Origin of the sequence: Streptomyces sp. NPDC048337, from assembly GCF_043201175.1 — a bacterium.
GTDB lineage: Bacteria > Actinomycetota > Actinomycetes > Streptomycetales > Streptomycetaceae > Streptomyces.
Window position 1 is genome coordinate 336,147 of sequence record NZ_JBICYR010000005.1, and the last position, 49,098, is coordinate 385,244.

At 74.6% G+C, this 49,098-nt stretch carries 40 protein-coding genes and 2 pseudogenes (1 of these 42 cut by a window edge); 27 read left to right on the top strand and 15 right to left on the bottom strand.

Annotation, left to right across the window (positions count from 1 at the left end; genetic code table 11):
- The 5 genes from ACGFYU_RS11610 to ACGFYU_RS11630 all read left to right on the top strand — a co-directional run.
- Positions 1-1,244, top strand: partial view of a ricin-type beta-trefoil lectin domain protein gene (locus ACGFYU_RS11610; protein ID WP_393827075.1) — the 3' portion only. 451 nt of this gene lie to the left of the window's left edge; 1,244 of the gene's 1,695 nt are visible here — the last part of the coding sequence; its start codon lies off the left edge, out of view; its stop codon occupies positions 1,242-1,244.
- 10 nt (positions 1,245-1,254) lie between these two features.
- On the top strand, positions 1,255-3,513 hold the full coding sequence (locus tag ACGFYU_RS11615; protein ID WP_393827076.1) for an alpha-N-acetylglucosaminidase: 2,259 nt from the start codon (positions 1,255-1,257) through the stop codon (positions 3,511-3,513).
- Between the two features lie 134 nt (positions 3,514-3,647).
- Entirely contained in the window at positions 3,648-3,836 is a 189-nt protein-coding gene (locus tag ACGFYU_RS11620) for a hypothetical protein (RefSeq protein WP_393827077.1), read from the top strand.
- Between the two features lie 115 nt (positions 3,837-3,951).
- Positions 3,952-5,562 carry a molybdopterin-dependent oxidoreductase gene (locus ACGFYU_RS11625; protein ID WP_393827078.1) on the top strand — a complete coding sequence of 537 codons (1,611 nt, stop codon included), beginning with the start codon at positions 3,952-3,954 and terminating at the stop codon, positions 5,560-5,562.
- Positions 5,563-5,629: 67 nt separating this feature from the next.
- Complete coding sequence (locus ACGFYU_RS11630) at positions 5,630-6,697, top strand: alpha/beta hydrolase (RefSeq protein ID WP_393827079.1); 1,068 nt, start codon at positions 5,630-5,632, stop codon at positions 6,695-6,697.
- Between the two features lie 6 nt (positions 6,698-6,703).
- Here ACGFYU_RS11630 and ACGFYU_RS11635 read toward each other — a convergent pair whose 3' ends face one another.
- The 3 genes from ACGFYU_RS11635 to ACGFYU_RS11645 form a co-directional block, all read right to left on the bottom strand.
- Positions 6,704-7,951, bottom strand: coding sequence for a cytochrome P450 (locus ACGFYU_RS11635; protein WP_393827080.1), 1,248 nt, complete (start codon positions 7,949-7,951; stop codon positions 6,704-6,706).
- An 84-nt stretch (positions 7,952-8,035) separates the two neighbouring features.
- Positions 8,036-9,340, bottom strand: coding sequence for a putative Ig domain-containing protein (locus tag ACGFYU_RS11640; protein WP_393827081.1), 1,305 nt, complete (start codon positions 9,338-9,340; stop codon positions 8,036-8,038).
- A gap of 90 nt (positions 9,341-9,430) precedes the next feature.
- Complete coding sequence (locus tag ACGFYU_RS11645) at positions 9,431-10,324, bottom strand: LysR family transcriptional regulator (RefSeq protein WP_393827082.1); 894 nt, start codon at positions 10,322-10,324, stop codon at positions 9,431-9,433.
- 478 nt (positions 10,325-10,802) lie between these two features.
- On the opposite strand from ACGFYU_RS11645, the gene ACGFYU_RS11650 reads away from it, so the two are divergent.
- From ACGFYU_RS11650 to ACGFYU_RS11695, 10 genes are all read left to right on the top strand, one after another.
- Entirely contained in the window at positions 10,803-17,726 is a 6,924-nt protein-coding gene (locus ACGFYU_RS11650) for an SDR family NAD(P)-dependent oxidoreductase (protein ID WP_393827083.1), read from the top strand.
- Positions 17,719-22,314, top strand: coding sequence for a beta-ketoacyl synthase N-terminal-like domain-containing protein (locus ACGFYU_RS11655; protein WP_393827084.1), 4,596 nt, complete (start codon positions 17,719-17,721; stop codon positions 22,312-22,314). The genes ACGFYU_RS11650 and ACGFYU_RS11655 overlap by 8 nt, the downstream gene beginning before the upstream one ends.
- On the top strand, positions 22,304-22,870 hold the full coding sequence (locus ACGFYU_RS11660; protein WP_393827085.1) for a hypothetical protein: 567 nt from the start codon (positions 22,304-22,306) through the stop codon (positions 22,868-22,870). The genes ACGFYU_RS11655 and ACGFYU_RS11660 overlap by 11 nt, the downstream gene beginning before the upstream one ends.
- Positions 22,871-22,879: 9 nt before the next feature.
- A complete protein-coding gene (locus ACGFYU_RS11665) occupies positions 22,880-23,719 on the top strand; it encodes an alpha/beta fold hydrolase (RefSeq protein ID WP_393827086.1) in 840 nt (279 codons plus the stop codon).
- Positions 23,716-24,912: a glycosyltransferase gene (locus ACGFYU_RS11670; RefSeq protein WP_393827087.1), complete on the top strand. Its 1,197-nt coding sequence runs from the start codon at positions 23,716-23,718 to the stop codon at positions 24,910-24,912. Before ACGFYU_RS11665 ends, ACGFYU_RS11670 begins: the two co-directional genes overlap by 4 nt.
- Complete coding sequence (locus tag ACGFYU_RS11675) at positions 24,909-26,789, top strand: methyltransferase domain-containing protein (RefSeq protein ID WP_393827088.1); 1,881 nt, start codon at positions 24,909-24,911, stop codon at positions 26,787-26,789. The genes ACGFYU_RS11670 and ACGFYU_RS11675 overlap by 4 nt, the downstream gene beginning before the upstream one ends.
- The gene (locus ACGFYU_RS11680) at positions 26,786-27,790 is read left to right on the top strand and encodes a galactokinase (protein WP_393827089.1); all 1,005 of its coding nucleotides are present in this window, start codon (positions 26,786-26,788) and stop codon (positions 27,788-27,790) included. The genes ACGFYU_RS11675 and ACGFYU_RS11680 overlap by 4 nt, the downstream gene beginning before the upstream one ends.
- Before the next feature lie 81 nt (positions 27,791-27,871).
- Positions 27,872-29,086, top strand: a complete 1,215-nt coding sequence (locus ACGFYU_RS11685) for an alkaline phosphatase family protein (RefSeq protein WP_393827090.1) — start codon at positions 27,872-27,874, stop codon at positions 29,084-29,086.
- A gap of 11 nt (positions 29,087-29,097) precedes the next feature.
- Entirely contained in the window at positions 29,098-30,360 is a 1,263-nt protein-coding gene (locus ACGFYU_RS11690; protein WP_393827091.1) for an MFS transporter, read from the top strand.
- A gap of 9 nt (positions 30,361-30,369) precedes the next feature.
- Positions 30,370-31,284 (top strand): SDR family oxidoreductase, encoded by a 915-nt coding sequence (locus ACGFYU_RS11695; RefSeq protein WP_393827092.1) that lies wholly within the window; start codon positions 30,370-30,372, stop codon positions 31,282-31,284.
- An 8-nt stretch (positions 31,285-31,292) separates the two neighbouring features.
- On the opposite strand, the gene ACGFYU_RS11700 is transcribed toward ACGFYU_RS11695, so the two are convergent.
- The gene (locus tag ACGFYU_RS11700; RefSeq protein ID WP_393827093.1) at positions 31,293-31,910 is read right to left on the bottom strand and encodes an RDD family protein; all 618 of its coding nucleotides are present in this window, start codon (positions 31,908-31,910) and stop codon (positions 31,293-31,295) included.
- A gap of 211 nt (positions 31,911-32,121) precedes the next feature.
- On the opposite strand from ACGFYU_RS11700, the gene ACGFYU_RS11705 reads away from it, so the two are divergent.
- Positions 32,122-32,877: a TetR/AcrR family transcriptional regulator gene (locus ACGFYU_RS11705; protein ID WP_393827094.1), complete on the top strand. Its 756-nt coding sequence runs from the start codon at positions 32,122-32,124 to the stop codon at positions 32,875-32,877.
- On the opposite strand, the gene ACGFYU_RS11710 is transcribed toward ACGFYU_RS11705, so the two are convergent.
- Positions 32,864-33,943 (bottom strand): enoyl-CoA hydratase/isomerase family protein, encoded by a 1,080-nt coding sequence (locus ACGFYU_RS11710; RefSeq protein ID WP_393827149.1) that lies wholly within the window; start codon positions 33,941-33,943, stop codon positions 32,864-32,866. The genes ACGFYU_RS11705 and ACGFYU_RS11710 overlap by 14 nt on opposite strands.
- A gap of 64 nt (positions 33,944-34,007) precedes the next feature.
- Between ACGFYU_RS11710 and ACGFYU_RS11715 the strand changes: the two genes are divergently transcribed.
- Positions 34,008-34,571, top strand: a complete 564-nt coding sequence (locus ACGFYU_RS11715; RefSeq protein ID WP_393827095.1) for a dihydrofolate reductase family protein — start codon at positions 34,008-34,010, stop codon at positions 34,569-34,571.
- Here the strand turns inward: ACGFYU_RS11715 and ACGFYU_RS11720 are convergent.
- Positions 34,556-35,320: an AraC family transcriptional regulator gene (locus ACGFYU_RS11720; protein WP_393827096.1), complete on the bottom strand. Its 765-nt coding sequence runs from the start codon at positions 35,318-35,320 to the stop codon at positions 34,556-34,558. The two genes, ACGFYU_RS11715 and ACGFYU_RS11720, sit on opposite strands and share 16 nt — an antisense overlap.
- A 54-nt stretch (positions 35,321-35,374) precedes the next feature.
- Between ACGFYU_RS11720 and ACGFYU_RS11725 the strand changes: the two genes are divergently transcribed.
- From ACGFYU_RS11725 to ACGFYU_RS11735, 3 genes are read left to right on the top strand one after another with little or no spacing between them, the layout of a single operon-like run.
- Positions 35,375-36,583, top strand: coding sequence for an MFS transporter (locus ACGFYU_RS11725; protein WP_393827097.1), 1,209 nt, complete (start codon positions 35,375-35,377; stop codon positions 36,581-36,583).
- A 24-nt stretch (positions 36,584-36,607) separates the two neighbouring features.
- The gene (locus ACGFYU_RS11730) at positions 36,608-37,084 is read left to right on the top strand and encodes a MarR family winged helix-turn-helix transcriptional regulator (RefSeq protein WP_393827098.1); all 477 of its coding nucleotides are present in this window, start codon (positions 36,608-36,610) and stop codon (positions 37,082-37,084) included.
- 24 nt (positions 37,085-37,108) lie between these two features.
- Positions 37,109-37,714, top strand: coding sequence for a hydrolase (locus tag ACGFYU_RS11735; RefSeq protein ID WP_393827099.1), 606 nt, complete (start codon positions 37,109-37,111; stop codon positions 37,712-37,714).
- Here ACGFYU_RS11735 and ACGFYU_RS11740 read toward each other — a convergent pair.
- Positions 37,692-38,147: an ATP-binding protein gene (locus tag ACGFYU_RS11740; RefSeq protein ID WP_393827100.1), complete on the bottom strand. Its 456-nt coding sequence runs from the start codon at positions 38,145-38,147 to the stop codon at positions 37,692-37,694. The genes ACGFYU_RS11735 and ACGFYU_RS11740 overlap by 23 nt on opposite strands.
- Before the next feature lie 28 nt (positions 38,148-38,175).
- A complete protein-coding gene (locus ACGFYU_RS11745; RefSeq protein WP_393827101.1) occupies positions 38,176-38,547 on the bottom strand; it encodes an STAS domain-containing protein in 372 nt (123 codons plus the stop codon).
- Between the two features lie 138 nt (positions 38,548-38,685).
- Here ACGFYU_RS11745 and ACGFYU_RS11750 point away from each other — a divergent pair, with 138 nt between their 5' ends.
- Both ACGFYU_RS11750 and ACGFYU_RS11755 read left to right on the top strand, forming a co-directional pair.
- Positions 38,686-38,856, top strand: a complete 171-nt coding sequence (locus ACGFYU_RS11750) for a hydrophobic protein (protein WP_393827102.1) — start codon at positions 38,686-38,688, stop codon at positions 38,854-38,856.
- 245 nt (positions 38,857-39,101) lie between these two features.
- Positions 39,102-39,557 (top strand): annotated as a pseudogene (locus ACGFYU_RS11755) (CorA family divalent cation transporter); the annotation flags it as partial.
- Between the two features lie 63 nt (positions 39,558-39,620).
- Here ACGFYU_RS11755 and ACGFYU_RS11760 read toward each other — a convergent pair.
- Positions 39,621-39,851: pseudogene (locus tag ACGFYU_RS11760) on the bottom strand (hypothetical protein); the annotation flags it as partial.
- A gap of 136 nt (positions 39,852-39,987) precedes the next feature.
- Between ACGFYU_RS11760 and ACGFYU_RS11765 the strand changes: the two are divergent.
- On the top strand, positions 39,988-41,055 hold the full coding sequence (locus ACGFYU_RS11765; RefSeq protein WP_393827103.1) for an NAD-dependent epimerase/dehydratase family protein: 1,068 nt from the start codon (positions 39,988-39,990) through the stop codon (positions 41,053-41,055).
- A 25-nt stretch (positions 41,056-41,080) separates the two neighbouring features.
- Here ACGFYU_RS11765 and ACGFYU_RS11770 read toward each other — a convergent pair whose 3' ends face one another.
- Together ACGFYU_RS11770 and ACGFYU_RS11775 are read right to left on the bottom strand one after the other, a co-directional pair.
- A complete protein-coding gene (locus ACGFYU_RS11770) occupies positions 41,081-42,190 on the bottom strand; it encodes a sensor histidine kinase (protein WP_393827104.1) in 1,110 nt (369 codons plus the stop codon).
- Positions 42,183-42,995 (bottom strand): response regulator transcription factor, encoded by an 813-nt coding sequence (locus tag ACGFYU_RS11775; RefSeq protein WP_393827105.1) that lies wholly within the window; start codon positions 42,993-42,995, stop codon positions 42,183-42,185. The genes ACGFYU_RS11770 and ACGFYU_RS11775 overlap by 8 nt, the downstream gene beginning before the upstream one ends.
- A gap of 56 nt (positions 42,996-43,051) precedes the next feature.
- Between ACGFYU_RS11775 and ACGFYU_RS11780 the strand changes: the two genes are divergently transcribed.
- Genes ACGFYU_RS11780 through ACGFYU_RS11790 form a run of 3 tightly spaced genes read left to right on the top strand, consistent with a single transcriptional unit; the run spans position 43,052 to position 45,110 of the window.
- Complete coding sequence (locus tag ACGFYU_RS11780) at positions 43,052-43,837, top strand: glycosyltransferase family 2 protein (RefSeq protein ID WP_393827106.1); 786 nt, start codon at positions 43,052-43,054, stop codon at positions 43,835-43,837.
- Complete coding sequence (locus ACGFYU_RS11785; protein WP_393827107.1) at positions 43,834-44,454, top strand: DUF2064 domain-containing protein; 621 nt, start codon at positions 43,834-43,836, stop codon at positions 44,452-44,454. Before ACGFYU_RS11780 ends, ACGFYU_RS11785 begins: the two co-directional genes overlap by 4 nt.
- Complete coding sequence (locus ACGFYU_RS11790) at positions 44,451-45,110, top strand: methyltransferase domain-containing protein (RefSeq protein ID WP_393827108.1); 660 nt, start codon at positions 44,451-44,453, stop codon at positions 45,108-45,110. Before ACGFYU_RS11785 ends, ACGFYU_RS11790 begins: the two co-directional genes overlap by 4 nt.
- 30 nt (positions 45,111-45,140) lie before the next feature.
- On the opposite strand, the gene ACGFYU_RS11795 is transcribed toward ACGFYU_RS11790, so the two are convergent.
- Together ACGFYU_RS11795 and ACGFYU_RS11800 are read right to left on the bottom strand one after the other, a co-directional pair.
- On the bottom strand, positions 45,141-45,545 hold the full coding sequence (locus ACGFYU_RS11795; protein WP_393827109.1) for a hypothetical protein: 405 nt from the start codon (positions 45,543-45,545) through the stop codon (positions 45,141-45,143).
- Entirely contained in the window at positions 45,545-46,687 is a 1,143-nt protein-coding gene (locus tag ACGFYU_RS11800) for a molybdopterin-dependent oxidoreductase (RefSeq protein ID WP_393827110.1), read from the bottom strand. Before ACGFYU_RS11800 ends, ACGFYU_RS11795 begins: the two co-directional genes overlap by 1 nt.
- Before the next feature lie 114 nt (positions 46,688-46,801).
- On the opposite strand from ACGFYU_RS11800, the gene ACGFYU_RS11805 reads away from it, so the two are divergent.
- Positions 46,802-48,169 (top strand): glycosyltransferase family 87 protein, encoded by a 1,368-nt coding sequence (locus ACGFYU_RS11805; RefSeq protein ID WP_393827111.1) that lies wholly within the window; start codon positions 46,802-46,804, stop codon positions 48,167-48,169.
- On the opposite strand, the gene ACGFYU_RS11810 is transcribed toward ACGFYU_RS11805, so the two are convergent.
- Positions 48,112-48,483 (bottom strand): hypothetical protein, encoded by a 372-nt coding sequence (locus tag ACGFYU_RS11810; protein WP_393827112.1) that lies wholly within the window; start codon positions 48,481-48,483, stop codon positions 48,112-48,114. The genes ACGFYU_RS11805 and ACGFYU_RS11810 overlap by 58 nt on opposite strands.
- A gap of 79 nt (positions 48,484-48,562) precedes the next feature.
- Complete coding sequence (locus ACGFYU_RS11815; RefSeq protein WP_393827113.1) at positions 48,563-48,949, bottom strand: DoxX family protein; 387 nt, start codon at positions 48,947-48,949, stop codon at positions 48,563-48,565.
- Positions 48,950-49,098: the final 149 nt, after the last annotated feature.

A 49,098-nucleotide genomic window follows, 5' to 3' on the forward strand; every position in this document is an offset into this window, starting at 1 on the left:
AGGACCACTACGCGCAGGACGCCCGGCAGTTCGCCTCCTGGAAGGTGGACTACGTCAAGATGGACGGCTGCAACCTGTGGGTGCCGGCGGGCAGGACGAAGGAGCAGGCCTACCGGGACGCGTACAACGCGGTGGCCGCGGCCCTGCGCGCCAGCGGCCGGGACATGGTGCTGTCGGCCTCCGCGCCCGCCTACTTCCAGCAGGGCGAGTGGGGCGGCTCCGACTGGCACAAGGTCCTCGGCTGGGTCGGCGAGACGGGCCAGCTGTGGCGCGAGGGCAAGGACATCAAGGTGTACCGGCCCGCCTCCCCCGGCACCTCGCGGTGGAGCTCGGTGCTCGGCAACTACGGCTACAACCGGTGGCTCGGCCGGTACGCGGGCCCCGGCAACTGGAACGACCCCGACTTCCTGATCGCGGGCGCCCCCGGGCTCACCGCGGCCGAGAGCCGCAGCCAGGTCGCCCTCTGGGCCATGATGGCGTCCCCCTTCATCCTGTCCTCCGAGGTCTCGAAGCTGACCCCGGCTGGGCTCGCGGCCCTCGGCAACACCCGGATGATCGAGCTGGACCAGGACCCCATGGGCCGTCAGGGCGCGGTGGTCTCCTCGAACGCCACCTTCGAGATCCTCGTACGGCCCCTCGCGAACGGCGACCGCGCGGTGGCCGTCCTCAACCGCTCGGCCGCCACCCGGGACATCGCGGTGCCGCTGGAGGAGATCGGGCTGCCCTCCTGCACGGTCGACGCGACGAACCTGTGGAACGGGGAACGGCGGCAGCTCTCCGAGACGTTGACCGGGAAGGTGGCCGGCCACGACACCGGGGTCTGGCGGCTCACCCCGCGCGGCTGCGCGCAGGCCCTGCCGACCGGGCAGATCGTCGGCGACGGGGTCCGCTGCGCCGACGGGGCCAACACCACCGGTGTCGGCGCGGTCGTGCTCGCGGCGTGCACCGGGGCCCCCGACCAGCGGTGGGTCCTGGGCCGGGACGCGAGCCTGCGGCTGGCCGGCGCATGCCTGTCGGCGGGCGAGGGCGGTCTGGTGGAGCTGGCGGACTGCGCGGCGGGCCCGGCGCGGCAGCCCGGCCAGAGCTGGGCGCACCGGCGCGACGGCGCCCTCGTCGAGGAGGCGAGCGGACAGTGCCTGACGGCCCCGGCCCCGGCGGCCACCCCGGACGCCCCGGCCGAGCGGCTGCGCCTGACCCCCTGCGGCGACCACCGGGTCGACCAGGCCTGGTCCCTCCCGGTCTGACGGCGAACGGATGACGCACCCCACGACCACGCCCCGGCCGGTGGCGCTCGCCGCGCTGCCCGCCGCGCTGCTGGCCCTCCTCTGCGCGGGGGCGGCGCCCGCCGCCACCGCCCCCGGGGCCGCGGTGCCCGTACGGGCCGACGTACGGACGCACGCGCCGCGGGCCGGCTTCGACGTCGCCCCGGCGCGAGCCGCGCTGGGGCGGCTGCTGCCGCGCCATGCCGGGCAGTTCACGCTGGTGCCCGACGCGGCGGCCGCCGCCGACACCTTCACCGTGTCCGGAACGCCCGGCGCGATCACCGTGCGCGGCAGCACCGGAGCCACCCTGCTCACGGGCGTCGGCTGGTACCTCCAGCACGTCGCCGGGGCCGACATCGGCTGGCCCGGCGACAGCATCGGCATGCTGCCCGCCCGCCTGCCGGGCGTCCCCGCCCCCGTGACCCGCAGCGCGCTCGTGCCGCACCGGTACGCGCTGAACGACACCGACGACGGGTACTCCGGCCCGTACCGCACCTTCGAGGAGCACCAGCGGCAGATCGACCTGCTCGCCCTGCACGGCATCAACGAGATGTTCGTGCAGGTCGGCGCCGAGTACCCGTACTACCGGGCGCTCCAGGGCTTCGGCTACTCCGCCGAGGAGCTGCGCGGGTGGATCCCCGCTCCCGGTCACCAGAGCTGGTGGCTGCTGCAGAACCTGAGCGGTTTCGGCGGCCCGGTCTCCGAGCGGCTGATGCGGGAGCGTGCCGAGCTGGGCGGGCGGATCGCCGAGCAGCTGCGCGGGCTCGGCATGACCCCGGTGCTGCCGGGCTACTTCGGCACCGTGCCCCCGGAGTTCGCCGCCCGCAACCCGGGGGCGGCCACCGTGCCTCAGGGCGACTGGGCGGGCTTCGAGCGCCCGGACTGGCTGGACCCGTCCTCGCCGGTGTTCGGGAGGCTGGCGGCGGCCTACTACGCCGAGCAGCGGGCGGTGTTCGGGGACAGCACGATGTACCGGATGAGCCCGCTGCACGAGGGCGGCCGGACCGGTTCCGTCGACGTCGGGGCGGCGGCCGGCGCAATCCAGGCCGCCCTGCACTCCGCACATCCGGGCGCGCTGTGGGCGGTGCTGGGCTGGCAGGACGACCCGAGCGCGGAACTCCTCGCCGGGGTGGACAAGAGCCGGCTGCTGATCCTGGACGGGCTGTCGGACCGCTACAACCGGCTGGACCGCGAGGCCCGTTGGGGCGGAGTCCCGTACGCGATGGGCACGATCTACAACTTCGGCGGGCACACCACCATCGGCGCCAACACCTCCGTGTGGCTGGAGCGGTTCGGGCCCTGGCGGGCCAAGAGCAACAGCGCCCTGAGCGGTATCGCCTACCTCCCGGAGGCCACCGGGACCAATCCGGCCGCCTTCGACCTCTTCACGGACCTGGCCTGGGAGCCGGGGGCGATCGACCAGCGCCGGTGGTTCGCCGACTTCGCGGCGCGCCGCTACGGCCGCCCCGACGCCGAGGCCGCGGCGGCCTGGGAGGAGCTGCGCAAGGGGCCGTACAGCACCTCCTCGGGCCTGTGGTCGGAGTCGCAGGACAGCCTGTTCTCCGCCCGGCCGAGCCTCACGGCGGTCGGGGCGGCGTACTGGAGCCCCAAGTCCATGCGCTACCAGGCCGGTTCGGTGCGCCGGGCGCTGGACCACCTGCTCAAGGTGGATCCGGCGCTGCGCGGCTCCAGCGCCTACCGCTTCGACCTGGTGGACACCGCCCGCCAGGCCCTCGCCAACCACTCGCGGGTGCTCCTGCCCAGGATCAAGGCGGCCTACGAGGCCAAGGACCTGGCGCTCTTCCGCCGACTGGTCGCCGAATGGGCGGAAGGGGAGCGACGGTTGGACGCGGTCACCGGCTCCGACCCGAACCTCCTCCTCGGCCACTGGCTCGACCGGGCCCGCGCGGCGGGCACCGACCGGGCCGAGCAGGACCGGTACGAGTACGACGCCCGCTCCATCCTCAGCGTGTGGGGGCGGCGCGGCACCAGCGAGGGCGGATTCCTGCACGACTACGCGAACCGCGAATGGAGCGGCCTGATCTCGGAGTTGTACGCGCGCAGGTGGCAGCTCTACTTCGACTCGCTGGAGGAGGCTCTGGTGGCGCGGTCCGCGCCGCGGGAGATCGACTGGCATGCCGTGGAGGAGGAGTGGGCCCGGCTGACCACCCGGCATCCGGTCCGGCCGAGCGGGGACCCCCACGAGGTGGCGGCCGGGATCGCCGCGTTCCTTCCCGCGGCGGCGAACTGACGTACACCTCCGCGCAGGGTGGCGGTCGCCTCATCCGGTCATCGTCACCCGGCCGGGGGAAAATCCCCACCCGTGGGAGGGAGCGCGCACCCGCCACCACGCCACGCGCCGCGCTCCCGGAAATGATCAGGGACATGTCCGAGACGGAACAGGAGCAGCCCTCAGCCGCGCTGCTCGCCGAGGTGGTGGAACTCCGCAAACGGCGGGCGATCCCGCATCCCGACTGGAGCGCGGGACCCAGGGACGACCGGGCCGTGGCCGTGGACGAGACGGCTCCGGCGCCACCCCGGCCACGCCCGCCGACGGACGGATCCCCCGCCTAGGTCGTCCCGGTGGGCGCGGTGGGCGCGGTCAGGGGCACCCTGGAACCGGCGGGAGGTCGGCGGGGCCGGCCTCGAAGCCGCCCAGCCCGGGCCGGACCCAAGGACGGTGACCCGCATGGACCGAGCGGAGGGGCCACCCCGGCCGCCTCAGCACCCCCGGCACCCCCGGCACCCCCTCGGCGCAGCCGTCGCCGGAGTGGTCGCGGCGTGCGCCGGGCTGGCCCTCGCCGAGCTGGCCGCGGCCGCCGTCCGCCCGGAGGCGTCCCCGCTCACGGCGGTCGGCGGGGCCGTGGTCGACCGTACGCCCGCGGCCGTCAAGGAGTGGGCCATCCAGCAGTTCGGCACCGCCGACAAGCTGGTGCTCACCCTCGGCATCGTCGCCCTCCTCGGCGCCGTCGCCGTCGGGGCCGGACTGCTCGCCGCCCGCCGGCTCCCCGCCGGAATGGCCCTCGCCGGCGGGTTCGGGGCACTGGGCATGGCCGCCGCGCTCAGCCGGCCGGAGGCGACCTGGCGGGACGCCCTGCCCTCCCTGGTCGGCGGGGCGACCGCCGCCGGGGTGCTGTATCTGCTGGTCAGGGCCTTGCGCCGACCGCGACCTGCCGGGACACCGGTCGGCGGTGCCTGGGCGATGGACCGCCGCGGCTTCGGCCGCCTGGTGGCCGCCACCCTGGCGGTATCGGCCGCGGCCGGATACGCCGGACGCCGCCTGGGCGCCTACGGCTCCGCCGGTGCGACCGCCTCCCGGGCCGGATTCCGCCTCCCCCCGCCCGCCGTGCCGGCCCCGCCCGTACCCGCCGGAGCGCAGCTGCGGGTCCCGGGCATCTCCCCCTTCATCACCCCGAACGGGGACTTCTACCGCGTGGACACCGCCCTCGTCGTCCCCCGGGTGGACGCGGACACCTGGCGGCTGCGCATCCACGGCGAGGGCGTCGCGAAGCCCCTCACCCTCGATCTGCGGGAGTTGCTCGCCCGCCCCCTCGTCGAGCACGACATCACCCTGTGCTGCGTGTCCAACGAGGTCGGGGGCCCGTACGCGGGCAACGCCCGCTGGCTCGGCGTCCGCCTCGCGGACCTGCTCCGCGAGGCCGGGGTACGGCCGCCGTCGCAGGGCGGTCCCGCCGACCAGCTCGTCGCCCGTTCGGTGGACGGCATGACGCTGGGCACGCCCGTCGAGACGGTGATGGACGGCCGGGACGCGCTGCTGGCGGTCGGCATGAACGGCGAGCCGCTGCCCTTCGCGCACGGCTTCCCCGTCCGGATGGTCGTACCGGGCCTGTACGGATACGTGTCCGCCTGCAAATGGCTGCGCGAGCTGCGGCTGACCACCTTCGCCGCCTACGACGCGTACTGGGTGCGCCGGTCGTGGGCGGCCATGGGCCCGGTCAAGACGCAGACCCGGATCGACACCCCGCGTGCGAGCGCCGCGCTGGTGCCCGGCCGGGTGCCGGTCGCCGGCGTGGCGTGGGCGCAGCACCGGGGGATCGCCCGAGTGGAGGTACGGGTCGACGGCGGTCCGTGGCAGGAGGCGCGGCTCGGGGACGCGGACGGAGTCGACACCTGGCGCCAGTGGGTGTGGTCGTGGGAGGCGACGGCGGGCCGGCACACCCTGCAGGTCCGCGCCACGGACGGCACGGGCGCCGTCCAGACGGGGGAACGCACCGGAACCCTGCCCGACGGGGCGACCGGCTGGCACACGGTGACCGTACGGGTCGGGTCGGGTCCCTGAGGGCGCGACCGACGGATTGACGTGACAATCGGACACCAGCCGCACATTCACGTCAGGAGCCGGCGCCGTGGAGCTGACCAGTACGTCGTTCCTCGTCACACTGATCGTCGTCACCGCGCTCGCCATGCTCGCCGCGCTGCTCCTGTGGAACCGGATCCCGGGCCCGGGATGGGTGCGCTGGCCGGCGCGGGTGCTGATGATCGGGCTCTGCCAGCTCACCGCCATCTGCGTGGTGGCCACCTGGATCAACGGCAGTTACGGGCTCTACTCCTCCTGGGACGACCTCCTCGGCACCGACGCCGGGCAGGAGGCGGGCTCGATGACCGGACCGCCGCCGGGCCGGGCCAGGTTCACGCAGAACGGCGACGGCACCCGCAGCACCTACTTCCGGGGCTCGCACTCGAAGCTCGCGGGGCAGGTCACGGTGTGGACTCCCCCGGAGTACGACGCGCCGGGCGCGGACCGGACCCGTTTCCCGGTGCTGACGCTGCTGCACGGCTATCCGGGCACGCCCCGTACGTGGGTCGACCTCGGGAACATGCCGGGCGCGCTGAACGACCTGGTGCAGCTGGGCGCCGCGCACCCCTTCATCGTGGTGATGCCGGAGATCTATCCGGGCGGGGTGAACACCGACTGCAGCAACACCCCGCAGCGCAAGATCGCCGACTGGCTGGCGCAGGACGTGCCGGAGCTGGTCGCGCGGAACTTCCGTACGCTGCCCGAACCGGCCGGCTGGGGGCTGATGGGCGTGTCCACCGGGGGTTTCTGCGCGGCCAAACTGCCGTTGCAGTACCCGAAGGTGTTCCGGGCGGGCGCGGCCCTGGACCCGGATCCGCTGACCGGCGATCCGGAGGTGCTGGCCGACCGCGCCCTGCGCGAGCGCAACAGCCCGATGTGGCTGGTCGAGCACACGAGGAAGGCGGACGTCGGGCTGTTCCTGGCCACCTCGGCTCAGGACAAGGACAGTCCGCCCCGGCAGCTGGAGGACTTCGCCAGAGCAGCGGCCGGCAGCGGGGTCCGGGTCAAGACGCTCGTCCGCCCGGAGGGCGGGCACAACTTCCAGACCTGGATCGGGATGTACCCGGACGCGCTGGGCTGGCTGAGCACGGAGCTCTCGCCGCCCAGCCCGAAGTAGGCGCCGCTACTTCCCTGCCAGGCGGACCGGCAGCGACGACACGTTGTTGCTGATGAAGCTCCGCTGGTGCGGGACCTCGGCCTCGGGAACGGCGAGGTCCAGGTCCGGGTAGCGGGCGAAGAGCCGCTCCAGGGCGATGGTGGCCTCCAGCCGGGCCAGCGGGGCGCCCATGCAGTAGTGCGCGCCGTGCCCGAAGGAGAGGCTGCGGGCGGCCGTGGGGCGGGTGATGTCGAAGCGGTCGGCGTCCGGGCCGTGGAAGGCCTCGTCGCGGCCGGCCGCGCTGTATCCGGCGAGCACCGGGGTGCCCTGCGGGATGACCGTTCCTTCGACGTCGAGGTCGCGGGTGGGGTAGCGGAAGGGGAACCAGCTGACCGGGGAGTCCCAGCGCAGGGTCTCGTCCACCACGTCCGTCCAGGTCGCCTTGGAGTCCAGGACGAGGGCCAGCTGGTCGCGGTGGGCGCACAGGGCGCGGACCGCGTTGGTGATCAGGTTGAGGGTGGTCTCGTGGCCCGCGACGAGCATCAGCCGCATGGTGCCGATGAGTTCGGCCTCACTGAGCCGGTCTCCGTCCTCCTCGCGGGCGGCGATCAGGGCGCTGGTGAGGTCCTCCCCGGGCGACTCGCGGCGGGCGGCCGCGATGACCCCGATCAGGGCGACGAGCTCCTGGAGGGCGGCCATCTTCTCGGCCGGGGTGACGTCGGTGGCGATGATGACCGTGTTGGTCAGGCGGTGCAGGCGGTCCCGGTGCTCGGGGTCCACGCCGAGCAGCTCGCAGATGACGCTCATCGGGAGCGGGAGGGCGAAGTGCGTGTGCAGGTCGGCGACCCCGTCGGGGGCTTCGGCCGCCGCCCGCCCGAGGTCGTCGAGCAGCTCAGCCGCCAGCTCCTCGACGCGCGGCCGCAGCCTTTCCACCTGGCGGGCCGTGAAGGCCTTGCCGACCAGCGAGCGGAGCCGGCGGTGGTCGGCGTCGTCGGAGGTGTGCATGCCCTGGGCGTTGGCGAAGACGCGCAGCGGCCAGTCCGGCGGGATGGTGCCGTCGTGCAGGGCCGGGAAGTGCCGGGCGTCCTTGGCCACGTCGGGGTGGGCGAGGAACTCCTTCAGCGCGTCGTGCCCCAGGACGACCGCGCCGGGCACTCCGCCGGGGAGTACGACCTCGGCCACCGGGCCCTGGGCGCGCAGCCGGGCGTTCAGCGCGTGCGGGCAGCCGCCCACCGGGTCGATGACGTGCGGGGCGGGTGAAGTGTGGGACGACAAGCCGGATCTCCTGACCTGATGAACGAAGCTCGGTCAACAGTGCGGCCTCGGGGGCGGGTTGTACAAGCCCGCCCCCTGCCCGTCTCAGAACCAGTTGACGGTCAGCGCGAAGGAGGTGCCGGCGGTGGCTCCGGCGGAGTCGGTCGCGGTGGCCGTGACCTGGACCGTTCCGCTGCTCCAGGGCTTGCCGGTGATACGTCCGGAGGCGGCGTCGAGGGTCAGGCCCCAGGGCAGGCCGGAGGCGGCGTACCGGACGGGCGGCTTGCCGCCGGTGGTGGTCAGCTGGATGGTGCAGGACTGGTTGAACTTGCACGTCTGCGGGCCGGGGTTGCTGAACTTCAGGTCACTGGGAGTGGGGGTGGGAGTCGGCGTGGGAGTCGGAGTGGGAGTCGGGGTCGGCGTAGGAGTCGGCGTGGGGGTGGGTGTCGGGGTCGGTGTCGGCGTCGGCGTCGGCGTCGGTGTCGTGCCGCAGCCCGGCGTGGCCTCCGGTGGCAGCGGCACCCGCCAGATCTGGGTGTCGTTCTCCGACCCGACGAGCAGGTTCGCGCAGTCGGCGTACGTGACCGTCTCGCCCTGCGACTGGGCGGGCAGGGCCACGTCAGCGAGCTTGGTCCCCGCCGTGTCGTACACGGACGCCGTATTGGCACCCAGCGGTCCGCCGCTGCGCAGGGTGTACGAGGCGCCCGTCGGCGAGAAGGCCCCGTCGGTGGCGAACACCGGGCCGGGCCGCACGGCGGTGAGGGTGTTGACCTGCCCGGTCACGGGCGGGAGCGGGGCCTGGTAGAGCTGGCCCGCGGCTCCGATGAGCTTGCTCGCGATGTAGAGCCGGCCGGTGACGGGGTCGGCGAGCAGGGACTCGGCGTCGTGTTTGCCGTCGGCGTAGGCGAAGCGGTACGTCGTGGGCGTCACGGTGGCGTTGGCGAGCTGCGTGGGCTCGGCGAAACCGTGGACGGTGATCTCGGCGCGGCCGCTGAAGTTGTCGCCGATGTCGCCGACCAGGATCACCGGGCCGCCCGAGGCGTCCTTGCCGATCGCCAGGCCCTCCCAGTCGGTGTTGCCGACCCCGGAGACGGTGAGGGTGGCCTTGAGTACGCCGGTGGGGCCGCTGCAGTCGATCGCGAAGACCTGGTTGGTGTTCCCGCTGTCGTTGACGGCGTAGAAGACGCCCGGGTGTCGGCGGCTCATCGCGAGCCCGCTGAGCTCGGCCAGGCCACCGGGCAGGGTGCACTTCTTCTCCGGTGCCAGGGCGGCGGCCGCGGGGGCGGCCGGGACCGCGGCCGCGGCCGGGGAGGCGGTCGCGCCGGCCATCCAGGCCACCGCGGGCAGGATCGTGGCGAGGACCGCGGTCGCGAGGGCGGCGGCCCGTGGAGCTGTCAGGAGTCGGGACATGCGGACCATGTGAGGCGGCATCGGCCGACGACACCAGGCCCAACCACCCCCCGTTCGAGCATCGTTCAATGCCGTCCCGGCATGCCCCGCTCAGCGCACCGGCTCCCGGACGGGCGCCTTGCGGCCGGCGTGCGCGATGAAGGCGCGGGCCGCGCGGCTCAGCGGCCGGCGGGCGTGCGCGATGCCCACGGGGCGCAGCAGGGGCGGGGTGAAGGAGCGGATCTCCGCCCTGCTGCCGAAGGCCCGGGAGACCACGTCCCGGTACCAGATGAGGGAGCCGCGGCCGTCGGTCACCCCCGTCACCCAGCCGAGGCGCTCGTCGACCTCCAGGGAGGGCACGGGGCGTACGCCCAGGCAGCTGAACATGGCCTCCATCTCGGTGCGCCGGCCGGTGCCCGGGGTGGGCAGCACCATCGGGAGCCCGTCGAGCATGCGCAGCGGCACGGGGTGCGGCAGCCGGGAGCCGATCGGCGAGATCAGCACCACCTCGCGCTCCTGGATGTGGTGGGTGGAGAGCTCGCTGTCGACGGGCAGGTCGACGAGGGCCAACTCGGCGCGCCCTTGGTTGAGTTCCTGGACGAGGGCTTCGCGGCTGTCGTGCTGCTGGAGCCGGACGTCCACGCCGGGATGCCGCTCGGTGAAGGCGGCGACCAGGTCGGTGGCCAGGTCGAGGGCGAGGGTGGGGGTGGTGACGAGGGTGAGGGCGCCCCGGGAGTCCCTGCCGTGCGGGGTGCCGATGTCGTCTATGGCCTCGACCGCGTTGAGTACGGTGCGGGCCAGCCGGACGACCCGGGCCCCTTCCGGTGTGAGGTCCACCCCCCTTCCCCGGCGGGCGAGGAGTTCGACGCCCAGGTCGCGCTCCATGGCCTGGACGGCCCGGGAGAGGGCGGACTGCGCGACGAAGACGGAGGCAGCGGCGCCGGTGATGGACCGGCAGTCGGCGACGGCGACGAGGTAGCGGAGTTGCGCGAGTGTGGGGGTCATGACCGGACGGTAACGGCGTGAGGTTGTACCCGTAAGGGCCCGACGGATGAACAACTGTCCGAGTATGGATGGGAGTTCATGCCGGGTCGGCGGCTAGACATGCCGGTGCGGCATGAGCCCCCATGGATCCGCCACGTCGGCCCGCGCATCCGGGTCGGCCCACCCGAGGGGGAATCGCCGCAGGTCACCGGCGCGGCGGGGGTGTTCCGCCGGTCGGCCCGGGGCGGGCTCCGGGTGGTCTGCGGACTCCGCGGGAGCGAAGGATCGTACTCCGTATGGCTGTTGACAGTGCGAGGCGCCCCCCGCACGATGCATCGCGGCGTCCGGGTGTTTGATCGTCGTTCAAGCCCGCCCCGCCGATCGGCCGGACGTCCTGCCGGTGCGCGCGTGCGCCGCCCGGACCGCAGCTCCCCTCGCTCTCCCCCGTTCTTCCGCCCTGTATTGCGCCATGTCACACAGCACTGGAAGAGGAGCGCCCGTGACCCCCCAGCCCCCGCAGTCCGCCCCCGCCGCCCGCGATCTGGTCGTCGCGGTCAGCCCGTTCGAGGAGCCACACCCGCGGATCGTGACCGCCGCCGAGCGCGCCGGGGCCCTCGGGCTGCTCGACCTCGGCCGGGACGCGGCCGCCGCGCGGCGCGCCTTCGCGGAGCTGGCCCGCCGGCTCGGCGACGGCCGCTACGGGGTGCGGGTGCCCGTGGGCTGCCCGACCGGGCCGGGGGAGCTGCCGCCCGCCGTGAACACCGTGCTGCTGGCCGATCCCACGGCGCACACCGCGGGGCAGGTGGCCGCCTGGGCCGCGGCGGCCGGCCTGCCCCGGGTGTGGGCCGAGGTCACCGGCCCGGCGGAGGCCGCGGCCGCCGTGGCCGCCGGCGCGGGGGCGCTCGTCGCCAAGGGCCACGAAGCCGGCGGCCGGGTGGGCGGGACCACCACCTTCGTCCTGCTCCAGCAGCTGCTCGCCGACCCCGGGCCCGGGGTGCCCGTACGGGCCTACGGCGGGATCGGGCCGCACACGGCGGCCGCGGCCGTCGCGGGCGGCGCCGCCGGGGTGCTGCTCGACGTACAACTCGCCCTGACGGCGGAGGGCGAGGAGGCACTGCCCATGGAAGTGGCGGCCGCACTACGTGTGATGGACGGCTCGGAAACCCGACTGCTCGACGGGCACCGGGTGTTCACGCGTCCGGACCTGCCCCCGCCGCCGGAGGGCCCGGTCGCCGCGCTGCTCGGCGCCCGGGACCTGCGGACGCAGCTGCTGCCCGTCGGGCAGGACGGGGCGGTGGCGGCCCGGCTGGCCGCCCGCCACCGGACCACCGGCGGGGTGCTCCAGGCCGTGCGGGAGGCCATCACCGGGCACCTGGCCGCCGCCGTACGGGCCCGGCCGCTGGACCGGGCGCTGCCCGTCGCCCAGGGGCCGATGACCCGGGTGAGCGACCAGGCGGCCTTCGCCGAGGCGGTGGCCGCTGCGGGCGGGGTCCCGTACCTGGCGCTCGCGGTCATGGAGGGCCGGGACGTCCGCCGGCTCCTCACCGAAAGCGCCGAGCGGCTCGGGGACCGCCCCTGGGGGGTGGGCCTGCTCGGCTTCGCCCCGCCCGAGCTGCGCCGGGAGCAGCTGGCGGCCGTGGCCGAGGCCCGCCCCCCGTACGCGATCATCGCGGGCGGCACCCCGGCGCAGGCGGCGCCGCTGGAGGGGGCCGGGATCCGGACCCATCTGCACGTGCCGTCGCCGGGGCTGCTGGAGCGGTATCTCGCCGAGGGGGCGCGGCGGTTCGTGTTCGAGGGCCTGGAGTGCGGGGGGCACGTCGGGCCCCGGGCCTCCTTCCCGCTCTGGGAGGAGCAGATCGAACGGCTGCTGTCCTGCCCCGAACCGGAGTCCCTGGACGTGCTGTTCGCGGGCGGCATCCACGACGAGCGCTCCGCCGCGATGGCGGTGGCGGCCGCGGCGCCGCTGGCCGAGCGGGGGGCGCGGATCGGGGTGCTGATGGGCACGGCGTACCTCTTCACGAAGGAGGCGGTGGCGGCGGGGGCGGTCCGTCCGGTGTTCCAGCGGGCGGCGGTGGAGTGCGCGGACACCGTGCTGCTGCACACCGCCCCCGGCCACGCGACCCGCTGCGCGGCCACCCCGTACGCCGAGACCTTCGAGGCCACCCGCCACCGCCTCACGGCCGCCGGGCTCGCCCCCCGCGACATCTGGGCGCAACTGGAACACCTCAACCTGGGCCGCCTCCGCCTGGCCTCGAAGGGCCTGCGCCGGGCCTCCGCCGAGCCGGACACCGCGGACGGCACCTCCGGCGAGACGGCCGCCCAGGCAGAGCACCCGGCGCGGCCGGAGGGGGACGCCGGGCGGGAGCCGGTCGGGGCGCCGGGCGCCCCGGCCGGGGCCCCGCTGGTGGCCGTCGGCGAGGAGGAGCAGTACGCGGAGGGGCTGTTCATGCTCGGGCAGGCCGCGACGCTGCGGGACGGGACCACCACCGTGGCCGCGCTGCACGCGCAGGTGACCGAGGGGGCGACGCGGTTCCTGGAGCGGCGGGCCCGGGAGCTCACCGCGCCGGCGGCGGAGACGAAGCCCGCCGCCGATCCGCTGGACATCGCCATCGTCGGGATGGCCTGCGCCTACCCCGGGGCACCCGACCTCGCCGCCTACTGGGCGCGGATCCTGGCCGGGACGGACGCCGTGACCGAGGTGCCGGCCGAGCGCTGGGACCCGGCGCTCTACTACGACGCCGACCCGGCCCGGGCGGGCGAGCGCACGCCCTCCCGCTGGGGCGGCTTCCTCGACCCCGTGCCCTTCGACGCCCTGGCGCACGGCATCCCGCCCGCCTCGCTCGCCGGGATCGAGCCGGTCCAGCTGCTGGCCCTGGAAATCTCCGCACGGGCCCTGGCGGACGCGGGCTACGGCCGGGACCGGGAGTTCGACCGCTCCCGGACCTCGGTGGTCTTCGGCGCCGAGGCCGGTACCGAACTGGCGGGCGCGTACGGGCTGCGCGCACTGCTCCCGGCCTACCTGGGCGAACTCCCGTCCGCCCTGGACGGGCAACTGCCGCGGCTCACCGAGGATTCCTTCCCCGGCATCCTCGCCAACGTCATCGCGGGCCGGGTAGCCAACCGCCTCGACCTCGGCGGCGCGAACTGCACGGTCGACGCCGCCTGCGCCTCCTCCCTCGCCGCCCTCGACCTCGCCTGCCGCCAACTGCGCGATGGCGACAGCGACATGGTGATCTGCGGCGGCGCCGACGTCCACAACGGCATCAACGACTACCTGATGTTCTCCTCGGTCCGCGCCCTGTCGCCCACCGGCCGCTGCCGGCCCTTCGACGCCGCCGCCGACGGAATCGCACTCGGTGAGGGCGTCGGCGCGCTCGTCCTCAAGCGGCTCGCGGACGCCGAGCGGGCCGGCGACCGGGTGTACGCCGTGGTCAAGGCCGTCGGCGCGGCCAGCGACGGCCGCTCCCTGGGCCTGACCGCACCCCGACCGGAAGGCCAGCTCCGCGCCCTGGAGCGGGCCTACGCCCGGGCCGGCGTCACCCCCGCCGAGGTGGGCCTGATCGAGGCGCACGGCACCGGCACGGTGGTGGGAGACAGCACCGAACTGACCGTCCTCACCGACCTGTTCACCGCCTCCGGCGCCGCACCGGGATCCTGCGCCCTGGGCTCGGTGAAATCACAGCTCGGGCACACCAAGTGCGCGGCCGGCCTGGCCGGACTGATCAAGGCGGCCCGGGCCGTCCACTCCGGCGTGCGGCCGCCCACCCTGAACCTCGACACGCCGAACCCGGCCTGGCAGGCGGAGGCCAGCCCCTTCTCCTTCGACACGGAGGCCCGTCCCTGGGCCGCGCCCCCGCGCCAACGCGTCGCGGGCGTGAGCGCCTTCGGCTTCGGGGGCACCAACTACCACGCGGTGCTGGCCGGTTACGAGGAGGAGCCCCGGCACGGCCTGGAGGAATGGCCCGCCGAGCTGTTCTGCTTCCGGGGCGAGGACCTCCGGGCAGCCGAACGGGCGATGGCCCGACTCGCGGCCCGTCTGGAGGAGAACGACGCGGCCGGCCGCCCCTGGCCGCTGCGCGACCTCGCGGCGGAAACCGCCACCGGCAACGGGCCGATCCGGGTCGCGATCGTGGCCGCCGACCCGGACGAACTCGCGACCCGGCTGGAACAGGCCCGGACGTTCGCCCCCGGCCCGGGTGTCCACGTACGGGAGGAATCGGCCGATCCGGGCCGAGTGGCCTTCCTCTTCCCTGGCCAGGGCAGCCAACGCCCCGGAATGCTCGCGGAGTTGTTCACGGCCTTCCCCTCACTGCGCAGCCTCCTGGACGAGGCCCCCGCCACCGTGGTCAAGGCGATGTTCCCCCCGGCGGCCTTCACCACGGAACACCGGTCGGCCCGGCGGAAGGCGCTCACCGACACCCGGATGGCCCAGCCCGCCCTGGGCCTGGCCGGAGCCGCCGCGCACACCCTCCTCACCCGACTCGGCGTGCGCCCGGACTCCGTGGCCGGACACTCCTACGGAGAACTCACCGCCCTCTGGGCGGCCGGCGCGTACGACACGCAGAGCCTGCTGCGCCTGAGCGCCCGCCGGGCCGAGGCGATCATGACGGCCGCCGGGGCAGACCCCGGTTCGATGGCGGCGGTCTCGGCCGCGCCCGAAGAGGTGGAGGAGATCGCGGCCCGCGCGGGCTGTGTGGTGGCGAACCACAACGCGCCCCGCCAGTGCGTGATTTCGGGACCCACCGCCTCCGTGACCGCGGCGCTTGCGGCGCTGCGGGAGGCGGGGCTGTCGGCGGAACCGATCCCGGTGGCATGCGCCTTCCACAGCGCGGTCGTGGCGGACGCGGCCGCGACGCTCGCGACGGAACTGGCCGGTACGGCGGTGGCCGACCCCGCCGTACCGGTCTGGTCGAACACCACGGCCGCCCCCTATCCACCCGGCCCCGATGCCGTACGAGGCCTTGCCGCACGCCAGGTCGCGGAGCCGGTCCGCTTCGTGGAGCAGGTGGAGGCCATGTACGCATCCGGCGTCCGCACCTTCGTGGAGGCCGGGCCCGGCCGGGTCCTGACGGGCCTGATCGGCCGGATCCTCCACGACCGCCCCCACACGGCGGTGCCGCTGGACGTACCCGGAGAGCACGGCCTCACCCGCCTGGTCACGGCCCTGGCGGAACTCGCGGCCGCCGGAGTGCCCGTCGCGCCCGAGGCCCTGTTCCGCGGCCGAACCACCCGCCTCCCGGAGCGGGCCCCGAACCGCCCGGGCTGGCTGGTGGACGGCCACCTGGTCCGCACCGCGACCGGCACTCCGGTCCCCGGCGGCCTCCAACCCCCCACCCGCGTGGCCCTCTCCGCCCCCACCTCCAACCGGCGGGAGGAGACGGTCCTCGAATACCTCCGGGGCACCCGCGAACTGGTGGAGGCCCAACGGGACGTCCTGCTCGGCTACCTGGACGTACGCCACGGCGGTTCCGGCGGGGACGGGGGTGTGGCGGGGCGCCCCCGCAGGGCGCCGGACACGGTGCCGCAGCCTCTCTCCGGCCCCTGGCCTAGTTCGGCGCCCGAGGAGGCGCCGCGGCGCGCGACCGGCCCCGTCGGTGCCGGCCCGACCGGTGCCGGCCGATCCGCCGAGTCGCTCATGGACGCGGTCCTGGAGATCGTCCACACCCGCACCGGCTACCCCCGGGACATGCTCGACCCCCAACTGGACCTGGAGGCGGACCTGTCCATCGACTCCATCAAGCGCGTCGAGATCATCGCCGCCCTGGCCGACCGCATCGACCTCCCCCAGGACCAGGACGGCTCCGCCGTAGAGGAGCTGTCCCGCCTCAAGACCCTGCGCGGAATCGTGGACTGGCTGGTGTCCCACGCGCCGGGCGCCCCCGCCGAAACAGCCCCGACGGCCGCCGCCCTGTCCGAAACCGCCCCGACAGCCGCCGCCCCCGCCGGAACCGCCCCGTCGGCCGCCGCCCCGGCGGGCACGGCCCCGCTGGTCCGACTCCGCATCGACCTCCTGCCCACCCCGGCACCCGCCCCCGACCCGGCGGCCCTGCGCGGCCTCCGCATCGGGATCGTCGAGGACGCCCAGGCCGTCTCCCGCGCCCTCGCCACCGCCCTCCGCGCCCAGGGCGCCGAGGTTCGGCTCCTGCCCGAGGCGGAGCCCGGCTTCGACGGCATCGTCGACCTGTCCGCACTGCGCCCGGGAGCCGACCCGGTCCTCCCCGACGCCTTCCCCGGCCTGCAACGCGCCCTGACCGCCGGCCTGCCCAGGCTGCTCCTCGTCACCACACCCGGAACCCCCGGAACGGGCCTGCACGGCTTCGCCCGCAGCGCCGCCCTGGAATTCCCCGGCACGCTGATCCGCGCGGTGGAGTTCCACCCCAAGACGGACCCGGAGCAGGTAGCGGCCCACCTCCTCGCAGAACTGAGCCACGCCGCGAGCGACCCTGACGACGGAAGCACCGGAAGCTCCGGCACCCGACCCTCGGTCGGCTACGCCGCAAACGGCACCCGCTTCACCCGCCACCCCGCCCCCACCCCCCTGCACCCGACCGACGGCCCCCCGCCCCTGCCCCCCGGCTCCGTCGTCCTCCTCACCGGTGGCGCCCGGGGCATCACCGCCCGCACCGCCCTCGCCCTGGCCCACGCCACCGGCTGCCACATCGAGCTGATCGGCCGCACCCCCGAACCACCCGAGCACGCCGACGAGTTCGCCCACGCCCAGGACCGCGTGGCACTGCGCGCCGCGCTGATCGCCGCAGGCCTCCGCACCCCCGCCGAGATCGAGGCGTCGGCCTCGCGGATCCTCGCCGAGCGCGAGGTACGGGCCACCCTCACCTCGCTCGCGGGCGCGGCGGCCTCCGTGCGCTACCACTGCGCGGACGTCACCGACGAGCAGGCCGTACGAGCCGTCGTGGCCGATGTCCGGGCACGCCACGGCCGGCTCGACGGGATCGTGCACGGCGCCGGGATCCTGCGCGACGGCCTGCTGCGCGACAAGCAACTGGCCGACTTCGCCGAGGTGTTCACCACGAAGGTGGCCGGTGCCCGCCACCTGGCGGCCGCGGCCGCCGAGCACGGGTCGGGCCCCGCTCCCCGCTTCCTGGCCCTGTTCGGCAGCGTCGCCGGCGTGTACGGCAACCGCGGCCAGACCGACTACGCCGCGGCCAACGACGCCCTCGACCGCCTGGCCCACACCTGGGCGGAGTCCTTCCCGGGCCGGGTGCTGGCCGTGGACTGGGGTCCCTGGGCGGCGGAGGCCGGCGGCATGGTGACCCCGGAGCTGGAGCGCGCGTACGCCCGGCGCGGCATCCCGCTCATCACCCCGGAGTCCGGCACCGCCGCGTTCCTCGCCGAACTCGCGCACGGGACCGACGTACAGGTGGTCCTGATGGCCTCCGCGGAGGAGGGCGGCCGGGATGAGTGAGCGGCTGCGGCGCGGCCCGCGTCCCACCGACGCGGCGATCGTCGGCATGGGCGCCGTCTTCCCGGGCGCCGCCGACCTGGCCTCCTACCGGCGCAACCTCCTCGCCGGTACGGACTCCATCGGCGACGTGCCGCCCGGGCGCTGGGATCCCGAGGTGTACTACGACCCGGACGGCGCCACCGGACCGGTGGCCGGCGACCGGTTCTACTGCCGGCGCGGCGGCTTCGTCGACGGGCTGGCCGCCTTCGACCCGACCCGGTTCGGGATCATGCCGGCCGCCGTGGAGGGGGCGGAGCCGGATCAGATGCTGGCCCTGCACGCGACGGCGGCGGCCATCGCGGACGCGGGCGGCGAGGACCGGCTGCCGGCCGACCGCTCCCGGATCGGGGTGGTACTGGGGCGCGGCGGGTTCATGGGCGTGGCCACGGCCCGGCTGGACCAACGGGTCCGTACCGCCCACCAGTTGGCGCAGACCCTGCGGGAGCTCGCGCCGGAGCTCGGCGAGCGGCGGATCGCGCAGGTGCGTTCGGCGTTCCAGGACGCGCTGGGGCCGGAGCGGCCGGACGCGTCGATCGGGCTCGTGCCGAGTTTCACCGCCGCCCGCACCGCGAACCGGCTGGACTTCCGCGGCCCCGCCTACACCCTGGACGCGGCCTGCGCCTCCTCCCTGCTGGCCGTGGACCAGGCGGTGGGACTGCTGGCGGGCGGCCGCTGTGACGCGGTGGTCGCCGGGGCCGTGCACCACTGCCACATCGCCACCCTGTGGAGCGTGTTCACGCAGCTGCGGGCGCTGAGCCCGAGCGAGCGGATCCGCCCCTTCGACCGCCGGGCCGACGGGACCCTGCTGTCCGAGGGCACCGGTGTGGTGCTGCTGAAGCGGCTGGCGGACGCGGAGCGCGACGGCGACCGCGTCTACGCGGTGATCCGCGGGACGGGGGTGGCCGGGGACGGCCGGGCGGCGAGCCTGATGAGTCCGCTGGTCGCGGGCCAGGTACGGGCCCTGGAGCGGGCCTGGCGGGAGGCCGGCCTGGACCCGCGGGCGCCCGGCGCGCTGGGACTGCTGGAGGCGCACGGTACGGGCACACCCGTCGGGGACGCCGCCGAACTGGACACCCTGGCCCAGGTGTTCGGCCCGCCGGAGCCGAGCGGAACGGGCCTCGGCAGCGGAATCGGCAACGGCTTCGACATCGGCTTCGGCTCGGTGAAGTCGATGCTCGGCCACACGATGCAGGCCTCCGGCATGGCCGGACTGATCAAGGCCGCCCTGGCGGTGCACGAGGGGGTGCTGCCGCCGACGCTGCACCTGGAGGAACCGCACGCGGACCTGGCCAGGACCCGGATGCGGCCGGTGACGTCCGCCGAGCCGTGGGAGCGCGGCCCGGCCCCCCGCCGCGCCGGGGTCAACGCCTTCGGCTTCGGCGGGATCAACGCCCACGTGGTACTGGAGGAGCCCCCGTCGACCACCGCCCGGCCCGCGGCCGCCCCGGGCCGCAGGTTCCTGCCGCCGGCGGGCTCGGCCGAGCCGGTCGGCGGGCACGGGCGAGGCGACGTACTCCTGCTGGCCGCGGACAGTACGGCGGAGCTGTCGGAGCGGCTGGCGGCCGTAGCCGCGGGTCCCGCCTCCCCGGAGCCCGGCCCCCCGGCACCCGGCTCCCCCGTGTCCGTCCTGGGCGCCGGCCCCTGCCGGGTCGCGGTGCTCGGGCCGACGCCCCAGCGCCTCGCGCTGGCCGCGAAGGTCGTGGCGCGCGGCCGGCCCTGGCGGGGCAGGGGCGACGTGTGGTTCACGCCGGAGCCGCTGGGCGGCCGGGTGGCGTTCCTGTTCCCCGGCCTGGAGCCGGAGTTCACTCCGGTGGTGGACGATGTGGCCGACCGGCTCCGGCTCATCCGCCCCCGCCTCACCCGGGGTGCGTCACTGGTGGAACGGGCCCTGGACGCCCTCGCGACGGGCCGCTTCTTCGCCCGCGTCCTGCCCGGCCTCGGCATCGAGGCCGATGTGCTGGCGGGCCACAGCCTGGGCGAGTGGGCGGCGATGGTGGCCGCCGGCATGTACCCGCAGGAGGCGGCCGACACCTTCCTCGACTCGCTGCGCCCCGGTTCGGTGAAGGTCCCGGACCTCGTGTACGCGGCGCTGGGCTGCGGTGCGCGGCGGGCGGAGGCGGCGCTCCACGGGCTGGACCGGGTGGTGGTCAGCCACGACAACTGCCCGCACCAGTCGGTGATCTGCGGGGATCCGGACCAAGTGGCCGCCGTCGTGGCCCGGTTGCGCGGCGAGGGGGTGATCGGGCAGGAGCTGCCGTTCCGTTCGGGCTTCCACACTCCGATGTGGAAGCCGTACCTCGGCCAGGTCCGCGCCGCCTTCGCGCGGCTGCCGCTGCGGCCCGGCGCCGTCCCGGTCTGGTCGGCGACCACGTGCGCGCCGTTCCCCCACGCTCCGCAGCAGGTTCGCGACCTGGTCGTACGGCACCTCCTGGAGCCGGTCCGCTTCCGCGAGCTGACGCTGCGGCTCTACGAGGAGCAGGGCGTCCGGAGCTTCGTCACGCTGGGCCCCGGCAGCCTGCCGGGCTTTGTCGAGGACACCCTGCGCGAACGCCCGCACCTGTCGGTGTCCACCTCCTCCCCCCGCCTGCCCGGCCTGGCCTCCCTGAGCCGGACCTGCGCCGCGCTGTGGGTGGAGGGGCACGCGCCGCGCTGGGAACGGCTGCTCCCCGCCGGGCCTACGCCCGAGGAGGCGGGCACCGAGCCGCCGGTGTCCCCCGCACCCGGCCTGGCCGTCCCGCTGGACCTCGGTTCGCCGCTGGTCCGCCTCGGCGAGGCGGCGCGTACCGCACTCGGCGGCATCCTGCCGGCGGCACCGTCCCCCGGTCGGGCCGCACCGGCCGGCACCCGCCCGGTCCTGCTGTCCACCCTCGACGCGGTCCTCGAAGACACCCGCGCGGCGGTCCGGACCGTCACCGAGGCCTGGTCGGCCGAACGCCCGCCGGAGCCGGTGGGTCCCGGCGCCGACCCAGAGCCCGACGGTTCGGGGAGGGCCACGGGGAACCACACCCTCCGCGTCTCGCTGGCCGCACTGCCCTACGTACGGGACCACTGCGTGTACCTCCAGCCCGAGGACTGGCCGGAGGACTCCGACCGGTTCCCCGTCGTACCCATGACCACCATGCTGGAGCTGGCGGCCGACGCCGCCCGGCGGTACGCCCCGCCCGGCCTGGCCGTCATCGGCCACGAGGACGTGCGGGCCCTGCGCTGGCTCCCCGCGGAACCGGCCCTCGACGTCGAGGTGGCCGTGCGGGGCGACGGGCCCGGCCGGTACCGCGTCGCACTCGGGGAGTTCGCCTCGGTGGTCGTCCTGCTCGGCGAGCGGTACGGGCCGCCGCCCGCGCCCGACACCACGCCCCTGCGCGACCCACGGCCCGCCCCCGTCAGCGCCGAGGCCCTCTACCGCGACCGGTGGATGTTCCACGGGCCCCGCTTCGCGGCCGTGCACGAGGTGCGCACCGTCGGATCGGACGGCATCCAGGGGGTGCTGCGGGCGCTCCCCGACCCGGGGGCACTGCTCGACGCCGCCGGCCAGCTGTTCGGGCACTGGATGCAGCTGCGCCTGCCGGTGGACCGGCTGGTGTTCCCGGCCACCGTGGACCGCGTCCGGTACTCCGGGCCCCCGCCCGCCCCGCGGGAGCTCGTCTCCGCCACCGCCCGGATCCGCGAGGTCCACGACGTCACCGTGCGCGGCGACGTCGAGCTGCGCCGGGCCGACGGCGAGGTGTGGGCGCGGATCGAGGGGTGGACGTACCGCCGGTTCGGCGCCGACGAGCGGGTCTGGCCGATGAAGTTCACCCCGGAGGTGTGCGGCATCGGCGAACCGCAGCCCGCCGGCTGGTGCCTGGCCCGGCGCCGCTGGTCCGATCCCGCCTCCCAGGAGCTGGTGATGCGCCGCTACCTGGGCGCCGCCGAACGGGCGGTCTACGAGCGGCTGTCGCCGCGCGCCCGGGCGCCCTGGCTGCTGGGCCGGATCGCCGCCAAGGACGCCCTGCGCCAACTGCTGTGGGACGGCGGCGCCGGGCCCGTCTTCCCCGCGGAGGTGCCCGTCGGCAACGACCCCGCCGGGCGCCCCGTGCCCGAGGGCCCGCTCGCCCGCGGCTTCCGCCTGAGCATCGCCCACAAGGACCGGATCGCGGTCGCCCTCGCCCACCGCGACCGGGCGGTCGGGATCGACGTGGAGCCGGTGACCGCCGACCCGGACGCGCTGATCCGCATCGCGCTCGGGCCGGACGAACTCCGGCTGGCCGAGGCGCTCGCCGCCCGCGAGGGCACCGGCCTGCCGGTCGCGCTCACCGCCCTGTGGTGTGCCAAGGAGGCCGCCGCCAAGGCGCAGGGCAGCGGGCTCGGCGGGCGGCCGCGGGATTGGCGGGTGACCGGCGACCCGGACTCCGGCGGCCTGCTGGTGCGGTCCCCCGCCGGGCACCCGTACGCCGTCGACACCACCCTGCTCGGCACCGAGCCGCTCGACCACGTCGTCGCCTGGACCGCCCACGGCGCGGCGGTTCCCCCCGTCCCCTTCCACCTCACGGAGACACGTCATGGCAACTGACATCCTCGCCGAGATCACCGGCATGCTGGTGGAGATCGTCGGCGACGCATACCTCCTCGCGGAGGAGGTCACGATGAAGACGACGTTCAACGAGGATCTCGCCCTGGAGAGCATCGAGTTCGTCGCTCTCGCCGAGCTGCTCCACCACCGCTACGGCGCCGAGGTGGACCTGATGGGCTTCCTGGCGGAGAAGGACATGGACGCCATCCTCGCCATGTCCGTGGGTGAACTCGTCACCCACATCGGCCGGGTCACGCACGCCTCCCTCGCCCGGGCGGCGGCCGGTTCGGCGGGCCTGGTCGGCTCAGCCACCTCGGCCACGCGCCCCATCGCGACCTCGGCCGGCGCGGCCGGCGCGGCCGGCGCGGCCACCTCGGCGACACGCCCCATCGCGACCTCGGCCACCTCGGCCGGCGCGGCAGACTCGGCCACCTCGGCCACGCGCCCCGCCGCGACCTCGGCCAGCGCGGCCGGCGCGGCCACCTCGGCGACCCAGGCCACCCCTCCCACCCCGACCACCACGGCGCCGGCGGCAGCCTCCGCCGCGGCCGGCTGAGCCCCCGCCATGGCCTTCGTCCTCGCGGGCTCGCTCCGCGTCCACGTCCAGCGGCTCCCGGCCACCGCCGGGCCCACCTCCGACACCGGCAGCGACGCCTCCGACCGGCCCGTCGTCGTGTTCCTCCACGGACTGGTCGTCGACAACCTGTCCTCCTTCTACTGCCCCCTGGCCGTGCCGGCGGCCCGGGCCGGGCACGAGGTCGTCCTCTACGACCTGCGCGGCCACGGCCGTACCGAGCGCCCGGCCGCCGGATACGACAGCCGTACCGCCGTACGGGACCTCTTCGCGCTGCTCGACGCGCTGGACCTCGGGCGGCGCCCGGTCCACCTGGTCGGCAACAGCTACGGCGGGACCCTCGCCCTGCACGCCGCCCTGGCCCGGCCCGACCTCGTCTCCGGGCTCACCCTGCTCGAACCCCCGCTCGGCGGGGCGTGGGTGGAGAACATGGTGGACACCCTCTCGGCCGCCGCCCTCAGCCTGGAGGACAGCCCGGTACCGGCTGAGCTGCTCACCCTGCGCCTGCGCAAGGCCGCGCACCTCACGGCCATCGCCGACGACCTGCTCAACCGCACCACCCTGATCGACGACATCGCCGGGAGCCGCACCTTCACCCCCGCCGACTACGGCCGGCTGCACTGCCCGGTCCTGCTGGTGTGCGGTGAGCACTCCGAACTGGTGCCGGGCGCCCGGGAACTGGCCCGGCACGCGGCGCAGGGCAGTCTGCGGATCCTGCCGGGTCTGGGGCACGACGTCCTCAAGGAGAGCAGCGGGGCGCTACGGGATGCCGTGCTCGCCCATCTCGACGCGACGGCGGCGCGGCCGCGGGTGGGAGCGCTGGTCCCATGAGGGTGCTGTTCACGGTGCCGCCGCTGGCGGGACACGTCAATCCGACGGTGGCCGTCGGGGCCGAACTGGCCGCCCGGGGCCACGAGATCGCCTGGACCGGGCCGGCTTCGGCGCTGGCCGGGCTGCTGCCCCCGTCGGCCCGGATCCTGCCGGCCGGCGAGGAGGCGGGCGGCGGCTACTCCGCGTTGCACGAACGCTGGCGCGATCTGCGCGGGGTCGGGGCGCTGCGGTTCCTGTGGGAGGAGGCGCTGGTGCCGCTGGCCCGGGCCATGGTGCCGGGGGTGACCCGGGCGGTGCGCGCCTTCGAGCCGGACGTGATGGTCGCCGACCAGCAGGCCCTGGCCGGGCCGCTGGTCGCCCGGCGGCTCGGCGTCCCGTGGGCGACGTCCGCCAGCACCTCGGCCGAACTCACCAGCCCCTTCGCCGACTTCCCGAAGGTCGGGCAGTGGGTGGCGGACCGGATCTCGGGCCTGCTCCACGAGTTCGGAGCGCACCACCCGGCCGGAGGCGGGAACGGCGGCGAGGGGCACCCGGATTGGGACCCGCGCTTCTCCGACCGACTGGTCCTCGTCTTCTCGACCCCCGAACTCGTGGGAACCGACGGCGACTTCCCACCCCACTACGCCTTCGTCGGCCCGGCCTTCGGGGCCCGGCCGACGGCCCCCGACTTCCCCTGGCAGCGGCTCGACCCGGACCGGCGGCGGGTGCTGGTCTCCCTGGGCACCCTCAACCAGGAGGCGGGCGGCCGCTTCTACGGGGCGGTACTGGGCGCGGCCGAGCGGCTGGCCGCACGGGTGCAGCTGGTGCTGGCCGCGCCCGCCGCGCTGGTCGGGGCCGCGCCGGACCACCTCCTGCTCCAGGAGCGCGTCCCGCAGCTGGAGTTGCTGCCGCACCTGGACGCGGTGGTCTGCCACGGCGGCCACAACACGGTCTGCGAGGCCCTCGCGTACGGGCTGCCGCTGGTGGTCGCACCGATCCGCGACGACCAGCCGATCGTGGCCCAGCAGGTGGTCCGGGCCGGGGCCGGGGTCCGGGTGCGGTTCGGCCGGACCCGGGCCGAGGAACTGCGTGACGCGCTCACGGCCGTGCTGGACGAACCCGGCCCCCGCCGGTCCGCCCGGCGGATCCAGGCCTCATTCGCCGCGGCGGGCGGCGCCGCCGCCTCGGCCGACCGGTTGGAGAAGCTGACATGACGCCACCGCCGCTTTCCCGGGGCCGGGGCCGGCTCCCGGTCCGGTGGACCTCCGCGGTGCTGCTGGCCGCGCTCGGCGCGGGGACCGTGCGGGCCGGCCGGCGGCTGCGGGCGATCCCGGTGCTGCCGGTCCCCCCGTCCGCGGCGGCCGGGGTGCCGCGGGCCGCCGGGTGGCGGCTGCTCACCGCCCGGGGGGTCGAGCCCGACGCCGGCACCTTCCTCGCCGCGTGCGCGCACGCCGACCGGGAGGGTCTGCGGGTGCTGGACCTGCTGCCCGCGGATCTGGCCGCCGAGCGGGCGCTGGGGCTGCTGCGGCTGGTCGACCCCGCCCGGTACCGGCAGGACCGGCTCGGCGAGGGCCGCGGGGCGGGCTTCGCCGTGCTCGTCGCCGACGAGGTGCTCGAACGGGCCGGGGTGGATCCGGGCGGGCCGCGCCCCGGTCCCGCGGAACTCCTCGCGCTCACCCGTCGTTTGAAGGAGTACGCGGCCGGGGCGACGGGTCTGGCCATCGCCCCGGCGCTCAGCTGCGGGCCGGCGGCCGATGACGCCGGGCCCGCGCGGGCCGCCGAGCTGCGGGCCCAGGGGCTGCCGCCGGGGGCGCTCGCCGCCGCGCAGCTGTCCGGGCTGGCGCTGCTCGCGGGGGTCGCCCTGCGCCAGGGCCGGTGGGGCGTCGCCGCGGCCGGGCTGTACTGGCTCCAGCCGTACCTCGCCCTCGGCGGGCCGGGCTCCCCGCTGCGCCCCGCCGATCTGGCCCGGGCCACCGCCGCCCGGCCGGTCCGCTCCCTCGGCGCTGCCCTTCGTACGGTCGCGGCGGCCGACCGGACCCGGTCCGGCGGTCCGGAGGCCGCCCGGACCGCCGCCTACCGGACCGAGCTGGCCGCCGGGACCGACCGGTTCTTCGAACCGCGCCGCCCGGACTGCCCGTGGTGCGGCTCCGGCCGGCTGTCCGTCCGCGTCCGGATGCCCGACCAACTCCAGGGCAAGCCGGGCCGGTTCACCCTCGAACAGTGCGGGGACTGCGGCCACGTTTTCCAGAACCCCCGACTCACGCCGGACGGGCTGGAGTTCTACTACCGCGACTTCTACGACGGCCGCGGCGGCGAGGGCGCGGGCACCGTCTTCGGCCGGCTCGGCGCCGCCTACCGGAGGCGTGCCGAGATGCTCATCCCCCATGCGGACCCGCCCGCCTCCTGGCTCGACGTCGGGACCGGGCACGGGCACTTCTGCAACGCGGCGCGGGCGGTCTGGCCCCTGACCCGGTTCGACGGGCTCGACATGGGCGACGGGGTGCGGGAGGCGGAGCGGCGGGGCTGGGTGGATACCGGATTCCAGGGCCAGTTCCCGGAGTTCGCCTCGAAGCTGGCGGGCCGGTACGAGGTGGTCAGCATGTACCACTACCTGGAGCACACGCGGGATCCGTTCGCGGAACTGGACACGGCGGCGGCCGTCCTCGCCCCCGGCGGCCACCTGGCCATCGAGCTCCCCGACCCGGAATCGCGGATGGCCCGGCTGCTCGGCCCGGCGTGGCTGCCGTGGTTCCAGCCGCAGCACCAGCACCTGATCCCGGCCGCGAACCTGCGCGAGGCACTGGCCGACCGGGGCTTCACCGTCCTCGCCGAGGAGCACGGCCCGGCCCACCAGGGCAACGACTTCTTCGGCGCGGTGGCCCTCACGGCAACCCGCCTGACCCCGGACCCGGACCGCCCCTGGGGTCCCCCGCCCACCCCCCGCGACCGCGCCCGCGCCGCCGCGGTACGGGCGGCCGCCCTCCCCCTGTTCGCCGGCGCGACACTCCTCGACGCCCTGCGCACCGCCGCGGCCCACCACACGGACGGCGGCAACGCCTACCGCCTCCTGGCCCGCAAGGCCGCCCGATGACGCCCCCCGCCGGGTCGGCACGGGGCCGGGGGCCCGGCACCCGGGCGACCGACCCCGCCGGCGGCGGACCCGGTTCGGGGGCCACCCCGAGGACCGTCGACCCCGCCGGAGGCGACCTGGCTCGGCGGGCCACCGCCGATCCGCTCTTCCGGCTCGTCGCCTACGCCCTCGAAGCCGCGCACGGGCGGCCCCCGGCCGCCGTGTGGAGTGCCCCGTACGCCTTCCACCTCGGCTCGCCCGGGCTCGTCGCGGCCGCCGGCTGGCCCACGGCGGCCGCCGCGGCCCCCCGCACCGACGGCCTCGTGCGGCTCAGCTCCCTCTCCCACCCCGCCGACAGCTGCGACCTGCCGCTCACCCTGTCCGGGCCGCCGCCCGCGGCGCCCGCCTGGGCCGCCCGGCCGTACGCCGTGCTGCGCGCGCTGGCCCGGGCCGGCTACGGCCGCGGCGGCACCGACCTGCACGTGCAGGGCTCCCTCACGGCCGCCGCCGGGCTGGCCACGGCCGAGCCCGCCGACTGCGCGACGGCGCTCGCCGTGGCCGACGCCCACACACCGCCCGGCACCGGGCCCGACCGCGCCCACCTGGCCCGGCTGCTCGCCGAAGCCCTGCCGGAGGGCGACGACACCCTGCGCCGGGCGGCGCTCTTCGCCCGCCCCGGCAAGGCCCTGCTGCTCGCCGCGGAGCCCCAGGGGCATCGGTACGTCACCTTCGACCCGGCCTCCTCCGGCTCCCGGCTGGTCCTGGTCGCCGTACGCGGCGAACCGGCGGACCGGCCGGCCGACCTGGCCCGGGCCGTGGCCTGCGCCCGGCGCGCGGGGGCCGTCAGCGCCTGGCCTCCCGGCCCGGCGCACCAGTCCGGGCGGAGCGTACTGGTGCTGCTGCCCGAGGCTCGCCTGGCGGCGGTACGGGCCGCGGTCGCGGAGGACTTCCGCGACCGGGCGCGGCCCGTGCCGCGGTTCCTGAACATCGCCGTGGCCGGTGCGGCCCGGCGCGAGGAATGACACACAGAGGAGGAACCACCCATGCCCCTTCCCTCACCGACCGCGGCACGCGCGAGACGCGGTGCCCGACGGTCCGCGATCGTGGCCGCACTCGGCGCGCTCGGCCTGCTGGGCGCCTTCACCGTCGCCAACTCCGAGGCCGCCGAGACCGGTTCCGCCGCGGCGGCCACCGCGGCAGCGGCCGCACTGCCGACGTACGACCACGTCGTGGTCGTCGTGTACGAGAACAAGCAGTACGGCGAGATCATGGGCAGCGCGAACGCCCCCTACATCAACCAGCTGGCGAGCGGCGGCGCGAGCCTGACCGGCATGAAGGCGCTGACCCACCCCAGCCAGCCCAACTACTTCAACCTCTTCTCCGGCGCCACCCAGGGCATCACCGGAGACGGCTGCTACACCCCGCAGTCGATGACGGCCCCGAACCTCGGCCAGGAGCTGATCGCGGCGGGCAAGACCTTCGCGACGTACAACGAGGACCTGCCGGCCGAGGGTTCCACGGCCTGTACGAACGGCCAGTACGCCCAGAAGCACAATCCGTGGTTCGCCTTCAAGAACGTGCCGCTGAACACCGGCAAGACGTGGGCGCAGTTCCCGCAGAACAACTTCGCCGCCCTGCCGAACCTGTCCTTCGTCGTGCCCAACCAGTGCAACGACATGCACTCGTGCTCGGTGGCCACGGGCGACACCTGGACGAAGAACAACATCGACGCCTACGCGCAATGGGCGAAGGCCAACAACAGCCTGCTGGTGCTGACATGGGACGAGGACAACTACCTCGGCTCGAACCAGATCGCCACCGTCTTCTACGGGGCGAACGTCAAGACGGGGACGTACGGCACCGCCTTCAACCACCACCACCTCCTCCGGACCTTCGAGGACCTGTTCGGTACGGCGACGCACGCGGGCAACGCGGCGAACGTGCAGCCGATCAGCGAGGTGTTCGCCACCGGCTCCACGCCCACCCCTACCCCGACTCCCACTTCAACGCCCACCCCGACTCCGACCCCGACACCCACCCCCACCCCGACCACGGGTGATCTGAAGCTGGCCAATCCCGGCCCCCAGACCTGCAAGTTCAACCAGTCCTGCACCATTCAGCTCACCGCGACCGGCGGCAACTCCCCGATCCGCTACGCGGCCACGGGCCTGCCCTTCGGCCTGACCGTCGACGCCGGCTCGGGCCGGATCAGCGGCAAGCCGTGGTCCGTCGGCACGGTCCAGGTCACCGCCACGGCCACCGACGCCACGGGTGCCACCGTCACCGCAGCATTCCCGCTCACCGTCAACTGGTTCTGAGGGAGGCATCCGTGTACCTGTCGACCAGCCGGGCCGCGGACATCGCCGGGCGCACCTCTCCTGCCCGAGGACGCTTGCGGGCGGTCCCCGGCACCGTGTTCGCGCTCGGCCTGGTCAGCCTGGTCACGGATGTCTCGGCCGAGATGGTGACCGCCGTCCTGCCGCTGTACCTGGTGGCCGGACTCGGCATGTCCCCGCTCGCGTTCGGCGCCCTGGACGGGCTCCACCAGGGCGCCACCGCGCTGCTGCGCCTCGTCGGCGGCCGGATCGCGGACCGCACCCGCCGCCGCAAGCTGGTGGCGGGCGCCGGCTACGCGCTCTCCGCCGCCTGCAAGGCGGCACTGCTCGCCGTCACCACCCCCTGGTCGGTGGCGGCGGTGCTCGCCGCCGACCGCACCGGCAAGGGCCTGCGCACCGCCCCGCGCGACGCGCTGATCTCGCTGTCCTGTCCGCCCGAGGAGCAGGGCCGCGCCTTCGGGGTGCACCGCGCGCTGGACACGGCGGGCGCGCTGCTGGGGCCGCTGGCCGCGTTCGGGGTGCTGTGGGTGGTGGTGGACGGGTACGAGGCCGTGTTCACCGTGAGCTGCTGCGTCGCGGTGCTGGGCGTGGTGGTCCTGGCCCTGTTCGTACGGGAGGCACGGGAGGTACAGGAGGCACGGGAGACTCCCGCGCCCGCCGCCCGCGCGCCCCTGCCTCCCGTCCGTGCCCTCGTACGGATCCCCGGGCTGCGGCGGCTCTGCGCGACGGCCGCCGCGCTCGGCCTGTTCACCGTCGGCGACGGCTTCCTCTATCTGCTGCTCCAGCGCCGGCTCGACCTGCCGGCCGCGTACTTTCCGCTGCTGCCCGTGGGTACGGCGGCCGTGTTCCTGCTCGCCGCGCTGCCCCTGGGGCGGTTGGCCGACCGGCTGGGGCGGCGCCGGGTGTTCCTGGCAGGGCACGTGCCGCTGCTCGGCGCCTGCCTGCTGCTCCTGGCCCCGGCACCGGCCGGTCCCCCGCTCGTCCTCGGCGTCCTCGCCCTGCTCGGCCTGTTCTACGCGGCTACCGACGGGGTCCTGATGGCGGCCGCCGGGCCGCTGCTCCCGGCCGAACTGCGCACCACCGGGCTCGCGGTGCTCCAGACGGCGCAGGCCCTGGCCCGGTTCGCGGGTTCGCTGCTCTTCGGGGCGGCCTGGACGCTGTGGGGGCCGGACACCGCGCTGGGGGCCGCGACAGGTGCGCTGGCCGCCGCCGTGGCCGCCGTCTGCCTGCTCTCGTCAGGCCGCGTCCGGGCATAGGCTCGCCGTATGTCTGGAACTCTTGAGGGCAAGGTCGCCCTCGTCGCGGGCGGCACCCGGGGAGCGGGCCGGGGCATCGCCGTCCAACTGGGCGCGCGGGGCGCGACGGTGTACGTGTCGGGCCGCAGCACCCGGGGCCGGCGTTCGGAGTACGACCGGCCGGAGACGGTCGAGGAGACCGCCGAACTGGTCACGGCGGCGGGCGGCGTGGGCATCCCCGTGGTCGCCGACCATCTGGTGCCCGTCGAGGTGGAAGCCCTGGTACGGCGGATCGACGCCGAGCAGGGGCGCCTGGACGTGCTCGTGAACGACATCTGGGGCGGGGAGCGGCTCTTCGAGTGGGAGAGCCCCGTCTGGGAGCACGACCTGGACAACGGCCTGCGGCTGCTGCGCCTCGCGGTGGAGACCCACGCCGTCACGAACCATTTCGCTCTGCCGCTGCTGCTGCGCGCGCCGGGCGGTCTGGTGGTGGAGATGACGGACGGCACCGCCGAGTACAACGCGGGCCATTACCGGAATTCGTTCTTCTACGACATCGCCAAGTCCTCGGTACTGCGGATGGCGTTCGCGCTGGGCCACGAGCTCGGGCCGCGCGGGGGCACGGCGGTGGCACTGACCCCGGGCTGGCTTCGCTCGGAGATGATGCTCGACGCCTTCGGCGTGACGGAGGAGACCTGGCGCGACGCGCTGGCCGAGGTCCCGCACTTCGGCATCTCGGAGACCCCGTCGTACGTGGGCCGCGCGGTCGCGGCGCTGGCCGCGGACCCGGAGGTGGCGCGCTGGAACGGGCAGTCGCTCTCCAGCGGCCAACTCGCGCGGGTCTACGGCTTCACGGACCTCGACGGCAGCCGGCCGGACGCCTGGCGCTACATGGTCGAGGTCCAGGACCCCGGCCTGCCCGCCGATCCGACCGGCTACCGCTGAGCCCGTCGTCAGCTCTTGGGGACCGTGATGACGAGGGTGTTGCACACCTTGTCGGCGAAGGTCTGCTTCTTCTCGTCCCACAGCGGCCACAGGAAGCCGATGTAGCAGGCGATGCCGTCGAGGAAGTGGGCCAGCCTGCGGACGAAGGCCATGCCGAAGCCGAGCGGCTGTCCGTCGGCCTCGCGCCGGACGCTGATGCCGAGGACCTTCTTGCCGAGCGTCTGGCCGGTCTTGCCCTCGAGGTAGAGGTCGTAGACGCTCATCGCGATGGCGTAGAGCACGCCGATGGTGAAGAAGATCCCGGGCTGCGGCGGGTTCTCGCTGCTGGTGGCGAGGTCGATGAAGCCCAGCGCGTACATCGGGCCGGCGATGATCAGGCCGTCGAGCAGGGAGGCGCCCACGCGCTGGCCCCAGCGGGCCAGTTGCGGCATCCCCATGCCGGGCATACCCGGCATGCCCGGCATGCCCGGGGCGCCCGCCGGGGGGTACGCGCCGTACGGCGGCGGCGTCTGCTGCTGCGGGTAGCCGTACTGCGGGGGCACGCCCTGGGGCGCCTGCTGCGGGTAGCCGGGCTGGCCCTGCGGGGGCTGCTGGCTGTACGGGTTGTTCGGGTCGCCGAAGCTCATGGCGAAGTCTCTCCAGGGGAACGACAAATGGGGACGAAGCGGAGTGGAGGCGCCGGTGTCCGGATCAGCGGTGCGCCTTTGCGCCCCCGTGCTGCCGCGATCATGCGCCCCCATGGTGTTCACCGCACCGGCTTCTGTCCAATTCCGATCGCTTCCGTGGACACCGTACGCACCAAGCGTACGGTGTTCGCACATGCGCTAGGGTGGAGCCATGCCAGCCGACGAGAACCAGAAGAACGAGCCGGGCCCCGCCGTCCCCTCCGTCTGGGCACGCCCGCGCCGTCGCAAGGAGCAGCAGCCGGCGCTCAGTCAGGCCCAGATCGTCGCCACGGCCGTGCGGCTGCTCGACGCCGAGGGCATCGAGGCGCTGAGCATGCGCAAGCTCGGCACCGAGATGGGCGCCGCCGCCACCTCGCTGTACCGGCACGTGGCCAACAAGGACGAGCTCATCGAGCTGGTCGTGGACGAGGTCTACGGCGAGCTGGAGGTGCCGGAGCCGGCCGGCCCGGAGGCGTGGCGCGAGGCCTTGGCGCACAGCGGCCACAGCCTGCGCGACATGGTCCTGCGCCACCCCTGGGTGGCCTCGGTCCTCGGCCAGGTCGGGCTGGCCCACCTGGGCCCGAACCTGATGCGCATGTCGGAGCGGATGCTGAGGCTCGCCCAGGCGGCCGGCTTCCCGCCCGGCGAGGCGGACCTCGCGATGAAGGCGGTCATCTCGTACGTCATCGGAGCCACCACCAGCGAGGCCTCCTACCTCTCCCTCCTCGCCCGCAGCGGCAAGAGCGAGGCGCAGTGGTTGGAGTCGCTGCTGCCCGCGGCCCAGGAGGCCCTGGACGGGCACCCGTTGACACAGGACCACGCCGCCTCCCGGCAGGGCGTGGACCCGGCGCGGATGCGCGAGGAGAACTTCGACTACGGGCTCCAGCGGGTCCTGGACGGCCTGGAGGTCCGGCTCAGCCGCGGCTGAGGCCGCCTTCCGCAAGCCGCAGTTCGTTCCCCTCCCCGAGTGGGGCGAAGAACCGCTCCACGTCCGCGTCGGACACGTCCGCCAGGGCCGGGGGCGACCAGCGCGGCCTGCGGTCCTTGTCGACGACCTGCGCCCGGATGCCCTCGACCAGATCGGGCAGCGAGCGCAGCGCGTTGCAGGAGACCCGGAACTCCTGGGCCAGCACTTGTTCCAGCGAGCCGAGGCGCCGGGAGCGGCGCAGGGCGGCGAGGGTGACCTTGAGCGCGGTCGGGGACTTGGCGAGGATCGTCTCGGCGGCCTCCTTGGCGGCCGGCTCGTCCTCGCCGAGCAGCATGTCCACGATCTCCTCGACGGTTTCGGCCGCGTAGCAGCGGTCGATCCAGGGCCGCCCGCCCGCGAGTTCACCGGGCGGCGGCGTGGCCGCGTAGCGCGGCAGCACCTCGTGGACGGGGGCCGTGGCGAGTGCGGCCGTCAGCTCCGGGAGCCGGTCGGCGGGGACGAAGTGGTCGGCGAGCCCGCACAGCAGCGCGTCGGCGGCCCCCACGGCGGCCCCGGTGAGGGCGAGATGGGTGCCGAGGCGGCCTGGGGCTCGGCCGAGCAGCCAGGTCCCGCCGACGTCGGGGACGAAGCCGATCCCGGTCTCGGGCATCGCCACGCGGGAGCGCTCGGTGACGACGCGGACCCCGCCGTGGGCCGAGAGCCCGACGCCGCCGCCCATGACGATCCCGTCCATGAGGGCCACGTACGGCTTGGGATAGCGGGCGATGCGGGCGTTGAGCCGGTACTCGTCGCGCCAGAAGTCGGCGGAGGCGGTGGTCCCGGCCTTGGCGTCGTCGTGGAACACGCGGATGTCCCCGCCCGCGCACAGCCCGCGTTCGCCGGCTCCCCGGATGAGGACCTGGTGGACGGCGGGGTCGGTCTCCCAGGCGGTCAGGGCCTCGTCGATCCGTAGCACCATGGGGTGGGTGAGGGCGTTGAGGGCCTTGGGGCGGTTGAGGGTGACCACCCCGGTGCGGCCCTCGGTGTGGAGCAGGACGGTGTTCTCGTCTTCGGTCTTCACACGCATCAGTATCTCCGCGGCCCGCGCCGTTCCCGCCGCGGGGCGGCCCGCGGGCGTAGCCTGGGCGGCCATGCGGAAGATCATCCTCATGTCGTCGGTGTCCCTCGACGGCTACATCGAAGGGCCCGAGCGGCAGATCGACTGGCACCGCGTCGACGAAGAGCTGCACCGGTTCTTCAACGACGAACTCCGCGCGATGGGCGGCTTCCTGTCCGGCCGGGTGACGCACGAGCTGATGGCGGACTTCTGGCCGACGGCCGACGCCGACCCCGCGAACGCCGGCCCGGTGGCCGAGTTCGCCGGCATCTGGCGTTCCATGCCCAAGTACGTGTACTCGCGCACCCTGGAGCGGGCCGACTGGAACACCACCGTCGTCCGGGACGTCGTACCGGAGGAGGTCGCCGCGCTCAAGGCCGGCCCCGGCGGCGACCTGGTGCTGAGCGGGGCCGATCTGGCCGCCTCGTTCCTGCGCCTCGACCTGGTGGACGCGTACCGGATCTACGTGCACCCGGTGCGGATCGGGCGCGGCAAGCCGCTGTTCCCGCCCGTGGAGGGCGGCCCGGTGCCGCTGCGCCTGGAGGGCACCCGCGCCTTCGGCAACGGGGTCGTGCAGCTGCGCTACGAACGTCCGTAGGCCCCCGGGGTGTGCCCGAACGCCCGCCGGAAGACGTCGATGAACGCGCTCGCCGACGACCACCCGCAGCGGTGCGCGACCGCGGTCACCGGGGTGTCGACCGCCAGCAGCCGCAGGGCCTGGTGCAGCCGGAGCTGCGTGCGCCACTGCGGGAAGGTCATGCCCAGCTCGGCCCGGAACAGCCGGCTCAGCGTCCGCTCGCTCGCCCCGGCCCCCGATTCCGAGCCGAGCGCGGCCAGTCCGCGCGGGTCCGCCGGGTCCGCGTACAGCAGGGCGCAGACCGCGGCGAGCCGCGGGTCGGTGGGGGCGGGCAGGTGCAGCGGCTGGAGCGGCGAGGCCTTCAGCTGGTCGAGGAGGACCCCGAGCATCCGGCGCCGCGCGGGGCTGCCGTCCTCGGGCGTCCGGGTGTAGGCCAGGATCAGCTCGCGCAGCAGCGGCCCCACGGCGATCACGGCCGGCGCGTCCAGGGAGAGCGGGTCGATGCGGGTCGGCAGGCCGATGCAGTGCAGGTCGGTACGGCCGAACGCGCGGTGCTCGTGCACCGTACCGGCCGGGATCCACAGGGCCCGGGTCGCGGGGGCCACCCAGGTGCCGGCGTCGGTGGTGATCGACAGCACCCCGCGGCCGGCGTAGGCGATCTGGTGGTCGTCGTGGCGGTGGGCGTCGATCCCGATGTCGGAGTCGAGCTCGCTGACGTTGGTCGCGGCGCGCGGCGTGTGGCGGATTTCCGTGTGGCGGATTTTCTGCATCACCAGGCAATTTATCGGAAGCGCCGCACGGGCGCCGAGGGCGATTCTCGACCGGTGAAGAAAAGACCGGTGGAGAAGAACGACATCCGCATCCGCACCGCCGCCTTCGCGGCGGGCCACTCGTGCGTGGACGTCTACCAGGGAGCAGTCGCCGCGCTCGTCCCCTTCCTCGTGGCGGAACGCGCCTACGACTACGCCGCCGCGTCCGGCATCGTGCTCGCCGCCTCGCTGCTCTCGTCCGTGGTCCAGCCGCTGTTCGGGATGCTGACCGACCGGTGGCCGATGCCGTGGCTGATACCGCTGGCCACGGCCGCGGCCGGACTGGGCATCGCCCTGGTGGGACTGGACGCGGGCTACCCGGCCACCGTGGCCGCCGTCGGCCTGTCGGGGCTGGGGGTCGCCGCCTACCACCCGGCGGCCGCCCGGTGGGTCCGTACGGCCCCGGGCGGGGCCGGGCACACCGCGATGAGCTGGTTCGCGCTCGGCGGCAACGTCGGCTTCGCCTGCGCGCCGCTGCTGGTCGTCGGCGCCCTGGCGGTGCCCGGGGCGGCCGGCTGGTGCCTGCTGGCGCTGCCGGCGGCGCTGGGCGTCCTGCTCAACCTGCCGCGTTCGACCGGGCACGGCGGGGCCGAGGCGTCGGCGGCGTCCACCGCCGCCGCGCGCACCGGCGGGGAGGACTGGCCGGCGTTCCTCAGGCTCTCCCTCGTCGTGGTGGTCCGCTCCGTCGTGTTCATCGGCCTGAGCACCTTCATCGCCCTGTACGTACGCGAGCGCGGCGGTGGTGAAACCGCCGGCGCCGTGGCCCTGTTCGCCCTGTTCGCGGGCAGCGCCGGCGGCACCCTGCTCGGCGGCCGGCTCGCGGACCGCTGGGGCCGGGTCACCACCGTCCACCGGTCGTACGCCGCGGCCGTGCCCGCCGTCGCCGGGATCCTGTTCCTGCCGCTCCCGCTGGTGTACGGGTGCGCGGCGCTGGCGGCCGCCGCGCTGTACGTGCCGTTCTCCCTCCAGGTCACCCTGGGCCAGGACTACCTCCCGACGCGCATGGGCACGGCGAGCGGGGTCACCCTCGGCCTGACCGTGAGCGTCGGCGGCCTCGCGAGCCCGCTCATCGGCGCCGCCGCGGACGCCACCTCGCTGCGCGTCGCCCTGCTGCCGCTGGCGGTGCTGCCGGTGCTGGCGTGGGCCCTGTCGCGGCGGCTGCCGGAGCCGGAGCCCGAACCGGTGGTGGTCCCGCAAAGTGGTAAGTCAGACTTGCAAGTTTGACTGTATGTCCCGTAGCGTCAAGATATGCCCGCAGAGCGCCCCAAGGCCGACACGCCAGACGTACGGGACGTGCCGGCCAGCGAGCCCCGCGACACCGCCGAGGAGCTCCAGCTGGCCCTCGGCATGCTGACCCGGGAAATGCGCGCCGCCGCCTCCGGCAGCGGGGTGAGCCTGTCGCAGGTGTCCGTACTCAAGCGGCTCGACCGCCTCGGGCCCTCCACCGCCTCCGAGCTGGCGCACGCCGAGAAGATCCGCCCGCAGTCGGTGATCGCCACGGTGAACGCCCTCCAGGCCGAGGGGTACGTCACCCGTACCCCGCACCCCACCGACGGCCGCCGGCTGCTCGTCTCCCTCACCCCCGAGGGCCGGGCCTTCGTCGGCGAGCGCCGCAGGGCGGGCCACGGGCGCATCGCCGAGCTGATCGCCGAACGGCTGACCCCCGCCGAGCAGCGGCTGCTCGCGGAGGCGGTCCCGCTGCTGCGCCGCCTGGCCGAGCACTGAGAGCCACACCCCCGAAGGAGCCCCATGACCGACGCCAAGACCATCGCTGCGACCGGCGACTCGAACCGCCTCGCCCTCGGCGAGGACACCGCCCTGGTCCTCATCGACCTCCAGACGGGCATCCTGGCCCTGCCGACCGCCAAGCCCTCCGCCGAGATCCTCAAGAAGGGCCTCGCGCTCGCCGAGGCGTTCCACGCCCACAAGCTGCCGGTCGTCCTGGTCAAGGTCGCCTGGTCCCCCGACGGCGGCGACCTGCCCACCGCCAACGTGGACCGCCCGGGTCCGGCGTCCGCGCCGCCCGCCGCGTTCTCCGAGATCCCGGCCGAGCTCGCCGCGCTCGGCGACGTGGTCGTCACCAAGCGTCACTGGGGCGCCTTCACCGGTACCGAGCTCGACCTCCAGCTGCGCCGCCGCGGCATCCACCGCATCGTGCTGGCCGGCATCTCCACCAGCGTGGGCGTCGAGTCCACCGCCCGTACCGCCTGGGAGCACAGCTACGACCTGGTCTTCGCGGAGGACGCCACCGCCGACACGGACGCCGAATCCCACGCGCACAGCTTCGGCAAGATCTTCCCGCGCATCGGCAAGGTCAGCACCGCCGACGAGATCATCGCCGCCCTGGATTCCTGAGCGGCTCGGGAACGGCCACCTCCAGCCACACGCACTTGCCGCCGGGCCACGGCCGGGAACCCCACCGGCTGGCCAGCCGTTCCACGATCAGCAGCCCGTGCCCGCCGGGCCGTCCCGCCTCCGCGGCCGACCGTGCGCGCACGGGCACGGGTGGCTCCGGGTTCCCGTCGGTGACCTCTATCCGCAGCCGTTCGTCGGTGCAGTCCAGGAGCAGTGCCCCCGGCCCCCCGCCGTGCAGGCAGGCGTTGGCGACGACCTCGGACACCAGCAGGAGCACGTCCTCCGCGGCTTCCCGCTCGGCCTCCGTCTCGGCCGGCAGCCAATCCCACGCGGCCAGCGCCCGGCGGACGAAGTCACGACTGCGCGTCACGACATCGGTGGTCCCGTCCAGCACCAGGGACCGGGTCCGGCCGGGTGACCCCCGCTGTTCCATGACGCTCAGGCTCCTCCGTGTCGACGCGCTAGCGGGACGGACCGCTGGAGTCCCCCAGCGCGTCCGCCACCCCGGCGTGCACGGGAAACAGCCCGTCCGCGCCGGTGATACGGAACATCCGGGCAACCGGCCCGTGCAGCCCGGCCAGTTCCAGGCTGCCGCCCGCCTCCTGGGCGGCGAGCCGACCGTGCAGCAGCGCGTTCAGCCCGGTGGAATCGCAGAACCCCAGCCCCGCCAGGTCCACCAACACCCGCCCACCCGGGGCGACCGCCGCATCGAGGGCGTCCCGCAGGGGCCGGACCGTGTCATGGTCCAGCTCCCCGGCGACCTCGAGGACGACGGCACCGTCCGCCGCACGCACCGCGACGGTAAAACGCTCACTGTCCGCTCGCGCGACCATCCGGCACCACCCTTCCGTTCACTCCCTGCCCCTTCCCAGAAGCCACGGGTATACGCCTCCACCACGCATGATGTACATCGCGCGGGGCAGGCGCAGTCACGCAAGCAGTCGAGACCCACTCCTGAGAGAGGAATCGACATGATCCCGCTCCTGCTCGTACTCCTCGTGATCCTGCTCCTCTTCGGCGCCGGCTTCGCCGTCGAAGTCCTCTGGTACATCGCCCTGGCGGTCCTGATCCTGTGGCTCCTGGGCTTCCTGGTCCGCTCCCCGGGCCCCGGCGGCGGCCGCTCCCGCTGGTACCGCTGGTGACGCTGGTGACGCTGGTGACGCTGGTGAGCCAACATCCCTCAGCCGTGCGATTCCAGACACACAGAAGGCAGTTCTCCCACGGTTGAGAGAACGGCCTCCGACGTGCGCAAAGCGCAGACGCCAGGAGGCAGACCATGATCGTCGACTGTGCGCACTACCGGGACGGGCGCCGACAGCATGTCGGCCCGATGCCTCTGGAGGAGGCGGCCGCCCACTGCAAGCAGGGCGGATTCGTCTGGCTGGGCATGTTCGAACCGGGTCCCGAGGAATTGGCCCGCGTACGCGAGAGCTTCGGACTGCACGAACTCGCCGTCGAGGACGCCCAGGCCTTCCACCTGCGACCGAAGGCCGAGCAGTACGAGGACGGCACGGAGCTGATCATCCTGCGCACCGCACGCTACGACGACGAGCGCGAGGAGATCGACACCGGCGAGATCAGCGTCTTCCTCTCCGAGCACTTCGTGATCACCGTTCGCCAGGGCATCGCCAGCGAACTGACCGGCGCCCGCCTCAGACTCGAGCACCGACCCGAACTGCTGCAGACCGGCAGCACCTCCACACTGTGGGCCATCCTCGACCAGGTCGTCGACAGCTACGCGCCCGTCGTGGCGGAGCTCGAACGCGACATCGAACAGATCGAGGCCACGGTGTTCTCCGGGACGGTCGCCCCGACCGAGCGGATCTACTCCCTGCGCCGCGAGGCAACCGACTTCTACCGCGCGGTGCACCCGCTGCTCGCCGTGCTCGCCCGACGGTTGATGCCCGAACAGGTAGAACCCGAGCCACCCCTTGTCCGGCGTCTGGTCGTTGCGCGCAGCCAGATCCGGGTTGTACGCGGCGTACGACAACAAGCCCGTCACGAACAGGACGGTGATCCCGACCAGCAGGACCAGCCCGAACACCGCCGTCAACCACGGCCCCCGCAACGGGCTGCGCCAGAACCCGGGACGCGACGGACCCGGCGGCGGCCCGCCCGGCCCGCTGCCATCCGCAATCCATGCGATACCACAGAGATCTCGTGACACGCCAGGCGGAAGCCGCCTCGCGCTTCCCGCGGCTCCTGATGACGGAAGTCTTACGTGCACGCGTGGGAGACCGCCCGGAGCTCCCGCGCTGCGTAGCGTCCTGTGCATGCGCGTACTCGTCACCGGAGGGGCCGGGTTCATCGGCTCCCACATCGTCACCGCCCTCACGGCCGCCGGGCACGACCCGGTCGTCCTCGACGCCCTGCTGCCCGCCGCCCACCCCGGCACTCCGCCGCTGCCCGACGCGGAATTCGTCCGAGCCGACGTACGGGACGCCGACGCGGTCCGCGCGGCGCTGCGCGGAGTGCGCGCGGTGTGCCACCAGGCAGCGATGGTCGGTCTCGGGAAGGACTTCGCGGACGCCCCCGAGTACGTCGGCTGCAACGACCTCGGGACGGCCGTGCTGCTGGCGGAGATGGCGGCCGCCGGGGTCCGTGAACTCGTACTCGCCGGGTCGATGGTGGTCTACGGAGAGGGCCGGTACAGGTGCGAGCGGCACGGAACGGTACGCCCCGGGCCGCGGCGGACCGAGGACCTCGAGTCGGGCCGGTTCGAGCCCCGCTGCCCCGACTGCGGAGCCGAGCTCGCCCCGGGCCTCGTCGGCGAGGACGCGCCGACGGACCCGCGGAACGTCTACGCGACGACCAAGCTGGCCCAGGAGCACCTGGCGGCCTCCTGGGCCCGCTGCGCGGAGGGCCGGGCGGTGTCGCTGCGCTACCACAACGTGTACGGGCCGGGGATGCCGCGCGACACCCCCTACGCCGGGGTGGCCTCGTTCTTCCGGTCCGCGCTGGCCAGGGGCGAGGCTCCCCGGGTCTTCGAGGACGGTGCGCAGCGGCGGGACTTCGTCCACGTCACGGACGTGGCCTCGGCGAACGTGGTGGCGCTGGAGGCGGTCGGCGGTATGCCTGCCGGGCGGTTGGGCGCGTACAACACCGGCAGCGGGGAACCGCACACGGTCGGCGAGATGGCGTCCGCGCTCGCCTCGGCGCACGGCGGACCGGCGCCGTTGGTCACGGGCGAGTTCCGCCTCGGCGACGTACGGCACGTCACGGCCGACTCCGCCCGGCTGCGCGACGAACTGGGCTGGCGCCCGGAAGTGGGCTTCGCCGACGGGATGGCCGAGTTCGCCCGGTCCGGTCAGCGGGCGTCGGCGGGCTCCGCCGCGGGCTGACCGCGGAGCTACGGGCCGATGCCGCCTACGCGGGTGCCGGGAGGGTCAGTTCGAAGCGGCAGCCGCCCGGCACGTTGTGGACGTCGGCGTGGCCGGAGTGGGCCTCGACGATGCCGCGGACGATGGCCAGGCCCAGGCCCGCGCCCGAGGGAGGGGTACGCGCCTGCGTGCCCCGCCAGCCGGTGTCGAAGACGCGGGGCAGGTCCGCCTCCGGGATGCCGCCGCAGGCGTCGGTGACGGACAGCACCACCGCGTCCGCGCGGCGTTCGGCGGCGATCGCGACCGTGCCGTCGGCCGGGGTGTGGCGGATGGCATTGACCAGCAGGTTGGACAGCACCCGCGTCATCTCCTTGCCGTCGACCTCCACCGGGAGCGGGGCCACGCCCTCGCCGGCCAGGCGCACGCCGTGTTCGCGGGCCAGGGCGTCCGCGCCCGCGAGCGCATCGCCGACCAGGTCGTAGAGGGACATCCGGGTGGGGCTGAGGGCGAGGGCCCCCGCGTGGATGCGGGACAGCTCGAACAGGTCGGTGACCATGGAGTTGAGGCGCTCCACTTCGGCGCGCATCTGCTGGTGGTAGCGGGCCGGATCGGCCGCCATGCCGTCCTCCAGCGCCTCCGACATGGCGCGCAGCCCGGCCAGCGGAGTGCGCAGGTCGTGCGAGATCCAGGCCACGAGTTCCCGCCTGGAGGTCTCCAGCGCACGCTCGCGTTCGCGTGAGGCCACGAGGCGCTCGCTGGTGAGGGCCAGTTCGCGGCTCAGCGCGGCGAGTTCGGCGGGGGCCGGCACGGCGGGAGAGGTGAAGGTGCCGTCCTCCCCGAAGTCGCGTGCCGCGCCGACGAGTTCCCGACAGCGCAGCACGACCTGCCGGCCCAGCAGCAGGGCGGTGCCGAGCGATACGGCGGCGGCCATCGCGACGACCGTGGTCACCACGGCGAGGTCGTGGGAGGACAGGAACATCGCCCAGGCCACGGAAAGGGTCCCGGCGAGCATCGCGGACACGGCGACCGCGGCGACGACCGTGAGGGACACGGCGACGCTCCGCCGGCGCAGTATCCGCAGCGCGACCGCGCCGAGCAGTCCGGCGGCCGCCGCGCCGAGGAAGGCGTACAGGGCGATCAGCAGCAGGTCACGCAAGGCCGTCCTCCGCCCGGGTCCCGGCCGCCCCGGCCGCCCCGGCCGCCGCCCGGTCGTACGGGTGGGGGCCCGCCTCGAAGCGGTATCCGGCGCCCCATACCGTCCGGATCAGCCGCGGATCGGCCGGATCCTTCTCGATCTTGCTCCGTAGCCGGCGGACGTGCACGGTGACGGTGGAGAGGTCGCCGAAGTCCCAGCCCCAGACCTCGCGCATCAGCCGCTCGCGGTCGCAGACCTGCCCCGGATACCGCAGGAAGTAGGCCAGCAGGTCGAATTCCCGCAGGGTGAGGGAAAGTTCCTCGCCGTCCTTCGTCGCCCGGCGGGCGGCGGGGTCCACCGCCAAGCCGGCGGCGGCGAGCCGGGGCTCATCGGCGGGTGCTGCCGCGGACACCCTGCGCAGGACCGACCGTACGCGCAGGACCAGCTCGCGCGGGCTGAAGGGCTTGGTCACGTAGTCGTCCGCGCCCACCTCCAGACCCAGGATCCGGTCGTCCTCGTCGCCGCGTGCGGTGAGCATGACCACGGGTACGGAAGGCCGCCCGTCCGCCCGGGCCCGAAGCCTGCGGCAGACCTCCAGACCGTCCATGCCGGGCAGCATCAGGTCGAGGACGACGAGGTCCGGCCGGTGCCGGGCGGCGGCATCGAGGGCGGCCGGACCGTCCGCGGCACGGTCCACGGTGAACCCGGCCCGCTCCAGATAGCCGGTCACGACCTCCGAGACGGTCGGGTCGTCGTCCACCACCAGGACGCGGCCCGCGACGTCGCCGGAGGAGGGGCTCGGGTCGGTTTCGTTGCTGGCTCCCATGCCCTCCAGGGTGCCATCGAGCCGGCCCGGGGTGGACCCGGCCCTGCCGCCGTGCGATGTGGTGTCCGCGTTTCGTAAGGTCTTCGGGCGCCTTTCCAGGCCGTCCGGTTCCTACGGTGTGGAGGGTGACTTCTCCTTCTTGCGGTCCGCTCCGCGCGGACCTCGTACTGCCGTGCCTCGACGAGGCGGAAGCCCTGCCCTGGGTGCTGGCGCGTGTGCCGGCCGGTTGGCGGGCCATCGTCGTCGACAACGGCTCCACCGACGGCTCGGCGGACATCGCCCGCAGCCTCGGCGCCACCGTCGTGCACGAGACCCGCCGCGGCTTCGGCGCCGCCTGCCACGCCGGGCTGCTCGCGGCACGCGCCGAGCTCGTCTGCTTCTGCGACTGCGACGCCTCCATGGACCCCGGCCTGCTCGCCCCGATGGCCGAGCGGGTCGCGGCGGGCGAGACGGACCTGCTGCTCGGCCGGCGCCGCCCGCAGGAGCGCGGCGTCTGGCCGGCGCACGCCCGCGCGGGCAACCTCGCTCTGGCACGGATGCTACGCCGCCGAACCGGGCTGCGGCTGCACGACCTCGGGCCGATGCGGGTCGCACGCCGCGAGGCGCTGCTCGGTCTGGAGCTGACCGACCGGCGCAGTGGATACCCGCTCCAGATGGTCGTACGGGCGGCCGACGCGGGCTGGCGGGTGGCCGAGACGGACGTCCCGTACCTGGCCAGGTCGGGGAAGTCCAAGGTCACCGGTACCTGGCGGGGCACCTGGCACGCCGTACGCGACATGCGCCGGGTACTCGCCGAGCCGCCGGGGCCCCGGCCCACACCGGCCGAGGGGGTCTCCGCATGAGCACCCTCCTCGTCATCGCCAAGGCCCCCGTCGCGGGCCGCGTGAAAACCCGCCTCACCACGGTGTTCACCCCGCAGCAAGCGGCCGACCTGGCCCTCGCCTCGCTCCAGGACACCCTCGCCGCGGTCCTCGCCGCACCGGCCCGGCGCCGAGTCCTGGTCCTCGACGGACAGCCGGGATCTTGGATCCCGGACGGGATCGAGGTCGTCCCGCAGGGCACGGGCGGCCTGGACGCCCGGCTGGCCGCCGCGTTCGCCCTGGCCGACGGGCCGGCCCTGCTCATCGGCATGGACACCCCGCAGGTCACCCCCGGCCTCCTCGCGCTCGGCCTCGACTTCGGCGAAGCGGACGCCTGGTTCGGGCCCGCCGACGACGGAGGGTTCTGGGCGCTCGGCCTGGCCGATCCCGACCCGGCGCTGCTGCTCGGCGTGCCCATGTCCGTGCCGCACACCGGCGAGGTCCAGCGGCGGCGGCTCACCGACGCGGGACTGGCCGTACGGGACCTGCCCGAGCTGTGTGACGTGGACACGCCCGCCGACGCCGAACGGGTCGCCGCGGCCGCACCCCGGACCCGCTTCGCCACCCTGCACTCCGACCTGTGCACGGTGCCGCGATGACCGCCCAGCTCACCGAAGCGGCCGCACGGACCTGGCAGGCCGACCCGTACGCCGACGCGCTGCGCGCCGGCCAGGGCCCGCTCTACCTCCGTCGCCACGACGGCTGGCTGCTGCCCCTCGAAGTCGAGCGGTGGTGCGCCGGGCCCGACGCGGCCGACGACACCGTCCTGGCCCGATGTACCGGGCCCGTCCTCGACGTCGGCTGCGGACCGGGCCGTCTGGTCGCCGCCCTCGCCCGACTCGGGCACATCGCGCTCGGCGTGGACGTCACCCCCGAGGCGGTGGCCCGTACCGTGCGGGCGGGCGGCAGCGCCCTGTGCCGGTCCGTGTTCGACCCGCTTCCCGGCGAAGGCGGTTGGGGCACGGTCCTGCTCATCGACGGCAACATCGGTATCGGCGGGGACCCCGCCGTCCTGCTGCGCCGGGCCGCCGAACTGACCGCACCCGGCGGCTCCCTGGTGGTCGAGGTGGCCACGGTCGACGTCGACGAACGCGTCGAGGTGTACGTCGAGGACGGCAGTGGCGGGCGTGGGGCGGCCTTTCGGTGGGCCCGCCTCGGCACCCGCGCCCTGCACGCCGAGGCGAAGGCCACGGGCTGGACCCCGTACGGTGCCTGGCAGGCGGCGGGCCGGCACTTCGTGCACCTCAGGCTCTGACCGCCGGCGGTTCTCGGCGCGGCGCCCCGATCAGGCCCGCCGGCCCGCCCTGCGCAGCACGGTACGCACACCGGCGTAGGCGATGGTGAGCAGCGCGACGGCTGCCATGGCGAGCAGCCAGTTGCGCAGGTATTCGAGCGGCAGGACGGTGGGGTTGGCCACGCCGCCGGGACGCAGGAGCGGCGGAAGGGCGATCGCGGTCAGGGAGCCCATGACGATGAGCGCCCCACGCGGTAGCCCACGCAGCCGCAGGCCCGCGGCCGCGGCGAGGGCCGCGATCGCGATCACGAGGGGGGCGATGAACCCGTCGTGCACCACGACCGCTCCCCCGAGCCAGGCGGCGATCCGCCACGGCTCGGGCTGCCGGCACAGCAGCCACCCGCCCCAGGCGGCGAGCACCAGCCCGAAGCCACCCATCACGTACCGGAAGCCCATCACACGACCTCCAGCCGGCCGACCCACTTGGTCTGAAGGACACCGGGCCGGTTCGGGGCGATGATCCGCGCCGGGTAGCCGTGGTCCGGGGACAGCACCTCGCCGTTCAGGCGCAGTGCCAGCAGTGTGAGCGGGTCCTGCGCGTAGAGCCGTCCCATCTCCATCACCCGGTAGGCGCCCGCCGCTTCGAGGGAGACCACTCGGGCCCGCGAGCCGGGTCCGCCTCCGGCACGTTCCAGGAGTTCACGCACCCGTACTCCGGTCCAGTGGGCGGACTTGCTCCAGCCCTCGACGCAGGCGATGGGCAGGGTGACCTCGTACTGCGGCATGGCGCGCAGCTCGTCCAGCGTGAGGGTGTAGGGACGCGGTCCGACCACGTTCAGCCGCCAGCCGGCCAGCGAGGCCTCGGTGACGCGCGCCGCGGCGGCCGTGCGGTTCACGGGCAGCCCTTGGACCCCGTGGGAGGGGCTGCGCGGGCCGAACAGGTCCAGCGAACCGAGCGCGGTGACGGACTGTCCGACCGTGGTGACCGTGACCGCTCCGACCGCGGCCGTGACACCGAGGAGGAGCCGGCGCCGGTCGGGCCCGTCGGTCTTGGGCAGGGCCAGGGTGCCCGGTGAGCGGAGGGTGAAGTGGTCCCGGATCTTCGGCCATTGCACGGAGAGGTGCAGGAGCAGCGAGCCGAACAGCAGCCAGGCGACCGCGTAGTGCACGGGCACGAAGTCGAAGGGCCAGGGGTACCACTGGAAGGTGTTCAGCAGCCCGGTGAACAGCTCGAACAATCCGGCGGCGACGAGGACGGCCCCGGAGATCCGCTCCAGGGCGTGGAGCGCCGATCGCACCGGGGGCCAGGCGAACAACCGCGGGTAGACCGCCCACAGCTTGGCAAGCAGCAGCGGGATCGCGGCGATCCCGGACGCCACGTGCAGACCCTGGGTGAACCGGTAGCCCCAGTACGGACGGCTCGGCAACCGGTCGGCCAGCCATCCCGGCGGGTGCTGGAGGTAGTGGCTCAGTACACCGGTGGCGAAGCAGACGACCATGGCCAGGCCGAGCAGGCGTCCGATCGCGGTCGCGGTACGGGCATCGTGGAGGCGCGCCTTGAAGGTGACGGGTGGTCCGGGAGGCAGGGTGATACGCATGCCTCCATCACACCCCCGGCGAGGCCCGCACATGTCGCCGGAACACCTTACGAAACACGGACGGCCATGGCGCCGCCCACCTTCGGACGGCCAAGTCCTGGAACGCTTCCGCAGGTGAAACCCCTTACCGCGCTCGTCGCCACCACCCTGGCCCTCGCCGCACTCACAACCGTCCTCGTCATCACCGTCGGGTACGGGGGCTACTTCAGCGATCCGGTCGGCCTGTTCTGGCGGTACTCGGCCTGCTGGGTGGTCTTCGCCGTGGCCCTGCCGGCGCTGCGCCGGGTCCCCGCCCGCCACGTTGCCTGGTTGATCCTGGCGGGGGCCATCGCCGTAACCGTGGCCGGGCTGGTGGGGCCGCCGCGAACCAGCACCGACTCCTACCGCTACGCCTGGGACGGACGGGTCCAGTCCGCCGGGGTCTCACCGTACGACCACACCCCGCAGGACCCTGCGCTCGCCCGGCTGCGCGACCCCTGGCTCTTCCCCACCGGCACCGCCTGCACGGGCCCGGACCTCGCACCCATCCCAGCCGCCGACGGCACGCGCCACTGCACCCGCATCAACAGGCCCGCCGTCCACACCATCTACCCGCCCGTCGCCGAGGCGTACTTCCTGGCCGTCGACCGGCTCTCCCCCGACGGCGCCCGGCACAAGCCGCTCCAGATCGGTGCCGCCCTGATCTCCCTCGGCGTCACCGGGACACTCCTCCTGATCCTGCGACGGCGGGGCGACGACCTCCGCAAGGCCGCGTACTGGGCCTGGTGCCCGACCGTCGCCGTCGAAGCCGTCAACAACGCCCACATCGATGTCCTGGGCGTGCTCCTCGCGGTCTGCGGACTCGGCCTCGTCGCGTCCCGGGCTATGACCCGTCGGACAGCGGGCGGAGTGCTGATCGGGGCCGCCGTCGCCACGAAGCTCATGCCCGCCGTCGTTCTCCCCGGCGCGCTCTCCGGGGTCCGCCGCGTCCGCGACGCGGCCGTCGTACTGCTGCCCGCCGCGGCCTTCGTCGTACTCACCTACCTCCCGTACGTCCTCCTCTCGCACGAATCGGTCTTCGGCTACCTCGGCGGCTACGTGGAGGAAGAGGGCTACGACGACCCCTCGGCCGGATCCCGCTACTCGCTCCTGCGCCTGGCCCTGCCCGACACCTGGGCCTTCCCCGTACTGCTCGCGATCGTCGCGGGCGTCTGCCTGTACGTGATGTGGCGCGGGGACCCGCGGCGCCCCTGGAGCGGCGCCCTCCTCGTCACCGGCTGGGCGTTCGTCCTCCTCACCCCCGGCTACTCCTGGTACGCGCTCCTGCTGATCGCCCTCGTCGCCCTCGACGGACGCTGGGAATGGCTGGGCATCGCACTCGCGGGCGCCGCCGTCTACGTCCTCGGCCCGCCCTTCGACTACCAGCCGACGCTCAGCAACCTCGCCTACGGCGCCACGGCCGCCCTCGTCCTCGTGATGAGCCGGCTCCGACGGCGACGGTGAGGCACCTCGTCCGCTGGTGGTGTGGGGAGCCGGCGTGAGGAGTTGTTGCCGTACCGATGTACTGCGTGGTTGCGGCCACCACGCGACCGCCATGGCTCCAGACACACGAAAGGCCGTCCTCTCATTGGCGAGAGAACGGCCTCCGACCTGCGTACCTCTGGCCCGCCGAGGTTGGTGTACAGGGCTTGTCCGCCCAGCAGGATGTGGAAGGTCCGGCCTTCCTGACCGACGTACTGCGCGCGAGCCGTCCGGGCAGCCACCCCTGCCTCCATGTCGTCGGGAGTCCCGTAGAAGTCCACAACGAGGCGCAGCACGGCAGCCGCGTACTGCGGAGTCTGCAGGAGGCCGAGAAGGGTTCCGGGCTGTCCCCCACATACGCCCGCGTGGCCCTGGTCAGCCGGTGAAGGGTTCCAGTGCGAAGCGGCCTATCGCCACGAAGGCGGTCAGGGCGAGGTAACCGCCGTCCCCCATCGCGGCTTTGGTCTCGCCGCGGCGGATCCGCACGATCGCGGCGCCGGTCATGATCAGTGCCAGGCCGCCGGCCGCCAGCGGTACCAGTATCGGCGCGATGCCGAGCAGGGCGGGCAGGGTCAGGCCCGCGGCACCGAGGATCTCGAGTGCTCCGATGGCCTTGAGGGTGCCGGGGTTGAAGTCGAGGACCCAGCGCGCGGCGTCGGCCATCGCGGCCATCTTCTCCCGTGGGACGAACAGCTTCCCGAAGCCGGAGAACAGAAAGACGGCGGTCAGCAGGCCGGTGATGATCCACAGTGCGGTGTTCATGAGTGTTGTCCTTGGCCGATGTCTGGAGTGGCGGCCGCGGGGGGGGGGCGGGGGGGGCCGGGCCCCCCCCCCCCCCCCCCCCGCGGCCCCCCCGCCCCCCCCCCCCCCCCCCCCGCAAAAACCACACCCCGCGCCCCCGGGGCCACAAA

Bases quoted from the DNA above. Each gene is read 5' to 3' on its own strand.
- ACGFYU_RS11615 (WP_393827076.1), top strand. From the start codon at position 1,255: ATGACGCACCCCACGACCACGCCCCGGCCGGTGGCGCTCGCCGCGCTG.
- ACGFYU_RS11620 (WP_393827077.1), top strand. From the start codon at position 3,648: ATGTCCGAGACGGAACAGGAGCAGCCCTCAGCCGCGCTGCTCGCCGAG.
- ACGFYU_RS11625 (WP_393827078.1), top strand. From the start codon at position 3,952: ATGGACCGAGCGGAGGGGCCACCCCGGCCGCCTCAGCACCCCCGGCAC.
- ACGFYU_RS11640 (WP_393827081.1), bottom strand. From the start codon at position 9,340: ATGTCCCGACTCCTGACAGCTCCACGGGCCGCCGCCCTCGCGACCGCG.
- ACGFYU_RS11645 (WP_393827082.1), bottom strand. From the start codon at position 10,324: ATGACCCCCACACTCGCGCAACTCCGCTACCTCGTCGCCGTCGCCGAC.
- ACGFYU_RS11655 (WP_393827084.1), top strand. From the start codon at position 17,719: ATGAGTGAGCGGCTGCGGCGCGGCCCGCGTCCCACCGACGCGGCGATC.
- ACGFYU_RS11660 (WP_393827085.1), top strand. From the start codon at position 22,304: ATGGCAACTGACATCCTCGCCGAGATCACCGGCATGCTGGTGGAGATC.
- ACGFYU_RS11665 (WP_393827086.1), top strand. From the start codon at position 22,880: ATGGCCTTCGTCCTCGCGGGCTCGCTCCGCGTCCACGTCCAGCGGCTC.
- ACGFYU_RS11670 (WP_393827087.1), top strand. From the start codon at position 23,716: ATGAGGGTGCTGTTCACGGTGCCGCCGCTGGCGGGACACGTCAATCCG.
- ACGFYU_RS11675 (WP_393827088.1), top strand. From the start codon at position 24,909: ATGACGCCACCGCCGCTTTCCCGGGGCCGGGGCCGGCTCCCGGTCCGG.
- ACGFYU_RS11680 (WP_393827089.1), top strand. From the start codon at position 26,786: ATGACGCCCCCCGCCGGGTCGGCACGGGGCCGGGGGCCCGGCACCCGG.
- ACGFYU_RS11695 (WP_393827092.1), top strand. From the start codon at position 30,370: ATGTCTGGAACTCTTGAGGGCAAGGTCGCCCTCGTCGCGGGCGGCACC.
- ACGFYU_RS11700 (WP_393827093.1), bottom strand. From the start codon at position 31,910: ATGAGCTTCGGCGACCCGAACAACCCGTACAGCCAGCAGCCCCCGCAG.
- ACGFYU_RS11705 (WP_393827094.1), top strand. From the start codon at position 32,122: ATGCCAGCCGACGAGAACCAGAAGAACGAGCCGGGCCCCGCCGTCCCC.
- ACGFYU_RS11710 (WP_393827149.1), bottom strand. From the start codon at position 33,943: ATGCGTGTGAAGACCGAAGACGAGAACACCGTCCTGCTCCACACCGAG.
- ACGFYU_RS11715 (WP_393827095.1), top strand. From the start codon at position 34,008: ATGCGGAAGATCATCCTCATGTCGTCGGTGTCCCTCGACGGCTACATC.
- ACGFYU_RS11720 (WP_393827096.1), bottom strand. From the start codon at position 35,320: ATGCAGAAAATCCGCCACACGGAAATCCGCCACACGCCGCGCGCCGCG.
- ACGFYU_RS11730 (WP_393827098.1), top strand. From the start codon at position 36,608: ATGCCCGCAGAGCGCCCCAAGGCCGACACGCCAGACGTACGGGACGTG.
- ACGFYU_RS11735 (WP_393827099.1), top strand. From the start codon at position 37,109: ATGACCGACGCCAAGACCATCGCTGCGACCGGCGACTCGAACCGCCTC.
- ACGFYU_RS11740 (WP_393827100.1), bottom strand. From the start codon at position 38,147: ATGGAACAGCGGGGGTCACCCGGCCGGACCCGGTCCCTGGTGCTGGAC.
- ACGFYU_RS11745 (WP_393827101.1), bottom strand. From the start codon at position 38,547: ATGGTCGCGCGAGCGGACAGTGAGCGTTTTACCGTCGCGGTGCGTGCG.
- ACGFYU_RS11750 (WP_393827102.1), top strand. From the start codon at position 38,686: ATGATCCCGCTCCTGCTCGTACTCCTCGTGATCCTGCTCCTCTTCGGC.
- ACGFYU_RS11765 (WP_393827103.1), top strand. From the start codon at position 39,988: ATGCGCGTACTCGTCACCGGAGGGGCCGGGTTCATCGGCTCCCACATC.
- ACGFYU_RS11775 (WP_393827105.1), bottom strand. From the start codon at position 42,995: ATGGGAGCCAGCAACGAAACCGACCCGAGCCCCTCCTCCGGCGACGTC.
- ACGFYU_RS11780 (WP_393827106.1), top strand. From the start codon at position 43,052: ATGTGGTGTCCGCGTTTCGTAAGGTCTTCGGGCGCCTTTCCAGGCCGT.
- ACGFYU_RS11785 (WP_393827107.1), top strand. From the start codon at position 43,834: ATGAGCACCCTCCTCGTCATCGCCAAGGCCCCCGTCGCGGGCCGCGTG.
- ACGFYU_RS11790 (WP_393827108.1), top strand. From the start codon at position 44,451: ATGACCGCCCAGCTCACCGAAGCGGCCGCACGGACCTGGCAGGCCGAC.
- ACGFYU_RS11795 (WP_393827109.1), bottom strand. From the start codon at position 45,545: ATGGGCTTCCGGTACGTGATGGGTGGCTTCGGGCTGGTGCTCGCCGCC.
- ACGFYU_RS11800 (WP_393827110.1), bottom strand. From the start codon at position 46,687: ATGCGTATCACCCTGCCTCCCGGACCACCCGTCACCTTCAAGGCGCGC.
- ACGFYU_RS11815 (WP_393827113.1), bottom strand. From the start codon at position 48,949: ATGAACACCGCACTGTGGATCATCACCGGCCTGCTGACCGCCGTCTTT.